The organism is Achromobacter sp. Marseille-Q4962 (genome assembly GCF_943737005.1).
Taxonomy (GTDB): Bacteria; Pseudomonadota; Gammaproteobacteria; order Burkholderiales; family Burkholderiaceae_B; genus Achromobacter.
Window position 1 is genome coordinate 109,608 of the sequence record NZ_CALSFU010000010.1, and the last position, 56,024, is coordinate 165,631.

Here is a 56,024-nt window from a genome sequence, read left to right on the forward strand (position 1 = left end):
GGGCAGCGCAGGATACAGAGAGAGGACGGAAGAGGCGCATCGGAAGACTCCTTTGAAAAAAGCAGTCTCACTATAAGTTCATATCGAGGTCACGCCAGCCTACCAGACGTCATGAATTGCAAGCACCTTTGCCGTGGCCGCGAGGCAGCCAGCGCCTCCCTTGCGGCTGCCGCGCCGCATGGTGTTGCAGGCAGCCGGATGCGAACCGCGCCCTCCGGGCGCTGCGCCGAAAAGAAAAAACCCCGTGGACGCCGGGTTCTACGGGGTTTTGTTTTCCAGGGCCTGCCTGGACGAATTCCTGGCGGAGGGGGGATCCATATTTTAATTTTTCTTTATATAAATCATATAGATAAAATAAAAATGAATACCGTATTTTAGAAGTTCGCTGAATACAGGCCGAGGCCGCTGCGCATGCCGGCAAGCATCAGCCAGGCGCCCGCGCCGAACACGATGAGGAGTTCGCCGGGGAAACCGGGGCGCTCCGCGTCGATCCGGCGCAGCCGCTCCTGCGGCGGTTCCGGCACGTTGCGGGAGGTCGGGACGGCGTCTGTGGTCGGCATGGGGCGTTCCTCTCTTTCGAAGACGCCCGGGGTAGCGCAAGTCCCGTGCCGGCTAGGGTTTCCCGGCCAGCAAGCCGAGCCAGCGCGCGCGCCATGCAAGCGTAAAGGCGACGGAAAGGGCCGATCCCGCCAGGACCATTACCCATACCAGCGCCGCCATCGACGCATGATCGGCCGCGAGGCACAACCCCAGCGACACGGACAGGGCGAGGACGCCCAGCCAGCGCAGGGCCGATCGGGTCCGGGGCGGGCACGGCGCGTCGCCGCAGGCCTGCTCCCAGTGGACCGGCATCGCCAGGGCCAGCCAGCCCATGCCGGCCACGGCGCACAGGATGGCCGCCAGCAGTATCAGCCCGTCAGGCATGGGAGGCACTCTTGCGCTTTTCCGAGGACACGCCGGCTTCAGTCTTGGCGCGGCGCTTCAGCCTCGCCGCGACCAGCGCGGCAGTCGCCGCCGATGCCAGCAGGAACATATCCACGCCAGCCACCGGCCAATACCGCTCTCCCACCGTCTTCAATAGATGGTCTCCAGTGCTCAGCCAGTTCAACAACACGGCCGCCAGGGCCAGCACGGAGATGGCCTGGCATTGCTCGCGCCACGCCGGGTTGGTTCTTCCCTGGGCCACGAACCTGGATCGCCTGAACGCGTGCGCCATTGCAAGCGCCCAGGCTCCCCAGAACAGATGCTGTTCCAGGGCGCCGCGCTCGGGCCATCCCGCGGGCAGCGTCTCGGGCAGCAGCCGGTTGGCGATCAATATGCTCAGCGTGGCGACAAGCATGCCCGTGACTGCGGTCACCGCCATCGCATCGACCACGCGGCAACCGCGGCTGCCCGTCTCGGCATGCCGCTTTTTTCGTTTTTCCACGAAGAACAGCAGGCCCGTGGCAATACAGGCGCAACCCGCCAATCCACCCAGCACATACAGCCATCGCAATAGCCAGTGGCGGAAATGCTGCAAATGCAAGCCGGTAAGAAACTCATTCACGCTGTCCACTGCGGAAGGGCTCGGATCCTCGCGCAGCACTTCGCCGGTCGCCGCCCTGAAATGCACGCCTTCGCCAGTCAGGGCGATGCGATCGGTGCCGGCCCGGTAGATGCTGACATAGCCGTTGGCATCATAGGGGAACTGCACGGCCAGAAAGCCCACCTCGCCCGCCATGCCTCTGCCGAAGCCCAGCGGCGCCGGGCTTCGGCCACCATGGAGTCCACCGACGCCAGCGGCGCGGCGATCCCTGCCCGTTCATGAGGCAGGCCCGTTTCGTCGGCTTCCCGCTGCTCGCTGAATTCATGCAGCGGTTCGAGCTGGGTATGCGTGACGGGAAAGTAAATGCCGGCGAAGATCACCAGCCCGGTAAAGGCAAAGAAGAAATGGAACGGCAGCGCAACCACGCCGGTCAGGTTGTGCAGATCCAGCAGGCCGCGTTGCGTGTTCTTGCGGGGCCGGAAGGTGAACAATTCGCGGAACAGCTTACGGTGCATGACCACGCCGCTGACCAGCGCCGCCAGCATCGCCAGGGCGGCCAGCCCCACGATCCAATAGCCCACGCCTTTCCAATACCAGGTCAGGCTGTAGTGCAGCGGATAGAAAAAGCTGCTGCCGATCTTGAGATGGTCGTCGGGCAAGCCGGCGCCCGTGCGCGGGTCGATGGTGCGCCGCGCCCAGATCGTCGTGCCCGGCTTCTTCGCATTGGGCACTTCGTAACCCACAAACAGACCCAGCACGGGGTCACGGTGGGTGGAATAGAATCCCCAACGCTTCGGGACATCGAAGCGGTCGGGCAGCGGACCGTACACCTGGTCGCGCATGCGTTCGCGGCGGTCGGCCGAGGGTTGCATGCTCTCCAGGTTCGGCTTGAGCATCTGGTCGAACGACGGCATGGGCTGGGGCGCGAAGCGCGAGGAGGGAATGGCCCAGCGGTCGATTTCGCGGTCGAACACCGACAAGGCGCCGAAGAAGAACACAACCATCAGCACGAAGCCCAGCACCAGTCCGAACCATGTATGCAGCCAGGCCATGCTGAGGCGAAAGTTCTGAAACATAGGCAGCTCCGGCGCTCAGGCGAGCGTGAGGTATTGCACGAGTGAAGCCGCGCCTGCCATCAAGGCGCCGCCGCCGGCCAGCATGGTTCAGACGCGCGCCAACCCTCGCGCCGAGAAGGCCCACAGGAAGACCGCGAGAAAAACCAGAAAGCCCAGGATGTAGCTGAGGTGCTCGGCATCATGGAACTCCATGCCGGCGGCGAACAGCCCGGCCACGCCCAAGGAGATGAACCCCCAGGTGAAGGCGTAGCCGCCGAGCAACGCGGCGGCCACGCGCATGCCTGGAATCCAATACCTGGCTGAGCCCTCTGGATCTCGCATCGAGGTTCTCCTCAGAACTGATATTTCAACGTCAGCATCGCGTTGCGGGTAGGGGCATAGATGCCGGAGTAGAACGTGGTATCCAGGCCCTGCAGGTATTTCTTGTTGAACACGTTATTGACGTTCAGGGTGGCGGAAAGCTGGCGATTGAAGTCGTAACGGGCCATCAGGTTGGCCACCACGTAGGATTCCTGCTCTCCGTTCAGGGTGACGCCGGGCAAATCCCAGGTCGTCGCGGCGTAATGGATACGGCTCTGCCAATTCAGCCCGCCGCCCACGGTCAGGCGGTTCCAGGCTCCGGGCAGGCGATAGGTAGTCCAGAGCTTGGCCATGTGGCGCGGGAAGATGGTGCGGATGGATTCACCTGCGGCATTCTTGGTGGTGCTGTAGCTGTAACTTAACGCCGCCTGCCAGCCGGGCGCGAGCTCGCCGTTGAACTCGATATCCAGGCCCGAGGTCTTTGCGCCCTTTACCGCACGATAGGCGGGCTCGTTCACGGTGCCCGGCACGGTCTGGCCCGGATCGGCCTCGGCAAGATTGTCCTGGCGAATCTGGTAGAGCGCGATGGCGCTATTGAGGCGTCCGCCGAAGAATTCGCTTTTCAGGCCGATTTCGTAGTTGTCGCCGGTACGAGGATCGAGTATCTCGCCATTGCGGTCGCGAGAGCCCTGAGGCTTGAAGATGCTGGTGTAGCTGGCATAGACCGAGTGCACTTCGTTCAAGTCATAAACGATGCCGGCATACGGGGTGACGACACCGCTCTCGCTCATTCTGGTGATCTTGTTGTTTCTCGCCAACGCTTCGGGGACATAGATCTGGGAGAGCTGGTAACGGTAATTGCTGAGCCGCGCCCCCATGATGATGGCCAGGTCATCCCGGGGTTTCAGGCGCAGCGCGGAATAGACGCCGTTCTGTTTTTGCCAGCCGTCGTAGTTCATGAGCTTTTCACCCGTTACGTTGGGGCCGGCAGTCTCGTTGCCCCAGTCGCAAATATTGACCCGGGTTCCTTCGATGCCCGCTCCCCGCATGGGGTCGTGAAAATTCTTGAATTCGGCCCAATTGAAACCGAGCACGAACTCATGTTCTCTTCCCAATAGTTCGAACGGGCCCTCGATTTGTACGTCGAACCCGGTCTGTTCCTGTCTGGCGCTGCCCAGCGCGCCATAGAAGCGTACGCCGTCGCCAGTTTCGCGGTCGGGGAACCCCCAGCTGGCGTTTGCCGCGGAGTATTCGCGCGTGCCGTGCAGGTAATTTCCCGAGAATTTCAGCGTCCAATCGTTGGCAAACTTATGTTGCAGGTTCAGGAAAGCGTTGTAAACCTGGATCTCGTTTCGATTCCACCGCGCCGCGGCATTGTCGGAAGCGCTGAAGTCGGTCTGCTTGCCATCGCTGTAGAACAGCGGCAGTCCGGTGGAGGATTGCCCGCGGGGATCGTTCTTCTGGTAATCCAGGCCCGCCGTCAATAGCGTGTTCGGCGTCAGGTCGGCCTCCAGGACGCCATAGAGCACGGTTTTCTTTTGCTTGTAATAGTCGATATGGGTATCGCCCTGCTCATGCGCGGCCACGAAACGTCCGCGCAACGTGCCGGCCTCATTGATCGGACCGCCCAGATCCAGTTCTCCCCGCCCACGGCTCCAACTGCCCCCGCTAAGGCTGAAATATCCTTGAAATTCGCGCGTGGGTTTCTTGCGCACGAGGTTGATGGTCCCGGATGGATCGCCCGCGCCTGTCAGCAGGCCGGTCGCGCCGCGCAACACTTCCACGTGGTCGTAGATCGCCAGGTCCGCCTGGCTCTGAGGGATGTTCTGCGACACGATATCGGTTGCGGTAAGAACGCCGTCGAACTGGTAGTTGTCGATGTCATAACCGCGCGAGAGTATTGAAAAGCGGCTGGCGCCGATGTTCTGCACGGAGATGCCCGGCGTCCGGTCCAGCAGTGTCTCGATGCTGTCTATCCCTTCGTCTTCAATTCGTTGCCGGGTCATGACGCTCACGCTTTGCGGCGTTTCACGCAGCGTCAGGGGCAGGCCCGTGGCGCTTGCGATGGGGCCATTCATGGCGTAGCTGTGGCTGCCCTCGGTGACGTTCAACGAGTCGGCCCGGACCGTTACAGGCTCCAGCGTCGCCACGCCGCTCGCGGACGATCCGGGAATGCGCCGCAGCACAAACCCGCCAGCGGTGCCTGGCTCGGCCGCCAGTCCCGTCCCGGCCAGCAAGGCGTTCAAGGCCGCCTGCGCGCTCAGTTCGCCGGATACGCCGGGGCTGCGCTTGTCCTGGGCGAGCTCGCCGGCCCCCGCCACCAGGACGCCCGATTCGCCGGCGAAGCGCGCCAGCACCGAGCTCAATGGTCCCGCCGGAATGTCGTAGCGCCGCGGCGCTTCCGCGGTCCGCGCGGCGCCCGCGGAAGCGGCGGAGGCTTGCGCGTGCGCGGCCGGCTGCCAGCCGGCCGCGGCCAGGGCGCCGGCGGCGAATGCCAATTGGGCGATGCGGGCTGCCGGCGCGAGACGAAATGGGGCGCCCGGGCGCCGCGACGGGCGAATCGAGGGATGGGCGGGCTGGCATGCGGCACGAGCGGCGGGATGACGAGACATGAAGGACGGGGTTCCACAGACGCGGTTTATCGATGAGAGCGATAAGGCGCCCGGCCGGAGCGGGGCGGGTCCTGTTTGAGAAGCTCTCATTGATTAGATCGAGCGAGCGGCTCGAAAGCGGAACCGGTTTGCCTGAGCGGCAGTTTTTTTGGGCGAGAAAGGCCCGGCGTTCAAGGACTGGAGGCTGCGCCGTCCCGGGGTTCGATGCTGACCCACCAGGACAGGGGGCGTTTCACCCGGATGGGCAGCACGGCTTCCAGCATGGCCAGCGCCCGGTCCGGATCGGTCGCCGGATAGCTGCCGATGACCGACAGATGGGCGATTTCGGGCGCGACGCCGAGGTAGCCGCCGCGGTAGCGCCGCAGCTCCCGCACGACGTCGATCAGGGGAGTGTTCTCCGTGACCAGGATGCCGCGCGTCCACGCTTCGCGCGCGGGGTCGGCGATTTCGCCGGCGGCCAGCGTTGCGCTGGTGAAGCGCGTCTGCTGGCCGGTCTGGATGATGCGCGTGGCGGCGGTGTCCGCGGTGCGGGCCTCGACGGCGCCGCTGTAGACGGCGACCAGGGTTTCGTCGTCGTCCAGGCGCACGGTGAAGCGGGTGCCCAGGGCGCGCAGGCGTCCCTGCGGCGTATCCACGACGAAGGGCCGGTCCGGGTCGGCCGCGGTCTGGACCAGGATCTCTCCGGCGATCAGGCGAATCCGGCGCAGGTCCTTGCGGTAGTCCAGGTCGAACGCGCTGGCGGTGCCCAGCCAGATCGAAGACCCGTCGGGAAGTTCGATGCTCCGCACTTCGCCGGTCTCGCTGCGGTAGTCGGCGTAGCGCGCCATCAGCAGGCCGGGCAGCGGCGTATGGCGCCAGCCTATCCAGCCGAACAGGGCGCTGCCGGCCAGACCGCCCAGGCCCACCAGCACCTGGCGGCGGCGCGCCATGCGGGTGTTGGCGGTACAGAAGCCCCGGGCCGCGGCATCGCGGCTGGGGCTGTTCTGGACCGGCTCGAACCGGCCGCTGATGCGTTCGACCTGCTGCCAGGCCTTGCGGTGTTCCTGCGCGTCGTCCAGCCAGGCCTGCCATTGCGCCCGGTCCGCGGCCGTGGCCTCGCCGGAGCGCAGCAGGGCGAACCATTCGGCGGCCTGTTGCAGGGCCTGGTGCGAAAGGGCGGACATGGATGGCGGAAGGGGCGGGTCGGCGTGCACGGCGATCGCTCGGGGGCGGCGCTCAGCCGGGCGAGGAAGCGGCCGGAACGATATGCGGCATGTGCCTCGGCAGGTCCGCCGCCACGCCGCGCGCTTCCAGCAGCAGGCAATGGAACATGGCCTGGGCCACATACTTGCGCACCATGCGCGTGGAGACGCCCAGTTCCGCAGCCACTTCCTTGTCCGTCATGTCGCAGGCGACCGCCATGACGAAGGCGTTAGCAGCCTTGACCGGCATGCCGCGCAGCATGGCGTCGACTTCGAGCAGGGCCTGGACCACGATGGCCTGGTGTTCCACCGATGGCGCCGCGGCTTCGGGCCGGCTGGCCAGTTCTTCGAGCCACACCCGTTCGATCTGGCGCCGGCGCCAGATGTCCACGCACATGCCGTTGGCCATCGCGCGCAGGTAGGCGCGCGCCTCCGACGTGCTGTCGAAGCGGCGCGGCCTCTGGATCAGGCGGACGAAGGCATCGTGGGCCAGGTCGGCGGCATCGAAGGAATCGCCCAGGCGGCGGCGCAGCCACGACAGCAGCCACCCGTGATGGTTGCTGTACAGGGACTCGATGTCGGGAGGGGATGTCTCGATAGGTACGGTGTAAGGGCGTCGATCGGTTTCGCGGCGCCAGAATTTAAATAAGAATCACTACCAATTATTATCAAAACCAGGCGATTTCGCAACGCGGTCCCGGGGCGGCAAAGGCCCATTCTTCGTCGGAAACGTCGGCCGGATACCCGCGCAGCGCAACAGCCTGTCGGCGGGGTGCAGGGGATGTTTGTCCCCCTGCGCCCTTGCCCTTCGGCGAGAACGGTGTTCCAAGAGGCCGCGCCTCTTGGTCAAGCCCCGCAGCGGCGCGAAGCGAAGGCCAATCCTAGGCAGGACGCGGCCGCCAGCCCTTGGCCTGCACCACCTGCGTGGCAAGCTCGCCCGCATGCTCCGGCATATTCAGCGTCTTGCGCAGGCGAGCGAGGTACGCAAGCGCGGTTTCGCGCGATGCGGGTTGCGGCGCTTCCACCGCCCCCAAAATGTCACGGGCCGATCCCTCGACCTTCTCGCCCCAAGCAACGCGGGTGGTCTGAATGCCGCTGTCCAGGCTGCACGGTTCGATGAAGTAGGTGACGCCCCCGTCATCAATGGAAATGTTGCTCTTGGCGCGGGCCAGGACGCGCCCCTCGCTGTCTTCCTGCTTGGCAGCCACCAGCACAGTACGGGCGAACGCGCCAAAGGCTTGAGACCCAATAACGCGCTCCTGCGGTGATGTGCCTGCCGATCCTTTGGCGAAGTGAGTGATAGTCGATCATACCCCCAGATATAACCCCTCATACCCCCGGCTGCTGGCGCACTTTAGCGGACTGTCCCGGACAAGAAAAAACCCGCAGAGCCTTAGCTGGTGCGGGTTTTCGGACTTCTACGCATTTCTGCGCATGTATTCTTGGCGGACAGAGGGGGATTCGAACCCCCGATACGCTTTTGACGTATACACGCTTTCCAGGCGTGCGCCTTCAACCACTCGGCCACCTGTCCTGATTCGGGACTCGCATTGCGGAAAATGCGAATCCGCGATTCTAGCAGAAGGCGGCCGGGCGTGCATCTCTCCTCGATTATAGGGACAAATCATCCCTACGGACGCGGCGGCGGATCCTGTTCGCGGTAGGAGCTGACGGTGCCGTCGGGTTCGGTTTCTTCCAGGCGCACGCGGAAGCCCCACAGGCGGGCGAGGTGTTTCATGACCTGTTCGGCGTCTTCGCTGGCCAGGGGCCGGCCGCGGCTCTTGAGGTGGCGCAGCACCAGGGAGCGGTCGGAGTCGCGGTTGTAGCGGATGACCTGGATGTCGGGCACCAGGTTGTCGCGGTTGTGCTGGGCGGCGAGCAGGCGGCGGATGTCGCGGTAGCCCTCGTCGTCGTGGATGGCGGCGACTTCGAGCTTGGGGTTGGCCTCGTGGTCGGAGATGGCGAAGAAGCGGAATTCGCGCATCAGGCGCGGCGAGAGGTATTGCGAGATGAACGACTCGTCCTTGAAGTTGCGCATGGCGAAGTCCAGCGTCTTCAGCCAGTCGGCGCCGGCGATGTCGGGGAACCAGCGGCGGTCTTCGTCGGTGGGCGACTGGCAGATGCGGCGGATGTCCGACATCATGGCAAAGCCCAGGGCGTAGGGGTTGATGCCGCTGTAGCCGCGCTCGTCGAAGCCGCGCTGGCTCACGACGTTGGTGTGGCTTTGCAGGAACTCCATCATGAAGCCGTCGTTGACCAGTCCTTTTTCGTGCAGGCGGTTCAGGATGGTGTAGTGCCAGAACGTGGCCCAGCCCTCGTTCATGACCTTGGTCTGGCTCTGCGGATAGAAGTACTGGGCGATCTTGCGCACGATGCGCACCAGTTCCTTCTGCCAGGGTTCCAGGCGCGGGGAGTACTTTTCGATGAAGTACAGCAGGTTTTCCTCGGGCTCGGGCGGGAAGACCGCGCGGGCGGCCTCGGGGGTCTTTTCGGTTTCGAGCCGGGGCAGCGTGCGCCACAGGTCGTTGTACTGCAGGCGCGCGTGTTCTTCGCGCTCGGCCTGGCGCGCGGCCTCTTCCTTGTACGAAACGGGCGCGGGACGCTTGTAGCGGTCCACGCCGTGCAGCGAGAGCGCGTGGCAGGAATCCAGCAGCGACTCCACGGCGTCGATGCCGTGGCGGTCTTCGCAGTCCATGACGTACTTGCGGGCGAACACCAGATAGTCGAGCACGCTGTCGGCATCGGTCCATTGCCGGAACAGGTAGTTGCCCTTGAAGAACGAGTTGTGCCCGTAGCAGGCGTGGGCGATCACCAGGGCCTGCATGGTCATGGAATTTTCTTCCATGAGGTAGGCGATGCAGGGGTTGGAGTTGATGACGATTTCATACGCCAGGCCCTGCATGCCGCGCCGGTAGAACTGTTCGTTGCGGATGAATTCCTTGCCGTACGACCAGTGCGGATAGCCGATGGGCAGGCCGGCCGAGGCGTAGGCATCCAGCATCTGTTCCGAGGTGATGACCTCGATCTGGTTCGGGTAGGTGTCCAGCCCGTACTCGCGCGCAACCTGGGAGATCGCTTCGTCGTAGGTCTGGATCAGCTCGAAGGTCCATTCCGAACCCTGGGAAAGCGGCCGGGGGCTGCCGGCCTGGCCGGGTTCGACGAGAGCGCCCACGATGGCAGTCATACGGCCTCCTTCTTGAAGAGGTCATGGAACACGGGGTAGATTTCGCCGCGGTCGCAGATGCGCCGCATGACGAAATGCGGTTCCAGCTTCTGTTCGTATTCCGCCCACAGGCTGCTCTTGCGCGCCTCCTGCGAGTCGGGAATCTCGATATAGGCGAAGTAGCGCGTGGCCGGAAGCAGGTGCTCGGCCAGGAAGCGCGCGCTCTTGCCCGCGTCGGCGCCGAAGGAATCGCCGTCGCTGGCCTGGGCGGCGTAGATGTTCCACGCCGAGGGCGGGTAGCGCTTTTCCATGATGTCGCGCATCAGTTCCAGCGCCGACAGCACGATGGTGCCGCCGCTCTTGGGGTCGTAGAAAAACGTCTGCTCGTCCACTTCCTCGGCGTTGTCGGTGTGGCGGATGAACACCAGGTCCACGTGCTCGTACTTGCGCGACAGGAAGAGGTAGAGCAGCGTGAAGAAGCGCTTGGCCAGGTCTTTCTTGCCCTCGTCCATGGAGCCGGACACGTCCATGAGGCAGAACATCACGGCGCGCGCCACCGGAATGGCCACCGACACGCGGTTGCGGTAGCGCAGGTCGAGGTCGTCCAGGAAGGGCAGCTTGGTCAGGCGTTCGCGGCAGTCTTCCACTTCCTGCTCGAGCGCCTTGATCTCGTCGGCGGAGGCGCCGGCCGCCCGGGCCTGGGCCAGCCGCTCCTCGGCGTCTTCGAGGTCGGCGCGGGCCTTGACGCCCAGCGCCACGCGCCGGGCCAGCGAAGACTTGAGCGTGCGGCTGATGCTCAGCATGCTGGGCGAGCCGGTAGTGGTGTAGCCGGCGCGCTGCCACTTGCGCTGGCTGACCTCGCCCAGCTGCGTGCGCGCCATGTGCGGCAGCTCCAGATCCTCGAAGAAGAGGTTGAGGAACTCCGCGCGCGACAGGCTGAAGGTGAACTGGTCCACCGATTCGCCTTCGCCCGGCTCGGAGCCGCCCTCGCCCTGGCCGCCCTGCGGCCGGTCGAAAGTGTCTCCCTTGGCGAACTCGCGGTTGCCCGGGTGCACGATCTCGCGGTCGCCCCCCGGGCCATGCCGGAACTGCGGCTCGGAGATGTCCCGGGCGGGCAGGTTGATCTCGCCGCCCTGGTCCATGTCCTGGATCGAGCGGTCGCGGATCATTCCGTGAACCGCCTTGCGGATCTGGTTCTTGTAACGCCGGAGAAAGCGCTCGCGGTTGACGGCGCTTTTATTGCGCCCGTTCAGCCGGCGGTCGATGAGCGAGTTCATGACTTGCAGCCCTCACGAAGACTTCCTCACGCGGAGATACCACTCGCACAGCAGCCGCACCTGCTTCTCGGTGTAGCCCTTTTCGACCATGCGGTCGACGAAGCTCTGGTGCTTGCTGCGGTCCTCGGCCGACGCCTTGGCGTTGAACGAGATGACGGGCAGCAGATCCTCGGTGTTCGAGAACATCTTCTTCTCGATCACTTCGCGCAGTTTCTCGTAGCTGGTCCAGGTCGGATTTCGGCCGTTGTTGTTGGCGCGCGCGCGCAGCACGAAGTTCACGATTTCGTTGCGGAAATCCTTCGGGTTGGCGATGCCGGCCGGCTTCTCGATCTTTTCCAGTTCGTCGTTCAGCGCGCTGCGGTCGAAGCTTTCGCCGGTTTCCGGGTCGCGGAATTCCTCGTCCTGGATCCAGCAGTCGGCAAACGTGACGTAGCGGTCGAAGATGTTCTGGCCGTATTCCGAATAGGACTCCAGGTAGGCGGTCTGGATTTCCTTGCCGATGAATTCGGCGTAGCGCGGCGCCAGGTAGCCCTTGATGAACTCCAGGTAGCGGCGCCGGACTTCCTCGGGATAATCCTCGCGCGCGATGCGCTGTTCGAGCACGTACATGAGGTGCACGGGGTTGGCGGCCACCTCGCTCTGGTCGTAGTTGAAGACGCTCGACAGAATCTTGTACGCAAAGCGGGTGGAAACCCCGGTCATGCCCTCGTCGGTGCCGGCGTAGTCCTTGTACTCCTGCAGCGCCTTGGCCTTGGGGTCCACGTCTTTCAGGCTTTCGCCGTCGTACACCCTCATCTTGGAGTAGATGCTGGAGTTCTCCGGCTCCTTCAGGCGCGTCAGCACCGAGAACTGCGCCATCATGTCCAGCGTGCCCGGGGCGCAGGGCGCCTTGGCGAGCGAACTGTTGTGCAGCAGCTTCTCGTAGATGCGCACCTCTTCCGACACCTGCAGGCAGTACGGCACCTTCACGATGTAGATGCGGTCGAGGAAGGCCTCGTTGTGCTTGTTGTTGCGGAAGGTCTGCCATTCCGATTCGTTGGAGTGGGCCAGGATGCAGCCGTTGAACGGAATGGCGGAAAAGCCTTCGGTGCCCTTGAAGTTGCCCTCCTGCGTGGCCGTCAGCAGCGGGTGCAGCATCTTGATGGGCGCCTTGAACATTTCCACGAATTCCAGCAGGCCCTGGTTGGCCAGGCACAGGCCGCCGGAGTAGCTGTAGGCGTCCGGGTCGTCCTGCGAATGGCGGTCGAGCTTGCGGATGTCCACTTTGCCCACCAGCGAGGAAATGTCCTGGTTGTTCTCGTCGCCGGGCTCGGTCTTGGCGATGGCGATCTGGCGCAGCACCGAGGGGTTGAGCCGCACGACGCGGAACTTGGAGATGTCGCCGTCGAATTCCTTCAGCCGCTTCACGGCCCAAGGCGACATGATGCCGGTGAGGTAGCGGCGCGGAATGCCGTATTCCTTCTCGAGCGTGCTGCCGAAACGGTCGGGGTTGAAGAGCCCCAGCGGCGATTCGTTCACGGGCGAGCCCTTCAAGGCGTAGATGGGGTAGGTTTCCATCAGCGACTTGAGCCGCTCCGCGATGGACGACTTGCCGCCGCCCACCGGGCCGAGGAGGTACAGGATCTGCTTGCGCTCTTCCAGCCCCTGGGCAGCATGCTTGAAGAACGCAACGATCTGCGCAATCACGTCCTCCATGCCGTAGAACTCCTGGAACGCCGGATAGCGCCGGATGGTCCGGTTGGAAAACAAACGGGAAAGACGTGGGTCGTTGCGCGTGTCGATGACCTCCGGTTCGCCTATCGCGGCCAGCATGCGCTCGGCCGGACTGGCGTAGGCCATGGGATCACGCTTCGCAAGGTCCAGATATTCCTCGAGGGAAAGCTCGGATTGCTGCTCTCTTGCATACTGCGACTTGAAGCCTTCGACGATGTTTTGCACGGAAACCTCCTACAACACGCGAAAAAGCCAAACAGCACTACGAAATCCCATTGTGTGCCCCGAAGGCGGGAGGCTCATAGCTAATCTCGCCATAAGCTTTCGCCGTCGCGCCTTATGTTGCTTTCGCCACACATCCGGCTTTCGCACGATGGCGGCCGGGCGCGCAATGGGGATTCGTTCAGTTTAGGCCGCCCCCTCGCGAAACAAGTTCCGTCAAGGAGTGCAACTTAAGTGAAGAGTTCTCTCGCTTTGCACTTCAGCGTATTACCGCCGGACGCGCGTGCCTGGATCGCCCGATGCGCAATGCTCGGCAATGATCTGAAGGGAAGAGCGAGATCCCAGTGGATTCTTATTGACCCGGGTTGTGCCCGGCGCGTCCGCTAAGCGATGGTAGCGAACGGTCTGAACGGCGCTTTGCGCTTGCGTTCAGGGCGGTGCCGTCTTGCGAAAAAAGTCTTGTGTTCAAGCGGCACGGAATCCGTGGTGACGAGGGCATGCGCGCGAAGAATCCGAAAACCGGCGGCGCGGATGCCAAGCCATGACCCTATGCTAAGCCCAATTTCACCGTTTGTGGCAATTCATTTGGCCGTCATCCCAAAAAAAGCCGCACACCGCCTCTTCGACTTGCCTCGATCCGGCAGGCTTTCCGGCTTGAAGCGGGCCGCCGGCAAGCAAAGACAGCATTGTGTTTCGTGTCGTATGCATGCCCCGGGTCCGGTCATGCCGGGTCCGTTTTGCCGGGCCGTTTTCGCCCGCCTTCCGCCTCGGACCGTCGCGGCGCGAATACCCATATCGGCCGCGCAGGTTTGCATGCCGCATGCTGGCACTCGCGCGGCGCGACTGCCAGCACCAGCCGCGCGCGGCGTTTGGACAGAATCATGCGGGCCGCGCGGCGCCCGCGCATTCCGTCCAATCCGCTGCCCCGATCCGTCCGTGCCGCCCCTCGCCATGCTCGCCTGCCGCTTGCCGCCGGCCTGATTGCGCTGCTGCTGCTGGCCGCCTGCCGCGACGCGCGGCCGCGCAGCGTCTCGAGCACACGGTACGGGCGTGGCGGCGGGCCGGCGTGCGCGTGACGGGCGTGGAAATCGACTACGACTGCGCCACGTCCCGCCTCGCGGACTATGTGGTCTTTCTGCGGAACCTGCGCGCGCGGCTCGCGCCCGACCTGCGCCTGTCGATAACCATGTTGCCGACCTGGCTGGACAGCGCGCAGCTGGAGCAGGCGCTCGCGGCCGTCGACGAATCGGTGCTGCAGGTGCATGCCGTGCTCGATCCCGCGCTCGGTCTGTTCGAGGCGAAACGCGCAAGAGCCCGGGTGCGCGCCTACGGCGGCGGCGCGCCGCACGGCTGGCGCGTGGCCCTGCCGGCATAGGGCAGCCGCGTCGTCTGGAACGAGGAAGACCGCATCGCCGCCATCGAGAGCGAGCGGTCTGCGCTGCAAGGCGAGGGCCGCGCGAGCGAACTCATGGCCATGCCCGCGACGATCGCGGCCTTCGTGCGCGACCTGGACCGCGATCCGCCCGCGCGGCTGGCCGGCCTGGCGAGGTTCCGGCTGCCCACGCAAGCGGACGCCCGCGCGTGGAGCCTGCCCACCCGGCGGGCCGAGCTGGCGCGCCAGCCCTTGCGCGCGGAGCTTGCCGTCACGCTGCAGGATGGCGGGGCGGGCGCGGCCCGCGAGATCCTGATCGCCAACCGCGGCGCGGCCGATGCGCCCCTGCCCCACGCGGTGCGCATCGCGGGCGACGGCGCGGCCGCCGACGGCATCAACGGCTATACGATGGAGCGCGATGCGCAGGGCCTGTATCTGCGCCGTGCGCGCGACGGCCTGCATGCGGGCGCCCGGCGCCACATCGGCTGGGTGCGCTGCCGGACTGCAACTCCCGCGTTCCATGTCCAACCTAGAAAACCTCGCCCTGATCTTGCTGGCCGCCGCGGCCGGCGCCGCCGCCATCATTGCCCGCGTGCCCGACTTCCCGCCGCAGCTCCTGGACGACCGACGCGGCACGCTGCTGGCAACGCCCGCCAATTCCTTTGCGTACGAAGCCGCGCGGCTGGTTCCGCCGCCGCCCCGCGGCCCCGCGCGGGCCGGAGCCGCGGCCCAGGCGTGCCAGCCCGAGGCCATTCCCGAAGACCTCGACGCCGCGCTGGACCAGGAGGCCCGCGATCGCCTGCGCGCCATGCGCAAGCGCGCGAATGGCGACCAGGCGTATGCCGCCGGCGCGGGCCTGGACGAGGCGGTGCGCCGGTATGCCGCCGCCGCGGTGGACTACCGCGCGGCGCACCGGGCCGGGCAGCCCGGACGCCTGCGGTCCGCCGTCGAAAGGTTCGAGGCGGTGCTGGCACTGCCCGCCGGGGCGGCCGCACCTCGCGCCGCATGGGCCGCCTGCATGCTCGCAGTAATCGGGGACGATTCTCAGCCGACCAAAGACGAGGCCCGGCGCACAGCGGCGGCGGCGCGCTATCAGTTGGTGCGCGAACTGGCCGCGCGCGGCGCCAACGACGCCGCGAATCTTTCGGCGGCAAGCCTGGGCCGCGAAGCCCGCCTGCATCTGGCCGCGGGCGGAGAACCCTGCGCCTGCGAGGCGCTGACGGCCGGCGCCGCTTGCGGCGACACGATTCCGGCGGCCGGCCTCAAGCAGGCGATCCGGCTGTATGCGGCCCAGGCGGCCGCCAGCGAAGCGCGGCCCGACACCCGCTTCCATTACCGGGAAATCGCCGCCGACCACGCGCTGCGCGCGGCCGGGCCTGATCCGCCGCTACGGCAGGGCAGGCAGGGCGACGCGCTCGCGCAGGTCCTGCCAGTTGCCCTCGACCCGCGCGCGCAGGCGCACGTCCTCGCCCAGCGCCGCCGTATCTATATAGCGGTAGCGGCGGGCGGCATCCAGGTGCTCCAGCACGGGCAGCTTCACCATGCCGGCCGCATCGCCCAGCAGCACGGGCGCGAGATAGAGCAGCAGCTCGTCCACGCAGCCCGCCGACACCAGCGCGCCGCTCAGGCCCGCGCCCGCCTCCACGTGCACCTCGTTGCAGTCATGCGCGGCCAGCCAGCGCATGGCCGCCGGCAGGTCCACGCGCCCCGGCACGGGCCCGGGCAACGGCACCACGCGCGCATTCTTCGCGGCCAGGCGGGTGGCCTTGGCCGCGTCTTCGCGGGCGGTGAAGACGATGACTTCGGCGCCGTCGAACAGACGCGCATCCTCGGGAATCTCGAAACGGCCATCCACCACCGCCTTGCGCGGCTGCCGCGGCGTCTGGACCGCCCGCACGTTGAGCCGGGGATCGTCCTTGAGTATGGTGCCCATGCCGGTCAGCACCACGCAGGCGCGCGCGCGCCAGTGGTGGCCGTCGGCGCGCGCCTCGGGGCCGGTAATCCATTGCGACATGCCGTTGTGCAGCGCGCTGCGGCCATCCAGCGAGGCCGCCATCTTGAGCCAGACCCAGGGCAGGCCCCGGCTCATGCGGGAAACGAAACCGGGGTTGAGCGCCAGGGCTTCGTCCAGGCAGACTCCGGTGACCACGTCGATGCCCGCCTCGCGCAGCCGGGCGAGCCCGCGGCCGTTGACCAGCGGGTTGGGGTCGCCCATGGCGACCACCACGCGGGCGGGCCGGGCGGCCAGCACCGCATCCACGCATGGCGGGGTGCGCCCATGGTGGCTGCAGGGCTCCAGCGTGACATACAGCGTGGCGCCCTGCACCGGCTCGCCGCGCGCCTCGGCGTCGCGCAGGGCGCAGATCTCGGCATGGGGACCGCCGGGCGGCTGGGTCGCCCCTTCGCCGATGACGCGGCCGTCGCGCACGATGACGCATCCCACGCGCGGGTTGGGCGTGGTGGTGTAGAGCACGGATTGGGCCAGCGCCAGGGCGCGGCGCATCCAGGAGAGATCGTCGGGGCGGGCTCGGGTCATCACGCTGGCATTGTATGCGGGGCGGGCGGCGGCCGGGCCGTCATGTCCGTTTTAGGCCGATGCTGGTCTGCGGCCGGCCTCGTCCTTGGGCCGCCGGGCTAGCACAATGTGCCCGACGTCCCTAGAATTCCTTGACAGGAGCCCGCCCAAATGAAACAAGCCCTTATCGTCATCGACGCCCAGGAATCGTTCCGTCACCGTCCGTTTTGGGACGAAACGGAATACCCCGGATTCGTGGCCCGGCTGCAGTCGCTGATCGACGACGCCCGCGGCCGCGGCATGCCCGTGCTGCAGGTGTTCCATACCAGCGTCTCGGACGACCCGGCCAACCCCTTCTCCCGGGCATCGGGCCACGTGCGCACGCTCGAGCAGCTGCGTATCGAGCCGGACGCGGTGTTCCACAAGACGGTGCATTCCTCGCTCTACGCCAAGGCGGCCGACGGCGCCACGCTGCACGATTGGCTGCGCGATCACGGCATCGAGGGCATCATCGTGAGCGGCATCCGCACCGAGCAATGCTGCGAAACCACCGCCCGCCATGCGAGCGACGCGGGCTTCAAGGTGGTGTTCCCGACCGACGCGACGCTGACCTTCGCCATGGAAAGCCCCTCGGGCCAACGCTACACGCCGGCGGAAATCCGCGACCGCACGGAGCTGGTGCTGGCCGGCCGCTTCGCCCGCATCGCCCGGGCCGCGGACGCGCTGGCCGCCTGAACCCGGGAGAGCGCGGCATGGCGGCCGTTCATTTCGTCGTGACGCGCGGCATCGTGCTGCTGGACCTGGCCGGGCCCGCGGAGGCGTTCCGCGTGGCCGAAAAGCTCTGCCCCGGCAGTTTCGAGCTGTCTTTCTGCGGGCCCGGCCGCGAAGTGGAAACCGGCCTGGCCGGGCTGAGCCTGGGGCGCCTGCGCCCTCTGCCGGACTCGCTGCCGCCGCACGCATTGGTGATCGTCTCGGGCGTGGTGGGCCCGCGCGTGCCGCTGGACGATCCCGATTCCCGCCGCATCGTGCAGTGGCTGGCGCGGCGGCACCCCGCCGACGGCTTTACGCTGATGACGGTGTGCGCGGGCGCGCTTTTCGCCGCCGCGGCCGGACTGACGCGCGGACGCGAATGCACCACGCACCACAGCTGCCTGGCACAACTGGCGGAAATCGATCCGGACGCGCGCGTGCACGACAACCGCATTTTCGTGGAAGACGGCAACCTGCTCACCAGCGCCGGCGTCACGGCCGGCATCGACCTGGCGCTGCACGTGGTGGCCCGACACTGCGGCGCGCGCGTCGCCGCCGAGGTGGCGCGCGAGATGGTGGTCTACCACCGGCGCGCGGGCACCGATACGGCGCTCTCGCCCTGGCTCGCGCACCGCAGCCATCTGCACCCGGGCGTGCACCGCGTGCAGGACGCCGTGCTGCGCGACCCGGCCGCACCATGGTCGGCCCAGGCCCTGGCGGAGCAGGCGCACACCAGCCCGCGGCATCTGGCGCGGCTCTTCCGCGAGCACGCGGGCTGCACGCCCATGGATTATCTGTATGGCATACGCGTCGCGCTGGCGCGCGACCTGCTGCGCGAAACGCGGCTGGACCTCGAGCGCGTGGCGGAAAAATCGGGATTCGGCTCGGCCCAGCACCTGCGCCGGGTATGGCGCAAATACGAGTCCCAGCCGCCCAGCATGGCGCGCGGCGAGGCGGGCTGACGCCGGCGGCGACTGCCCGGCGCCTATTGGCCCGGGTCTTTGCGCAGCTTGCCCGGCAGCAGCGGCCCCTGCATTTCGCGGATGGCCTCCACGAATTCCCCGATGTCCTCGAAGCTCTTGTAGACGGAAGCGAAGCGCACGTAGGCCACTTTGTCGAGCTTGCGCAGCTCGTTCATGACGAGCTCGCCGATGTGCTGGGTGGGCACTTCGCGCAGGCCGCTGGCCAGGAGCTGCTCTTCGATGCGGGCCACGGCGGCGTCCACGTCTTCGGTGCTGACCGGACGCTTGCGCAGCGCCAGGCTGAGGCTGGCCCGCAGCTTGGCCGGATCGTACTCGCTGCGGCTGCCGTTGCGCTTCACGACGGACGGCATGGCGAGCTCCACCCGCTCGTAGGTGGTGAAGCGTTTGTCACAGGACAGGCAGCGGCGGCGGCGGCGGATGGCGTCGCCCTCTTCCGATACGCGGCTGTCCACGACCTGGGTTTCGGAATTGCCGCAAAATGGACAGCGCATGTGAGGCCCCCTCTGAAGCGCGTGGCAATAATTCGGCATATTGTAACGATGCGCCCGGGCTCGCGGCCAGGATCGCGGCATTCCGGCCCCGCCGGGGCCTCGGAAGCGGGCCGGCGGCCATGAAAAAACGGCTCACGCAGAGCCGTTTTCCCCAGCGCGCGGGCGGCAGGCCGCCGCCCCGCAGCAACTTACTTCCTGCCGTAGACAGGCAGGCGCGAGGTCAGCTCGTTGACGCGCGCGCGCACGGCGGCGATGTTGGCTTCGTCGCGCGGGTTGTCCAGCACGTCGGCGATCAGGTTGGCGGTAAGCTCGGCTTCGGCTTCCTTGAAGCCGCGCGTGGTCATGGCCGGCGTGCCCAGGCGGATGCCGCTGGTGACGAAGGGCTTTTCCGGGTCGTTCGGAATGGCGTTCTTGTTCACCGTGATGTGGGCCTGGCCCAGCACGGCTTCGGCTTCCTTGCCAGTGATGCCCTTGGAACGCAGGTCCACCAGCATGACGTGGCTTTCCGTGCGGCCCGACACGATGCGCAGGCCGCGCTTGACCAGCGTGTCGGCCAGCACCTTGGCGTTCTTGACGACCTGCTGGGCGTATTCCTTGAACTCGGGCGCCAGCGCTTCCTTGAAGGCCACGGCCTTGGCCGCGATGACGTGCATGAGCGGGCCGCCCTGGATGCCGGGGAAGATGGCCGAGTTGACGATCTTCTCGTACTCGGCCTTCATCATGATGACGCCGCCGCGCGGGCCGCGCAGCGACTTGTGCGTGGTGGACGTGACGAAGTCGGCGTGGGGCACCGGATTGGGATAGGCGCCGCCGGCCACCAGGCCCGCGTAGTGGGCGATGTCCACCATGAGGAGCGCGCCGTTGTCGTGGGCGATGCGGGCCATGCGCTCGAAGTCGATGTGCAGCGCGTAGGCCGAGGCGCCCGCCACGATGAGCTTGGGCTTGTGTTCGCGGGCGAGCTGCTCGACCTGCGCGTAGTTCAGGACCTCGTTCTCGTCCAGGCCGTAGGACAGGAAGTTGTACAGCTTGCCCGAGGCGTTGACCGAGGCGCCGTGCGTGAGGTGGCCGCCCTCGGCCAGGCTCATGCCCAGCACGGTGTCGCCGGGCTTGAGCACGGCCATGTAAACGCCCTGGTTGGCCTGCGAACCCGAGTTGGGCTGCACGTTGGCCGCCTCGGCGCCGAAGATCTGCTTCAGGCGGTCGATGGCGAGCTGCTCGACCACGTCCACGTATTCGCATCCGCCATAGTAACGCTTGCCCGGGTAGCCTTCGGCGTACTTGTTGGTGAGCTGCGTGCCCTGGGCTTCCATGACGGCCGGGCTGGCGTAGTTCTCCGAGGCGATCAGCTCGATGTGCTGCTCCTGGCGAAGCTCTTCTTTCTGGACGGCGGCCCAGACGTCGGGATCGGCCTTGGACAAGGTAAGGTTGCGGTCAAACATGACGGGAGGTTCCTGAAGCGGTAAGAGAGGGGGAAGCCGTACCGGGTAAACCCGGGCAATGGCGCTTAGTTTACCGCGTCGCAGGCGGGGACTTGCCCCTCAAATGCCGCGAACCGCCGCAAAAAGCCCCGCCCCGGCGCGAAAACGGCGCGCATCGCCGCGCGGCCGGAAACCGCGCTCAAGCCGTCTTGAGAAACTTTCATGCTAAGGCCCCCCGCCGCCCCGGCCCGCCGTCCGACGGGCGCGGGCGCGAAAAGGGCCGCTCGCGCGGCCCCGGTTCTTGCGGATCGCCGCCTGTGGCGGGCGTCACGAACTGGAGGTGGCGCCGATCTGGGTGGGCGCGAGCCTGGGGTTGAGGGTGTAGGTGCCGGTGACCGACGCCTGCGCCAGCACGTGCCCCTGGATGGCCCGCAGCGCGTCTTCGCCCGTGAAGGCGCCCTGCAGCTTCAGCGTGGGCACGTCCAGCGCATAGAGGGTGAAGATGTACCGGTGCACCTTGGCGTCGTTCCAGGGCGGGCACGGGCCGTCGTAGCCGAAGTACTCGCCGCTCATGTCGTGGTCGTTGGCGAACCAGTCGGAGTACGAGTTGATGCCCTGGCGCGCATCCATGGGCGCCAGCGGACCGCCCTTGCCGCGCGGCGTGATGCCGTTGGAGAAGGTGCCTTCCTCGATTTCGCGCACGTCGGGAGCCAGGTCGACCAGCACCCAGTGGAAGAAATCGACGCGCGGCAGGTCGGCCGGCACTTCGCGGCCTTCCTGGTTGACGTCGTCGGGGCGGGAGGGCACATCGGGATCGTGGCAGATCAGGGCGAACGACTGCGTGCCCGCGGGCACGTCATTCCACGAAAACTGCGGATTGAAGTTGTCGGCCAGCGCGACGTGCGATTGCTCGTCGATCTTGCCGAAGGCATAGCGCTCGGGAATCGACTCGTTATCGGAAAAGGACAGACTCGAAAGTTTCATGCCGTGCTCCTAAGTGTGCCGCAAAGGCCGTGCGGCCCCTGCCCGTACCCCCAGCGTATCAAAACTCCGCCGTCATTGGGTCACGTTAACACGGGCGAATTTGCGCTTGCCCACCTGGACGACGTAGGTTCCGACCCCCAATTGCAGGGCCTTGTCCTCCACACGGTTGCCATCCACCCGGACGCCGCCCTGCTCGACGTTGCGCTGCGCTTCCGAGCCGGAAGCGACCAGCCCAGCCTCGCGCAGCAGCTTCAGGATGCCCAGCGGCGCGCCGGCCACGTTCACCTCGGGAATGTCGTCCGGAATGGCGCCGTCGCGGAACCGCGCCTCGAAGCTGGCCAGCGCCTGCCCGGCCTCGCGGGCGCTGTGAAAGCGCGTGATGATCTCCTGCGCCAGCATGACCTTGGCGTCGCGCGGGTTGCGCCCGCCCTCGACCTCCTGGCGCAGGGCAGCGATCTCTTCCAGCGAACGGAAGGAAAGCAGCTCGAAGTAGCGCCACATCAGCGTGTCGGAGATCGACATCAGCTTGCCGAACATCGAGTCGGGCGACTCCGAAATGCCGATGTAGTTGCCCTTGGACTTGGACATCTTCTCGACGCCGTCGGTGCCGACCAGCAGCGGCATCGTCAGGATGCACTGGGGCTCCTGGCCGTACTCTTTCTGCAGTTCGCGCCCGACCAGCAGGTTGAACTTCTGATCCGTGCCCCCCAGCTCCAGATCGGCCTTCAACGCCACCGAGTCGTAACCCTGCATCAGCGGGTACAGGAATTCGTGCACCGAGATGGGCACCCCGCTCTTGAAACGCTTGGTGAAGTCCTCGCGCTCCATCATGCGGGCCACCGTATAGCGGGAAGCGAGCTGAATCATGCCGCGCGCGCCCAGCGGGTCGCACCATTCGGAGTTGTAGCGGATTTCGGTGCGCGACGGATCCAGCACCAGGCTGGCCTGCGCGTAGTAGGTCTGCGCGTTGGCCTCGATCTGCTCGCGGGTCAACGGCGGGCGCGTGCTGTTGCGGCCGCTCGGGTCGCCGATGGTGGAAGTGAAGTCGCCGATGAGGAAGATGACCGTGTGGCCCAGGTCCTGGAGCTGGCGCATCTTGTTCAGCACCACGGTGTGGCCCAGGTGGATGTCGGGCGCGGTGGGGTCGAGCCCCAGCTTGATCCGCAGCGGCGTGCCGGTGGCGCGGCTGCGGGCGAGCTTGCGGGCGAACTCGGATTCGACCAGCAGCTCGTCGCAGCCGCGCTTGACTATACGCAGATCGGCTTCGACTTCGGGGGTGATGGGGGCTTCGGAAGAGGACATGTCAGGGGCACCAGGGCGGCTTCGGCCGGCAAAAAGGTGTAAAAAGTAAGGAAAACAGTCGAAAATTCTAGCCGAATCGGCTAGGATACCGCCCTAATCATACGCAACTGGCGATATGCGCAGTTGCGTGCCGCTCTATCACCCGTTGTTCACAAGATGCGCTCCGCGCCGCCCTGCCCGACGCCATTCGCGGCTGCGGGGCCGTCCGCATTACGCACCCTGCGACTTCAAGCCACCTGAGAGAGTATCTACACGATGAATCGTGGCCTCCAAGACCTGGCCAGTAGCATCAAGCGTAGAGTTGCTGCCGTATTTGCGCCTGTCGAACCCAAGCCGCACCGCTCGGGCCTCTTCAGCCGCACGCTGATCGTCACCGCCCTGGGCCTGTTCGCCGGCGCCGCCGCGCTGGGCATGGTCCAGCAGCCCGACCGCAGCGAGATTCCCCCGTCCCGCCTCATCCGCAGCCCGCTGCCCCTCTCGGCCGAACAGGTCGAGGTCAGCGCGCCCAGCGCCGCGCCCTACATCAGCGAAACCCGCATCCGTCCCGGCGACACCCTGTCGGCGGTGCTCCAGCGCCTCGAGCTCGATTCGCCCCAGCTGCAGGGCTTCCTGACGCACGACGCCAGCGCCCGCAGCATCTATAAGCTGTATCCCGGCCGCGCCGTGCAGGCCGCCACCGACGCCGACGGCAACCTGGTCTGGCTGCGCTACATCCACACGCCGGGCAACGAGTCCGACGGCCAGGTCGTGACCCGCATGCTGCAGGTCGAGCCGGCCGGCGACGGCTACAAGGCCCGCGAGATCACCGAAGACACCGACCGCCAGACGCGCGTGGCCGTGGGCACCATCCGCTCCTCGCTCTTCGGCGCCACCGACGCGGCCGGCATCCCCGATTCGGTCACCATGCAGATGGCCGACATCCTCAGCGCCAAGATCGACTTCCTGCGCGACTTGCGCCAGGGCGACCAGTTCCGCGTGGTCTACGAAGTGCGCTCGCACGATGGCCGCTACGCCGGCGCCGGGCGCGTGCTGGCGCTCGAGTTCATCAACAACGGCAAGACCTACAACGCGGTCTGGTTCAGCGCCGACGGCAAGAACGGCTCCTATTACGACTTCGACGGCACCAGCCTGCGCGGCGCCTTCCTGCGCACCGCCCTGAAGTTCAGCCGCATCAGCTCCACCTTCGGCATGCGCATGCACCCCATCCACAAGACCTGGACGGGGCACAAGGGCGTGGACTACGCCGCGCCGGCGGGCACGCCCATCCACGCCACCGCCGACGGCACGGTCGAATTCGCCGGCTGGCAGAACGGCTACGGCAATGTGGTGATCCTCAAGCACTACGGCAAATACTCGACGGTGTACGCGCACCAGAGCCGCATCGCCGCGGGCCTGCGCAAGGGCGACAAGATCGCGCAAGGCCAGCTCATCGGTTACGTAGGCTCCACCGGCTGGGCCACCGGCCCGCACCTGCATTATGAGTTCCGCGTGGACAACCAGCCGGTCGATCCGCTGTCGGTCGACCTCCCCGTGGCCCGCGCCCTGGAGCCGGCCGAGCAGCGCGCCTTTGCCCAGGCGGTCGCGCCGTACAAGCAGCAGATCCAGTTGCTCACGGAATTCCAGCAGACCCTGCCCGAGGCGCTGACCAACGTCGCCAGCCGCTGAGGCCCGGCAACATGAACGGCAAGCCCGCCGCCAGCCAGCCTGCCCCCGCTTCCCGCGGCGGCAGGCTTTTTATCGGCCTGATGTCGGGCACCAGCGTGGACGGCGTGGACGGCGTGCTGGCGGCGCTGGCCGATGGCGCCCCGCCCCGGGCGCTGGCGCACGCCAGCCTGCCCATGCCCGAGGCGCTGCGGCATGAATTGCTGGCGCTGAACGAGCCCGGCGCGGACGAACTGGCGCGCGCCGCCCTGGCGTCCAACGCGCTGGCGCGGCTGTATGCGCGGGTGGCGGCGATGCTGCTGGAAACGGCGGGCGTACCCGCCGCGGACGTCGAGGCCATCGGCGCGCACGGGCAGACGGTGCGGCACCGGCCCGACAGCGGCTACACCCTGCAGCTCAACGCGCCGGCGCTGCTGGCCGAACTCACGGGCATCGACGTGGTGGCGGATTTCCGCAGCCGCGACGTGGCCGCGGGCGGCCAGGGCGCGCCGCTGGTGCCGCCCTTCCATGCCGCCGTGTTCGGCGCCGCGCAAGGCCGCGCCGTGCTCAACCTGGGCGGCATCGCCAACGTGACGCTCCTCGAGCCAGGCCGGCCCGCCCGCGGCTTCGACACCGGGCCGGCCAATGTCTTCCTGGACGCCTGGTGCCAGCGCCATCTGGGCCAGGCCTATGACAAGGACGGCCGCTGGGCGGCCTCCGGCATGGCGCTGGCGCCCCTGCTCGAGCACTTCATTTCCAGCGAACCCTGGTTCGCCCTGCCCGCGCCCAAGTCCACGGGGCGCGACCTTTTCAACATGCAGTGGCTGGACGAGCGGCTCGCGAGCTTCGACGGCCCCTCGCCCGCGCCCCAGGACGTGCAAGCCACGCTGCTGCGCCTGACGGCCCGCACGGTGGCCAACGCCATCGACGCGGCCGGCGCGCCGGTGCGCGAAGTCTACGTATGTGGCGGCGGGGCGCACAACCCTGCCCTGATGCGCGAACTGGCGTACTGCCTGCAGCGGCCCGTGCATCCCACGGACGCCCTGGGCGTGCCCGCCCAGCAGGTCGAGGCCATGGCATTCGCCTGGCTGGCACAAGCCTGCGTGGACCGCAAGCCGGCGGGCGACCCGGCCGTCACGGGCGCGCGCGGCGCGCGCGTGCTGGGCGCGCGGTATCCGCGCTGACCCCGCCCGGGCCCCGCGGCATTGCGCCGCGCCCAGCAAAAAGCCCTGCGTCGTGAAACGCAGGGCTCTTGTTGCGGACGCGGACGGCGGCGCGCTTTACACCGAGAACGACGAACCGCAACCGCAGGTCGTGGTGGCGTTGGGATTGCGGATCACGAACTGCGCGCCTTCGAGGTCTTCCTTGTAGTCGATCTCGGCGCCGACCAGGTACTGAAAGCTCATGGGATCGACCAGCAACTGCACGCCGTCCTTGTCGAGCACGGTATCGTCCTCGTTCACGACTTCGTCGAAGGTGAAACCGTACTGGAAACCGGAACAGCCGCCACCCTGCACGAACACGCGCAGCTTGAGCTCGGGGTTGCCTTCTTCGGCCAGCAGGTCCTTGACCTTGGCGGCTGCCGAGTCGGTAAAGATGAGGGGAGCAGGCGGCGCGGCCTGCAGGTCGACGGTTTCGGTCACTGCATTCATGTTTGGCTCCTGGCCGGTACGGCCAAATTCGGGGGAGCGGCGTCGCCGCTCGTATGGTTCCACTATAGCGCAGGCCCCGCCCGGACTCAAAGTTCGAGCTTGGCGCTGCGGGAAGCGCGCACGATGTCTCCTTCCAGCACGCTGACCGTGATGCTTTCGGGGACAAATCCCTCCGGCAGGGCCAGCACACCCTGACTGCGCTGATACTGATCGAACTGCAAGGGCATGAGGCCCGGGCCGGGCTGGCCCGCTCCCGCGGCTTCCACAGTCTGGGCGGAGCCGGCTTCGGCCGTCGCGGTTTCGCCCTTGACCTGCATGGGCTGGAGATCGACCGTGACGGTTTCTCCATGGAGCACGCCCGTGGCCTGGAAGCGCAGGGAGCCCGAGAACGGTGCGCCGGGACGCCCGCTGCGCATCAGCAGCACACGGTAGCGCAGTCCGCCGCCGGCGCGTTCGACCTCCATGCCCCGGATATCGACCGCGCCCTCCGGCCCGGGCGGCAGCAGCTGCTCATAAAAAGCGAGCTGGTCGCGCACGCGCCCGACCTCGGCTTCGCTGGCGCGCAACTGGGTTTCGAGTTCCTGCCGCGCCGCCCGTTCGATGACGAGCTCGCCATCGGCCTTGTCCAGCTGGCCGCGCGTGTAGCGCAGGGCCGCCGCTTGCTGGCGCACGGCCTCCTGCTGGGCCGCCCACTGCGAGGCGTCGAGCACGACGGCGTCCTTGGGCTTGTAGCGCTTCTGGGCATAGAAGTAGCCCCCCGCCGCGCCCAGCGCCAGCCCCAGGCACAGGCCCGCAATGAGGCGCAACGCCCCGCCTGGGCGGGGGCGGGGCGAGGCGGGCTGGTCTTCGGGCATGGAAACCTGGCTGGCGGGCGGCGCCGACCGAGCGGAGCGCTCAGGGCAGGATGGCAACCTGGTCCAGGCCCGTGGTTTCGGCCAGGCCGAACATGAGGTTCATGTTCTGCACGGCCTGCCCCGCCGCGCCCTTCACGAGGTTGTCCTGGACCACCATGACGATGAGCTGGTCGCCGCCGCCGGGCCGCGCAAGCGCGATGCGCAGGTTGTTCGAGGCGCGCACCGAACGCGTTTCGGGCAGGCTGCCGGCCGGCATCACGTCCACGAAAGCCTCGTCGGCGTAGCGCTGCTCGTACAGGGCCTGGAAGTCCGTGTCGCGGGCCTCGGGCAGGATGCGGGCGTACAGCGTGGAATACATGCCGCGAATCATGGGCACCAGGTGCGGCACGAAGGTCAGGCCCACCTTGCCGCCCGCAATCTTTTCGAGCTGGGCCACGATTTCCGGATGGTGGCGATGGCCCGCCACGCCGTAGGCCTTGAAATTGTCGGACGCTTCGGAGAAGAGCGAGCCCACTTCGGCCTTGCGGCCGGCGCCCGACACGCCCGACTTGCAGTCGGCGATGAGAGTCTGCGTATCGACCAGCTTCTTGCCGCCCTCGAGCAGCGGAGCCAGGCCCAGCAGCACGGTGGTGGGATAACAGCCCGGGTTGCCGATGACGCGGGCCTTGGAGATGGCCTCGCGGTTCAGTTCGACCAGCCCGTACTGCGATTCGGCCAGAATGTCGGGGCAGGTATGGGGGATCTTGTACCAGCGTTCGAATGTGGGCACGTCCTGCAGGCGGAAGTCGGCCGCCAGGTCGATGACGCGCGTGCCCGCCGCGATGAGCTCCTGGGCCTGCGCCATGGCCACGCCGTGCGGCGTGGCGAAGAACACCACGTCGCAATCCGTCAGGGTGGCTTTCTCGGGAGCCGAGAAAGCCAGCTTCACGCGGCCGCGCAGGTTCGGATACATGTCCGCCACCGGCAGGCCGTCTTCCTTGCGGGAGGTGATGGCGGTGAGTTCCACGTTGGGGTGCTGCGAGAGCAGGCGCAGCAGCTCGACGCCGGTATATCCGGTGCCGCCGACGATGCCGACCTTGATACGGGTATTCGATGCGTGTGCCATGATGAGGGGAGCTCTTCGTAGGACGAAGCTAGATTGTATCGCCCGGTCCCGGGCGCCGGGCAGGAAACAAAAAGGCCGCTTTCGCGGCCTTTTTGCAGCACATTAGCGCTTGCTGAACTGCTTGCGGCGACGCGCCTTGCGGAAGCCGACCTTCTTGCGTTCGACTTCGCGGGCATCGCGGGTGACGAAGCCGGCTTGCGACAGCGCGGACTTCAGGTTGGCGTCGTAGTCGATCAGGGCGCGCGTGATGCCGTGACGGACCGCGCCGGCCTGGCCGGTTTCACCGCCGCCGTGCACGTTGACCTTGATGTCGAACGATTCGAGATGGCCGGTGAGCTCCAGCGGCTGGCGCACGACCATGCGGCCGGTTTCGCGGGCGAAGAATTCGTCGACGGGCTTGCCGTTGACGATGATCTTGCCCGTGCCCTTCTTGATGAAAACGCGGGCCACCGAGGTTTTGCGACGGCCGGTTCCGTAGTTCCAGTTACCGATCATGGCGTTTCCTTAGATATCCAGCGTCTTGGGCTGCTGGGCGGCGTGCGGGTGCTCGGCACCGGCGTACACCTTGAGTTTCTTGATCATCGCGTAGCCCAGAGGACCCTTGGGCAGCATGCCCTTGACAGCCTTCTGAATGGCGCGGCCGGGAAAACGCTCCTGCATTTTCTCGAAGTTCGTTTCGCGGATACCGCCCGGGTAGGTGGTGTGGCGGAAGTACTTCTTGTCCTTCGCCTTGGTACCGGTAACGACGATGTCGGCAGCGTTGATGATGACGATGTAATCGCCCGTGTCAACGTGCGGCGTGAATTCGGGTTTGTGCTTGCCACGCAGACGGCGTGCGACTTCGCTGGCCACACGACCGAGGACCTTGCCCTTGGCGTCGATCACAAACCAGTCACGTTGGACTTCATGCGGCTTGGCCACAAAGGTCTTCATGATGGTTCCTAGATAAAGAAGATTTTCCCTGGCCGGACAGCCCGGCCAGCGGTTTCTTTCCCCGATTCGCCTTTGCCTGGGAAATCGTGCGCGGCATCGAACGACATCGCGCGGCATTCCGGAAAAAGGGTATCGATCGGCCGATCGCCTAAGCGTTGTTATTACCCGCCCGTGCTACGGCCAGAATGAGGGAAAGCCCACAATTCTAGCACAACTGCTCAAATTTTGGGCAAGCCCCCCCAGGGGCGCCCCCCCGGGGGGGCTTGCCGGCTCATGCGCCCAGGTACGCTTCCAGCACCCGGGGGTGGCCGAGCAGCTCCCGGCCGGTGCCTTGCAGCGCCATGGCGCCGTTTTCGAGCACGTAGCCGTGCTGGGCAATCTTCAGCGCCTGGCGCACGTTCTGCTCCACCAGGAACAGGGTCAGGCCATCGGCATTGATGGCGCGCAGCGAGCGGAAGATTTCCTGCACCACGATGGGCGCCAGGCCCATGGAAGGCTCGTCGAGCAGCAGCAGGCGCGGCTTGGCCATGAGGGCCCGGCCGATGGCCAGCATCTGCTGCTCGCCGCCCGACAGGTTGCCCGCCATGCCCCCTATGCGTTCCTTCAGGCGCGGGAACAGGTTGAACACGTATTCCAGGTCGGCGCTCACGTTGCCCAGCCCGCGGCGGTAGGCGCCCAGCTCCAGGTTCTCCTGCACCGTCATGGTGGTGAGGATGGCGCGGCCTTCCGGCACCTGCACGATGCCGCGCGCCACGAGCTGGTGGGGCGGCAGGTTGGTGATGTCTTCGCCTTCGAAGAGAATGCGTCCGCGCGCCTTGGGCAGCAGGCCCGACAGGGCCAGCAGCGTGGTCGACTTGCCCGCGCCGTTGGCGCCCACCAGGGCGGTGATCTCCCCGGCGTTCAGGTCCAGGTCTATGCCGCGCACGGCTTCGATGTGGCCATAGTTGACTTCGAGGCCACGGACTTCCAGCATGGCGCTCATGGCCGAGCCTCCGCTTGTTCGGGTTCGTCGTCGTCCTCGCGGCCCAGGTAGGCTTCGATGACCTGTTCGTTGTTGCGGATCTCCTCGGGGCCGCCGCAGGCGATGATCTTGCCGAAGTTCAGCACCGCGATACGCTCGCACAGCCCCATGACGAAGCGCATGTCGTGCTCGATCATGAGGATGGTGTAGCCGCGGTCGCGGATGGCGAGAATCTCGCGCATGAGCTCCGTGCGCTCGCCGGTGTTCATGCCGGCCACGGGCTCGTCCAGCAGAAGCAGCCGGGGCTCGGTGGCCAGCGCGCGCGCCAGCTCGAGGCGGCGCTGCTCGCCGTACGAGAGGTTGTCGGCCAAGTCGTTGGCCTTGTGGTCGAGCCGCATCCAGGTGAGCAGCTCGTGGGCGCGGTCGCGCGCGCGGCGCTCGTGCTCGCGGAAGGCCGGCAGGCCGAGCAGCAGGCCCGGAAAGCCGTAGTTCATGTGCCGGTAGGCGCCCACCACCACGTTCTCCAGCAGCGTCATCTCCTTGAAGAGGCGGATGTTCTGGAACGTGCGGGCGATGCCCAGCCGGGTGATCTGGTGCGGCCGCTTGCGCAGCAGGCTTTCGCCGTTGAACGTGATCTCGCCGCCGCTGGGCGGCAGCAGGCCGGTGATCAGGTTGAACACCGTGGTCTTGCCCGCGCCGTTGGGGCCGATGAGGCCGAAAATGGCGCCTTCCGGCACCGACAGGTTCACGTCGTGCAGCACGTGCAGGCCGCCGAAGCGCTTGGAAACGGAGGTCAGCTCAAGCATGGCGCTTGCCTCCCTGACGCATCCAGCGCTTGAAACGCGCCGGATCCCAGATGCCTTGCGGCAGGAACAACACGATCACGACCAGGATCACTCCGTTGATGACCAGGCGGAAATCCGCGAAGCCGCGCAGGACTTCGGGCAGCACGGTAATGATGAAGCTGCCGATCACGGGCCCCGCCAGGCCGCCGATGCCGCCCAGGATGGCCATGGTCAGGATTTCGACGCCGCGGTCGAAGCCATATTCGTTGGGGCCGATGAAGAAGGTGAGGTGCGCGTTGAGCGCGCCCGCCAGCCCGGCGATCGCCGCGCCGGCCACGAAGGCCAGCATCTTGTTGGCGCGCACGTCGATGCCCATCAGGCCGGCGGCCGTCTCGTCGCCGCGAATGGCGTCAAAGGCGCGGCCCACCTTGGAAACGCGCACGCGCCACAGCACGAACAGCACGATTGCCACCGCCAGCACCACGTGCCACCACTGGGTGATCTGCGGAATGCCATTGAGGCCCAGCGCGCCGCCGGTGAGGGACTCGGTGTTGAGGATGGTGACGCGCACGACCTCGCCGAAGCCCAGGGTGGCCATGGCCAGGTAGACGCCCGACAGCCGCAGGGTGGGCAGGCCGATGAGCAGCGCCACCAGCGCGGGAGCCGCCATGCCGCCGGCCAGCGCCACGGAGAACGGCATTTCGTAATTCATGGTGAGAAGCGCCGCCGTGTAGGCGCCGATTCCCATGAAGGCCGCGTTGGCCATGGCCAGCATGCCGCAGGCCAGCGTCAGCCAGATGGAAAGGGCCAGGAGGGCGTTGGTGCCCAGGGTGAGCACCAGGTTGCCGTAGATGGCCCAGAAGTTTTCGAATCCGCTCATCGGTTATGCCTTGCGTTGAACCACTTTGCCGAACAGCCCCTGCGGACGCACCAGCAGGATCAGGAACAGCAGCCCGAATGCAACCGCGTCGCGCATGGTGGAGCCGATGTACGCCACCGACAGCACCTCGGCAAAGCCCAGGAACAGGCCGCCCAGCATGGCGCCGCGGATGTCGCCCATGCCGCCCAGGATGATGACGGCGATGCCCTTGTGCAGCATGGGCTGCCCCATGAGCGGGAAGAGCGCGTTGGAATACAGGCCGATGAGCACGCCGGCCACGCCGCCCAGGGCGGCGGCGGCGAAGGAAGTAGTGACGAAGAGCCGCTCGACGTTGATGCCCAGCAGCCAGGCTGCCTTGGGCGATTCGGCGATGGCGCGCAGCGCGCGGCCGAACTGGGTGCGGCGCATGACGAACATGAGCACGGCCATGAGGGCGAAGGACAGGAAGATGATGCCCAGCTCGATGACGGTGAGGTGCAGGCCCGCGACTTCGATGATCTCTTCCGGCACGGTGCCGTGCGGAAAACGCAGGTTGGCCGCGCCGAAGATCCCCTGCGCGGCGTTGTTCAGGATGATGCCCACGCCGATGGTGGCGATCATGGGAATCAGGTGCGGCGCGTTGCGCTTGCGCAGCGGTTTGAGCACCAGGTAGTCGATGACGACGCCCGCCAGGCCGGCCACGAAGAAGGCCGCGACCAGCGCGCCCCACAGGGGCAGGCCGAGCTGGGTCACCACGACCAGGGCCGCGTAGGCGCCGACCATGAATACCGCGCCGTGCGCCAGGTTGATCACCCCGAGCACGCCGAAGACCAGCGTGAAGCCCAGCGCGAAGAGGGCGTATACGCAGCCCAGCGACAAGGCATTGACGAATTGTTGTTCCAACATGATGGGACGTTCCAAATCTGACTGAAGAATCGCCACGCAGCGCCCCCGCGCGCTCGCCGCCCTCCCCGCGAAGGGCATGGCTGTTGTTCTCGGACGGCCCCTGGGGCGAAAGGCGCTCCGCGCGGCGCGGGAGCGCCCTCAAGCGTCAGGGGCGGCCCTGCCGCAAAAACGCCTTGCGGCCGTCATGGGGCCGCAAGGCGGTGCCGCGCGGGACGCGGACGGCTTACTTCTCGATGACGTACTTGCCGTCCTTGGTGACGCTGACGATCGGGGCCTGGTCGGCGTCGTAGCCGGCCGGCTTGCCGGCGCGGTCCTTGGCCTGGCGGAACTTGAACGGGCCGGTGGCGCCGGTCCACTGCACCGAGGGCAGCGCGTCGCGCAGGGCGGCGCGGTCCTTGGCCAGGGCGCCGGTGAGCTTGGTGTTCTTCAGCGCCTGGGCCACGATGTGCATGGCGTCGTAGGACTGCGCCGAGAACTGGTCGGGCGCGGCGCCGAACTTGGCCTTGTAGGCGTCGATGAACTTCACGTTCTCGGGCGACTTGTTCTCGATGGACCACGGGCTGCCGATCCAGAGGTTGTTCGACGCGCCGCCGGGGGCCAGGTCGAAGATCTTGACCGAGTTCATGCCGTTGCCGCCGATGACGGGCACGTTGATGCCGAGCTGGCGGGCCTGCACCATGATGGGCGCGCCTTCGGCCAGCAGCGCCGAGAGCACGATGGCGTCGGGGTTGGTGCCCTTGATCTTGGTGAGCTGGGCCTTGAAGTCCACGTCGCCCTTGGCGAAGGTTTCGGTGGTGGTGACCGGGATCTTCTGGTCTTCCAGGGCCTTCTTGAAGTTGTCGTAGCCGCTCTTGGTGAAGACGTCGTCATTGCCGTAGAGCACGGCGACGTTCTTCAGGCCGGTCTTGGCCTTGACGGTGGCGATGGTGGCCGGCAGCACATCGGCTTCGGTGACCGAGTTGCGGAACACGTAGTTGCCGATGGAGGTGATGCCGTCGGCGGTGTTGGAGGTGCCGAAGACCACGGTCTTGGCGGCCTGGGCGATGGGGTCGGCGGCCTGGGCCGAGTTCGACAGCGTGGGGCCGAACACCATCAGCACGTTGTCCTTGAAGATCAGCTTCTTGAAGACGTTGATGGCTTCTTCTTTCTTGCCCTGCTCGTCTTCGATCACCAGCACGATCTTGTTGCCGTTGATGCCGCCCGCGGCGTTGATTTCATCGGCGGCCAGCTGGAAGCCGTTGCGGATCGACGCGCCGTATTGCGCGGCGCCGCCGGACAGGGCCTCGGCCACGCCGAGCTTGATGTCGGCCGCGTGGGCAGCCGGGACGACGCCGGCGGCGATCAGCGCGGCCAGCAGCTTCTTGGTCTTCGATTGCATGGTTGATACCACCCTAAAGTCTGTCTCGGAATATTGGAATCCAGGCGGGCATGCCGCCGGATTTGACGTCGGATGGCGCCTAAAGCCGCCACGTTCGCGCGTCAAGACCCGGGATATTACTCCTTTGTATCAGGCCGAAACTCGAATGCCATTCAACAAAAGGCATGAAACCGCCCATTTTTTTGTAAAAAAACGGGGTCTATCCGCAAAAACCCCGACTTCTCGCCGAATGCCATTCGGCATCCGGCCCCTCCTCAGCCGCGGCCGGACAGCGCCACGCCCAGATACTGCTCGTAAGCCCCCTGGGTGAGACGCAGCCAGGGCATGGCGGCGTCGCGAAAACCCATGTAATTGTCGTGAATCGCCTTGAACCCCGGCTGCTTCGCGGCCATTTCCTGATAGGCCGCCTGGGCCGCGTCGAACGCGGCGTCCAGGACGGAGCGCGGATAGGTGCGCACCAGGGCGCCGCCAGCCGACAGGCCGGCCAGCGCCTGGGGATTGCGGGCCGCGTACCGCGTCGTGGTGGCCGCGTGCGCCGCCCGGGCGGCCGATTCCACCACCGACTGATAGTTCTTGGGCAGCTTGCTCCAGGCATCTTCGTTGATATAGAGCGACATCTGCTCGCCGGGCGCCCACCAGGCCGGCGCGTAGTAATACTTGGCTACGTTGTTCAGGCCGCGCAGGCCGTCGTCGTAGGGCCCGGCCCCGGCCACCGCCTGCAGGCCCTCTTTTTCGGCCGCCTGGGCCAGCTCGTCGTCCGGCGTCTGCACGGGCGCCGCGCCCAGGCGCTTCCAGATGTCGGCGGCCAGGCCGCCGGCCCGGATCTTGAGGTCCTTGAGGTCGGATTCGCGCCGGATTTCCTTGCGGAACCAGCCGCCCATCTGCGGGCCCGTGTTTCCGAGCGGGAAATTGACGATCTTCAGCGGCTTGAACAGCTCGCGCGTCAGGCGCAGGCCGTCGCCCTCGTACATCCAGGCGTCCATCTGGGCCGCGTCCAGGCCGAAGGGCGCGGCGGCGTCGAACAGGAACGCGGGATTCGCGCCGTAGAGCGCGAGCGAGGAGCCATGGCCGCAATCGGCCTTGCGCGCGGCGACTGCCTCCACCAGCCCGGAGGCCGGGGCGAGCTCGCCCTCGGGATAATGGCGGATGCCGAACTTGCCGCCAGTGGCCTCGGAAACGTATTTGCAGAAAAGCTCGCCGGCGCCGAAGCGCAGGTCCAGCTTCTGGGGAAAGCCCGAGGCCATGCGCCAGTTGAGCGAGGGCATGTCCTGCGCCAGCGCGGGCGCGCCCAGCGCGGCGCCGGCCGCCGCCGCGCCGACTCCCGCCTGCTTCAAGAATGAACGTCGTTGCATGTCGATGCTCCTGCGCCGCCGGGATGCGGCGCCGGCGTATCCGCCGGATATTACACGTTGCGTCTTGCCCGATCGCTACAGGAATTCCCGGGCGACGGCGGCATCAGGCCCCGGCGACCGCCATCTGCTCGATCAGGATGGAACCCGTGGTCTTGGTGCCGCGCGAGATGGCGTCCGCGCCCACCGCCACGATCTGCTTGAACATTTCCGCCAGGTTGCCGGCGATGGTGACTTCCTGCACCGCGTGCTGGATCACGCCATTCTCGACCCAGTAGCCGAAAGCGCCGCGGGAGTAATCGCCCGTCACGTAGTTGACGCCCTGGCCGATGAGCTCGGTGACCAGGAAACCGGTGCCCATCTTGCGCAGCATGGCCTCGAAATCGTCACCGGGCCTGGTGAGCGTGGAAGAGAACGTCAGGTTGTGCGAGCCGCCGGCATTGCCCGTGGTGGCCATGCCCAGCTTGCGCGCGGTGTACGAAGACAGGAAATAGCCCTGCAGCACGCCGTCGGCCACCACGTGGCGCTTGCGCGTGCGCACGCCTTCGTCGTCGAAGGGCGAGCTGCCCATGGCGCCGCGGATGTGCGGGTCTTCGGTAAGGTTGATGTGGCCCGGGAAGATGGGCTTGCCCAGCGCGTCGAGCAGGAAGCTGGCCTTGCGGTAGAGCGCCCCGCCGTTGGCGGCCTGGGTCAGCGCGCCCACCAGGCCCAGGGCCAGCGGCGCCTCGAAGAGCACGGGAAACTTGCCCGTGCGGATGCGGCGCGCCGACAGGCGCGAGAGCGTGCGTTCGGCGGCATAGCGGCCCACCGCCTCGGGCGAGGCCAGGCGGGTGGGATCGCGCTCGGAGGTGTACCAGTAGTCGCGCTGCATGTTGTCGCCGCGGCCCGCGATGGGCGCCACCGACAGGCTGTGCCGCGAATAGGGGTAGCCGCCCAGGAAGCCGCGCGTGTTGCCCATGACGAACTGGCCTTCGTAGGTGTTCACGGTGGCGCCGTCGGTGTTGGTGATGCGCGCGTCCACCTCGCGCGCCGCCCGTTCGGCGCGCAGGCCCAGCTCGATGGCTTCCTCGGTGGAAATGTTCCAGGCGTGGTGCAGATCCAGGTCGGGGAACTCGGTGGCGAGCTGGTCGGCGTCGGGCAGGCCGGCGGCCGGATCGGCGGCGGTGTGGCGGGCGATGTGCCAGGCCGCCTCGACCGTCTGGCGCAGCGCGGCCTCGGAGAAATCGGAGGTGGAGGCCGAGCCGCGGCTCTGGCCGGCGTAGACCGTCAGGTCCAGTGCGCGGTCGCGCGTCTGCTCGACCGTCTCGACGTCGTTCTTGCGCACCGAGACAGACAACCCCAGGCTTTCCGAGACCTCCGCGGCGGCGTCGGAGGCGCCGATCCGGCGCGCGTATTCGAGGGTTTGCTGCACGAGCTCGGAAAAGCGCGCGTGATTGGCCGCCAGCGGCAGGGAAGAGGAGGTTTTAACCATTGCTGTCCAGTTTGCAGAGACGGTTATCATAGTCAAGTCTGTCATTGCGCAGTTTTCCATGAATTCCCACACCGAAGAAGAACCCGCCGGCGACGGCTACGACGAGAACGGCTACGACCGCCCGAGCAAGTCGCAGATCAAGCGCGAGATGCACGCCCTGCTCGACCTGGGCAAGCAGCTCGTGGAACTTTCGCCCGAGCGGCTGAAGCAGTTGCCGCTGCAAGAGCGCCTGTACGAGGCCATCCGGCTCGCCCAGCGCACCACCAGCCGCGAAGGACGCCGGCGCCAGATCCATTTCGTGGGCAAGCTGATGCGGGAGGCTCCCGCCGACGAGATCCGCGCCCAGCTCGACGTCTGGGCCCGGGGCTCGCGCGAGGAAACCGCCGCCATGCACCGGCTGGAAACCCTGCGCGACCGCCTGCTGTCCGACGACGACGCGCTCACCCGCCTGCTTGCCGACCACCCCGAGGCCGACGCCCAGCACTTGCGCTCGGTGATCCGCGCCGCGCGCAAGGAGCAGGCGGCCAACGCCGCGCTGCTGCCCGGCCAGGAGCCGCAGAAAAAGCATTACCGCGCCCTCTTCCAGGCCCTGAAAGCCCTCGAATCCTGATTCCCATGACCGCTCCCGCCGACCTGCTCGACTGCATCGAGATCGAAACCGCGCCCAATCCCACGCACGCCGTCATCTGGCTGCACGGCCTGGGCGCCGACGGCAACGATTTCGTGCCCATCGTGCCCGAACTGCGGCTGCCGGCCGGGGCGGCGGTGCGCTTCGTGTTTCCGAACGCTCCCGTGCAGCCCGTGACGATCAACAACGGCATGGCGATGCGGTCCTGGTATGACATCCTCGTCATGGACCTGGTGCGGGTCGAGGACGGCCAGGGCATCCGGCGCTCGGAGGCCGAGGTCCGCAAACTGATCGCCCGGGAAAACGCGCGCGGCATCCGCACCTCGCGCATCGTGCTGGCCGGCTTCTCGCAGGGCTGCGCCATGACGCTGCACACCGGCCTGCGGCTGCCCGAGCAACTGGCGGGCATGATCGGGCTGTCGGGCTACCTGCCCCTGATCGACACGGCCGAGGCCGAACGCCATGCCGCCAACGCGGGCACCCCCATCTTCCTCGCCCACGGCCTGTACGACCCGGTGGTGCCCCTGGCGCGCGCCAAGGCCACGCTGGCCGAACTGCAGCGCCTGGGCTGCGACGTGAGCTGGCACACCTACCCCATGCCCCATTCGGTGTGCGCCGAGGAAGTGGCCGACATCTCGGCCTTCCTGGGACGCGTGCTGGGCTGAGCCCCGCCGATTCACGCGGACGCGCGGATGCGCGGGTTCCGTGCCGCCCGCGGCGGCGCGGCCAGGCGCGCTCGGGCCTTTTTCGCATTTTGGTATACCAACTGGTATTCCAGCCTCGCATTCTCCTTGCTCGGCTTCTTGATTTCCATAGAGAAAAACGCCTATGGGAAATTGCTTGTCGCCGGTTTGTATTGAATATAGTATTCGATCCATGCTGTAACGCCCCGGGATGCCAGGGCCTGTTGTTGTAGTCGATTGCCCCTTTGGCCAATATGCGCCGGGTTTCGGCGCTCGCTCATCCACAGGAGAAAATCCCGTGAAGCCCCTGTCTCGCCTGGCCGCCCTGGCGGCCGTCGCCCTCGTGGCCGTATCCGGCGCCAGCCGCGCCGAAGCCCTCAATCCTCCCGTGAAGGTGCGCTACGAAGAGGTCGTGCGCTCCATCCTGTACGTTCCCAAGTACGTCGCGCTGTCGCAAGGCTATTTCAAGGACGCCGGCCTGGACGTGTCCATGAAGACCTCGCAGGGCACCGACAAGGGCATGACCGCCCTGCTGTCGGGCAGCGCCGACATCGTGCTCATCGGGCCCGAGGCCTCCATCTACGTGCAGAACAGCGAATCGCCGGTCAAACCCAAGATCTTCGCCGGGCTCACCGCCACCGACGGCTTTTTCCTGCTGTCGCGCAAGCCGGTGGAGAAATTCGACTGGAGCATGCTCAAGGGCAAGGAGATCATCGGCTTTCGGCCCGGGTCCAACCCCATCGTCTTCCTGGAAACCGCGCTGCGCAAGCATGGCGTGGACCCGCAGAAAGACGTAAAGCTGCTGAACAACATCGGCATACCGGCGCGCGCCGGCGCGTGGATGGCGGGACAGGGCGAGTACGGCATTTTCCTGGAGCCCGAGGCCGGCGAACTGGTGCGCAACGGCAAGGGCTACATCGTGGCATCCATCGGCCACGAAGTGGGCCCGGTGGACTACACCGTGTTCACCGCGACCGACAAGTACATCCGCGACAACCCCAAGGTCATCCAGGCCTGGACGGATGCGGTGGCCCGCGCCGAGAAGTACGTGAGCGACACGCCGGCCGACAAGCTGGCGCCGCAGATCATGAGCTTTTTCCCGGGCATGGACGAGAAGGCCGTCGCCGAGGCCATCGAACGCTACAAGAAATACCAGATCTGGAAATCCACGCCGCTCGTGACGGCGCAGGCCATCAACCAGCTGCAGGACATGCTGGTGGCCAGCTCCGTCATGAAGGACAGCGCCCGCGTGAAATACGAGGACGTGGTGGTGCCCGATTTCGCCCGGAAGGTGCAATGATGGGGGCCGCCGTCCACAGCCTCAAGCCGGCGGCCGCGCCGGCCAAGGTCGAGCTGCGCGAGGTCTGTCTGAGCTACTTCACGCCGGAAGGCGAAACCGAGGCGCTTTCCAATGTGTCGTTCTCCCTGGCGCCGGGCGAATTCGTCAGCCTCATCGGGCAGAGCGGCTGCGGCAAGAGCACGCTGCTGTCGCTGATCGCCGGGCTGATCCCGCCCACCTCGGGCGCGGTCATGATCGACGGCCAGCCCGTCGTCAAGCCGAATCCGCGCATCGGCTACATGCTGCAGCAGGATTACCTGTTCGAATGGCGCACCATCCTGGACAACGTCATGCTGGGCGCGGAGATCCAGGGCCGGCGCGATGCGCGCAGCGAGGCGCGCGCCGTGCACCTGCTGGAGAAATGCGGGCTGGGCGCGTTCCTGTCGCACACGCCGCGCCAGCTCTCCGGCGGCATGCGCCAGCGCGCCGCGCTGGCGCGCACGCTGGTCACCGAGCCCGACGTGATCCTGCTGGACGAGCCTTTTTCCGCGCTGGACTCGCAAACCCGGCTGGCGATTTCCGACGAAGTGGTGGACATCCTGCGCCGCGAAGGCAAGACGGTGGTGCTGGTGACCCACGACATCGGCGAGGCCATCGCCATGACCGACCGCGTCATCGTGCTGTCGCGCCGTCCGGGCCGGCTCAAGAGCCAGTACCGCATCCATTACGAAGGGGCGGCCCGCCCCACGCCGTTCCAGGCCCGTTCCCGCCCGGAGTTCAACACCTATTTCACGCAGCTCTGGGACGAGCTGGACGTACACGTGGAGGGCTGAGCCATGAATACCGCCGCCAACACCGTGCCGCTGCGCCCCGTGCGCGCGCCCAGCGAGAAGTACCTGGCCTACCTGCGGCGCGACCGCGCGCGCCGGCGCAACATCCGGATCGCCCAGGCGCTGCTGCTGGTGCTGTTTCTGTGCGCATGGGAAATCCTGCCGCGCATGCACGTCCTCAATCCGCTGCTCACCAGCTATCCGAGCGCGCTGTGGCCGACCTTCGTCGAGTTGTGGAAGAACGGCAACCTGGCGCATCACATCGCCACCACCGTGTCGGCCACGGTGGTCGGGTTCTGTCTCAGCATGGCCATCGGCATCGTGGTGGCCGCCGCGCTGTGGTGGTCCGATTTTCTCTACAAGGTGCTCGACCCGTTCCTGGTCGTGGCCAACGCCATGCCCAAGATCGCCTTCGTGCCCATCTTCTACCTCTGGCTGGGCTCGGACTACGCGGTGTACGGCATGGCCGTGGCCATCGCCGTGTTCGTCACCATCATGGTGGTGTACGCCGGTTTTCGCGGCATAGACCTGAACAAGGTGAAGCTCGCCCACACCTTCGGCGCCAGCCGCTGGCAGGTGCTGACCAAGGTGGTGCTGCCCGGCAGCGTGCCCACGCTGATCGCGGCCGTGAAGATGAACATCGGACTCGCGCTCGTGGGCGTGATCGTGGGCGAGTTCCAGTCGGCCGATTCGGGGCTGGGCTTCCTCATCATGAACGGCAGCCAGGTCTTCAAGCTCAACATCGTCATGACGGCCATCGCCGTGCTGGCGCTGATCTCCAGCCTGATGTACCTGGCCATCTATCGCATCGAGGCCGCGGTGGCGCGGCGCTACGGATAAGGAGCGGCCATGGAATTCCCCCAATGGGTGCAGGACCGCGTGATCGCGCGCCAGGGCCGCCTGCATCCCTACGATGACCTGCCCGGCCCGCGCACGGCCGTGGTGGTGGTGGACATGCAGCGCTACTTCACGCTGCCCGGCTACCAGGGCGAATGCGCGAGCGCCCGCGCCATCGTCGAGCCGATCAACCGCCTGTGCGCGGCCGTGCGCGATGCCGGCGGCACCGTGGTCTGGGTGCAGACCGCCTCGGACAACGCGGACGCGTTCTGGTCGCATCACCACGGCGTGATGCTGACGCCCGAGCGCAGCCGCAGGCGGCTGGAAACGCTGCGCCGCGACTCCCCGGGGTTCGGGCTGCACGACGACCTGCGCACGGAAGACGGCGACCTGCGCGTGGTCAAGCGCTTCTACAGCGCCATGGCGCCCGGCTCCTCGGAGCTGGAGCCGCTGCTGCGCGGCCGGGGCGTGGACACGCTGCTGATCGCCGGCACGGTAACCAACGTCTGCTGCGAGTCCACCGCGCGCGACGCCATGATGCGCGATTTCCGCACCATCATGATCGACGACGCGCTGGCCGCCGTGACGCAGGCCGAGCATGAGCATGCCCTGTACGGCTGGATGCTGTTCTTCGGCGACGTGCTGTCGGTGGACGAGGCCGCGGCGCGGCTGCGCCCGGCCCGGCCGCAGCGCCGCACGGCTTAGGGCGCGTCAGCCTCGGGCCACGCCTCCCCCGATTCCGCGGCCCGCCTCAGGCCAGGTTCAGCCAGACCCGCCGCATGGTCGGGTCTTCGGGGTCCGGGTCGTTGGTGAAGCCCAGGCGCGTCATGAGCGAGAGCATGGGCCGGTTGGAGGACAGCACCAGGCCGTCGATGTACTCCAGGCCCTGCTCGCGCGCGGCGTCGATCAGCGCCGTCATGAGCTGGCGGCCCAGGCCGCGCCGCTGCCAGTCGTCGCCGATGACCAGGGCGTACTCGGCGCCCCGGCCGTCCGGGTTGCGCAGATAGTGGGCAAAGCCCACCAGCACCTCGTGCGGGTGGCCCCGGTTGGCCGGATTGGGCATCTGCGTGGCCGCCACCAGCGCCAGTTCGCGGTGGTAGTCCACCTGCGTGTAGCGCGACAGCATGCGCGGCGTCAGCTCGCGCATCATGGACACGAAGCGCATGTAGCGCGAACGCTCCGACAGGTTGCGGATGAAAGCCTGCAGCGGCTCCGCGTCTTCGGGCCGGATCGGGCGCAGCACCCAGGGCATGCCGTCGGCGAAGCGGCGCACCTGCACCAGCCGCGCCGGATACGGATGGATGGCCATGTGCGGGTAGCCCGAGGTCTGCGGCGACTCGCAGCCCGGCGTGTCGGTGAGCACGAGCCGCAGCCCGCCCGCGCGCAGGTGGGCCTCGCCCGCATAGAGCGGATCGATGTCCAGGGACTCGATGTCGGGCATTTCCGAAACCATTTCCGACACCAGCACCAGCGCCTGCTGCAAGGCTTCCGCCGCGAGGTGCCCGATGCGCGGCGCCAGCACGCGGCGCCACAGCCGGCTGCGCTCCACGAGCTGGCGCGCCAGGAAGCCGTTGAGCGGCGGCAGGTCGATGCCGCGGTCGGCCGGCGACAGTTCGGCGTCGGGGCCGCCCGCGCCGAAGCGGATCACCGGGCCGAACTGCGGGTCGCGCCGCACGCGGATCGCCATGGGGCGCGACTCCGGCTCGCCCGGCGTAACCGACGCGGGCAGCTCGGACAGCGGCACGTTGAACAGCCCGAGCAGCCGACGGATCTCGCCGTGGTTGAGCTCGCGCCGGCCCTCGGCGCGCACGGCGGCCAGCATGTCGCGCGCGGCGGACAGGTCCGGCACGTGGGTGGGCGGCTCGGGCGGCTGGGTCTGCAGCAGCAGCTGCTGGTTGTAATAGTGCGTGGCCAGCACGCCGAAGGCGTCGGCGGCGGACTCGGGCGTGCGAAAGGCCGGCGTGCCGGCGTCGTCCAGCATGCGGCGCAGCGGCCGCATGCCCGCGTCTCCCATGAAGCAGGTGACCACCGGCTTGCGGGCCTTGGGCGCGATCTGCGCCAGCTCGCTGGCCACCGCGTGCATGTCGGCCAGGGCATCGGGCGCCAACAGCACCAACACCCCGTCCACCCCCGAATCGTCCAGCACCGCGTCCAGGATGACGCGGATGCGCTCGGGCGTGAGCGGGGTATAGGTGATGACGGGGTTGGCCACGGCGGCGTCCGGCTCCAGCATGGCGGCCAGGGCGCGCTGCGTGGCCGGCGCCAGCCCGGCCTTGAGCACGGCGGCGTCCGGGCCGATGAGATCCAGCGCCAGTTGCGGCGGCCCGCTGCCGTTGGAGATCAGCGCCACGCGCCTGCCCTTGGGCCGGCGCGCATAGCCCAGCACCTTGACCGCCGAAAAGAGCTGCACGAAGTAGCGCACGCGCACCGCGCCCGCGCGGCGCAGCACGGCGTCCAGCACCGCGTCGCCCATGTCGGCGCCGGAGCGCCCGGCCTTGAGCACGATGACGGGCTTGACGCTGGCCGCCGCGCGCAGCGCGCTCATGAACTCGCGCGCCGGCCCCACGTCTTCGAGGTAGAGCACGATGCTGTCGGTGCGGGGATCGCTCGCCAGGTAGTCCAGCACCTGCGCCAGGCCCACCACGGCCTCGTCGCCCAGCGACACCGCGGTGGAAAAACCGATGTGCACGTCCTCGGCCCAGTCCATGACGGCGGCCATGATGGAACGCGACTGCGCCAGCAACGCCACCCGGCCCGAACGGGCCAGCACCGGGTGCTGGCTGAGGTTGAGCCCGGCATGCGGACGCTGCGCGCCGAACGAGCGCGGGCCCAGCAGTTCGCAGCGGTTTTCCTCGGCCCAGGCGCGGCACAGCGCCAGCGTGCCGCGCGGGTAGGGATCGGGAATCTCGTGCGGCAGCAGGATGACCGCGCGCGGAGCCACGGGCGCCAGCCTGCGCAGCGTCTCGGGCAGCACGGCCGGGGAAACGCAGACCAGGGCCAGGTCCGGACGTTCGCCCGCGCCCAGGCCCGACAGCGAACCGGGCAGCTCGGGCGCCGCCCCCACCTCGCAGCGGACCACGGTGGTCCGGGCCTGCAGCGACGGCGAGAGCGAGCTTTCGGCCGGCAGCGGCCGGTCGGCGACGATCACCAGCGAACGGGGTTCGAACAGGGGAGCGAGTGCGTGTCGCAGCATGGAAATGGCGGGCGCCGGGCCCTAATCTAAAATACCCCCCATCGTAACAAGACAACCCCGCCGTGGGCTTGCCTCGGGTTTCCGTCCAAGGCCAGCCCCGGCCGCCGATTCCGCCGCCATGACAGCCAACGCTTCTTCTCCCGTCCGCACCCGTTTCGCCCCGTCGCCCACCGGCTTCCTGCACCTGGGCGGCGCGCGCACCGCCCTCTTCTCGTGGGCTTTCGCCCGCCATCACCAGGGCACCTTCGTGCTGCGCATCGAAGACACCGACGTGGAGCGCTCCACCCCGGAGGCGGTGCAGGCCATTCTGGACAGCATGGACTGGCTGGGCATGCAGCCCGACGAAGGCCCCTTCTACCAGATGCAGCGCATGGACCGCTACCGCGAAGTCATCGCGCAGATGCTGGCGGCCGGCACGGCCTATCACTGCTACAGCACGCCCGAGGAAGTCGAGGCCATGCGCGAGGCCGCGCGCGCGCGCGGCGACAAGCCGCGCTACGACGGCACCTGGCGCCCCGAGCCCGGCAAGACGCTGCCCCCCGTCCCGGAAGGCCGCAAGCCCGTGGTGCGCTTCAAGAACCCCCAGACCGGCGCCACGGCCTGGAACGACCTGGTCAAGGGCCCCATCAGCTTCGACAACGGCGAACTGGACGACCTCATCATCGCGCGCCCGGACGGCACTCCCACCTACAACTTCTGCGTGGTGGTCGACGACTGGGACATGGGCATCACCCACGTGCTGCGCGGCGACGACCACGTCAACAACACGCCCCGCCAGATCAACATCCTGCGCGCGCTGGGCGCCACGCTGCCGGAATACGGCCACGTGCCCATGATCCTGGGCCCGGATGGCGAGAAGCTGTCCAAGCGCCACGGCGCGGTCAACGTCATGGAATACGACCGCGAAGGCTATCTGCCCGAGGCCATGATCAACTACCTGGCCCGCCTGGGCTGGAGCCACGGCGACGACGAGATCTTCAGCCGCGAGCAGCTGGTGGAGTGGTTCGACACCCTCCACCTGTCCAAGTCGGCTTCGCAGTGGGACCCCAAGAAGCTGAACTGGGTCAACGCCCACTACATCAAGCAGATGGACCCGGCCGAGCTGGCCCGACGGGTGGCGCGCCGCATCGCCGCGCGCGGCGGCCGGCCCGAAAAGACCGATCTGCCGGGCGTGATGGCGCTGCTGAAAGACCGCGCCGAAACGCTGGAGCAGCTCGCCGACGGCGCCATGCTCTTCTGCGGGGAGTTCAAGCCCGCCTCGCCCGAGCTGGCCGCCCAGCACCTCACCGAGCGCGCGCGCGAGGCGCTGGCCGACTTCGCCGCGCGGGCGCGCGACGCCGACTGGACGCGCGAGAGCATTTCCGCCCTCATCAAGGCCGTGCTGGCCGACCGCGGCCTGAAGATGCCGCAGCTCGGCATCCCGCTGCGCGTGGCCGTCACCGGCCAGGCGCAGACGCCGGCGGTCGACGCCGTGCTGGCCCTGCTGGGCAAGGAAACCGTGCTGGCGCGCCTGGAGGCCGCGCAGGGCTCCCGGTAAGCGCCGACGGGCCCCGGCCCCGCTGCCTGGCGCGCCGGGCCTGGCCGCCTCAGACGGCGGCCGGCGCCGCGCGGCGCTTGAGCGCCCGCGCAAAACCCGCGCCCAGCAGCGGCAACATGGCGGCCGAGCCGCCGAACAGCGCGGCCACGCCCACGCTGTCCACCACGACCCCGGCCAGCGCCACGCCGGCCGCCTGCCCCATGAACAGGCACGAGGCGAACCAGGCCACCGCCGTGCCGCGGGCCGAGGGCACCATTTGCGTGGCGTTGGTCTGCAGCGTGGCGTGCAGCAGGTAATAGCCGAAACCGGCAAGCATGCTGGCAAGCAGGCTCCATGCCCAGACCGGGCCCAGCAGATACGACAGGAACGCCAGGCCCAGCACCAGCCCGCCCGACACCGCCAGCCCGCGCTCGCCCAGCAGCCGGAGCACCCGCCCGGCCACCAGTGTATAGAGCAGCCCGCCCACGGCGTATACCGCCACCAGCGCGCCCGCCGCCGTCAGCGAGATGCCGAAGCGCGCATGCAGGTAGGACGGCGCGAAGGCCAGCGCGCCGAAGACCAGCAGCCCTTCGATGAATACCGTCAGGAGCACCACCCGCGCCCAGGGCGTGCCCAGCACGAGGCGGGCCTGGGCCGCGAATCCCTGCACGGCCGGCGCGGCGGCGGCCGCGCGCGACGCCCGCTGGCGCCGCACTTCGAGCTGCAGCAGCACGCCGACCCCGAGATAGCCGGCGACCAGCGCGGCGAACGCCCAGCGCCAGCCCACGGTGTCGGCGAACAGCCCGCCGATGAGCTGGCCCGCCGCCATGCCGAGGATGGTGCCCGTCAGGAAACGCGCCAGTGTGGCCTGGCGCCGCTCATACGGCACGTTGTCGCCGATCCAGGCCATGGAAAGCGGCACGATGCCGGCCCCCGCCGCGCCCGACAGGGCGCGGCACGCCACCAGCACATCCAGCGAATCGGCCATGATCGCGCCGGCGCTGCCCAGCGCACAGGCGAAAGTGGCCACCGTCACCACGCGATACTTGCCATAGCGGTCGCCCACCGGCCCGAAGAACATCTGCAGCACGCCATAGGCCACGGCAAAGGCCGTCACCACGTAGGCGGCCTGCCCGGTGGTGGCGCCGAACTCGGCCGCCAATTGCGGCAGCATGGGATCGCAGATACGGAAGGCGCTGGCGCTGACGAAGGCGGCCAGGGCGAGCAGCGCGATGGCGCGCGCTTCGGAAGACAGGGAGGGCATGGGACGATACTTGGGTTGAACGGCGAAACCCGCACCTTACCTCAGCCCGCGCCGATGCGGCGCGCCCGCAGGGGCGGGGGACCGTGCCGCGCAACGTGGCGCTTGCCGCGCCGAGGATCGGCATCACTCACTACTGGCGCTGGAATTGCGATACGGTGTGCGATCTCTAATCAGGCTGCCGGCACGCGAGGCGAATGTCGGGATATCAACGGCGCGGCCGGCGGAAGCGGCGTGTCGATGCCGTGGCATACACGATGCCGCGTATCGGCGTGGCCTTGACGGGGCGTTCCGGGGCATGCTGATCGCCTCAAGCGGAGCGCGGCGCCTGAATGCTGTGCAATATATGTCGGATGACTTCGCTTGCAGCCTGAGCCTGCCGGTCGTCGGAGACGGTGTACAAGATCTCTTCGAGCTTGTTCTCGGCGTCAAACAGCAGGGATCGCAGCCATTTTTCATCGAGCGCCACGATTTCCTGCTCGGACCGGCGTAGCGCCGCCTGCACTTGTTCAATAGTGGCATCGTGGGACAAGAACGCAGCGCAAGCCTGTTCTACGCGTTGGACTGCCTCTGGGCATAGCCAGGTATTCATTATTCTCCTCGACGAAGCATGGTGACGACGATGTTTCCGCCATTTTCGGAGCCAGTATGGCGATGACGGCTCCGACACCCATCGCCGTGACGCCTTGGACGAACCGCTTGGCTGCTTCATTCAGGTCGTTGTCACTGGATGCATCGATCGTCAATTTGCAAAATCGCGCCAGATTCTTGATGCCGTTGAGAATCGACCAACCCGCAAAAGCAAAGCCGACAGCAATCAGTGCATCGGCGGCCCCAGGCTCCCGCGACTTCCCCATTGCCAAATGTCGATCCTGATGACCGACGACGGCAGCGGTTACACCTCCGAGGCCTGCCGGCAGGCGTTTCTGGAATTGCGTGCCGCTCGCCGAGCGGGCGCCTCGACCACTAGGGCAACCGGTACCCGGGCTGCATGCGGCGCGCCACCACGACCTGGCCGCCCTGCTTCAGTTCGCGCAGCGTGACCTGCTTCTGGTCGAGCTTTTCGATGCGGTACCGGTTGCGGTAGATGGGGTCGCTACCGTCCACGGGCTCGCCGTTCGATTGCGTGGTCTGCTGCGTGTAGATGCCGTCGGCCACACTCCAGCAGCCGGACTCGCGCAAGGCGGGCCGCGTCCGGCGGCCGATCTTGAGCTGGGTTTCGTAGCGCATGGTGCCGTCGGCCGACAGGACGGTCAGCGCCTGGAAATCGCCGCTCACGCCGCGCGGGCGGGAGGTGGAATACCAGGTGCCTATCATGGGATCGCCCGGCCTGGCGGGCGTGCAGGCCATCGGTTTGGCCGGCGGTTCCGGCTGCGCCTCGGTGATCGAGGCGGTTTTCCTGGCGGCGCACCCTGCCAGGATCAGGCCGGCGCACACGAGGCCGGCCGTACGCAAATACACACTGCTCATGAATTCCTCAACACGTCTGACGACGCGCCGCGCCGGCCACGCCGGCACGCCCCTCGCGCTGCAAACACCAGGCACTCTAAAGAGGCAATCGAGAAGAATCAACGGCCGCGCGCGGCTGGTGCATTTGCGCAACAGCCGCGCGGCGCCGGGCGCGGGTTTATGGCCGGACCCCGCAAAAATGCGTTGGATTCACACGACACCGCGAGCGCCGTGCGCCTTGTCGCGCAGCATGTCGCGCATGGAGGCGGCCGCCGGCGTCAGGCTGCGCCCGGCGAGCCGGGTGATGCCCAGCGTCCGCTCGATGCGCGGGCGCACCAGCGGCACGAAGGCCAGCCCCGGGGAATCCGGCGGCACGCCCAGGCGCGCCAGCACCGTGACGCCCACGCCCTGTTCGAGCATTGCCAGCAGCGACATCATGTTGGACACGAACACCTGCCGCTCCAGCATGAAGGCGGCCTGCGGATGGCCGGCGAGCTGGCGGTGCGCCACCGTGCCCACCAGCGGCAGGCCGGCGATCTCGCGCCACGTCACGCTGGCGCGCCGCGCCATGGGGTGCGAACGGTGGCAGACCAGTCCGAAGGCATCGCGCAGCAGGGGCTCGAATGCGAGGCGGCGGTCGCGCAGCACGGGGCTGCAGACGCCCAGTTCCGCTTCGCCGGCCAGCACCATGCGCTCCACGCCCTCGGAGTTGTCGTCGTACAGGCGCAGCGACACCGAGGGATAACGATCGCGGTAGCGCGCCACCAGCTCGGGCAGCCAATGCGTGGCCACCGTGGCGACCGAAGCCATGCTGAGCGTGCCGGCCTGGTTGCTCGCCAGGCCGGCCAGCGCCCCCGCGACGCGCTCGTGGTGCTCCACCAGTTCGCGCGCCAGGGGCAGGCATTCCTGTCCGAAGCGGGTCAGCGTGCCCCGGTTGCCGGGCTCGAACAGCGGCTGCCCCAGCCGCTGCTCCATTTCTCGGATGGAAAGCGAAAGCGCCGGCTGCGAGCGGCACGCCTTCGCCGCCGCCGCGCTGAAGCTGCCCAGCTCGGCCACCAGCAGGAAATGACGGTAGTGCGCAATGGACAGGTCGGGCAGGCCGCTCATGCTTGCTCCATTTGCTGAACTTATTCAGACATATGAAAAATAAAATTTTCTCATTTATGGGAGGCGCTTAACATCCTCTCGCATGATGATTGCCGCCGCCCCTCCCTACGCCGCCTCCCTGGATTTCAGCCTCGCCGACCGCCTGCCCGCCCGCGCCATCGGCCGGGCCAGGCTGCGCATCGGCGCAGGCCCGCTCGCGGGCCCTCCCGGCCTGCTGCTGCTTCCCGGGGCATACCACGGCGCGTGGTGCTATGCGCATTTCCTGGATTACTTCGCGCGGCACGGTGTCGGCTGCGCGGCCCTCGACTACGCCGGGCACGGCGGCCTGCCGCAGGACGCCTCCTATGCCCGGCTGACCGTGGAAGACCTTGCCGCCGATGCCGTCGCGGCCCTGGACGCCTGGGCCGCGCCCGCGGTGGTCGTGGGCCACAGCATGGGTGCGCTGCCCGCCATGCTGGCCGCCAGCCGCCGCCCGGTGGCCGGCGTGGTGCTCATGGCGCCTTCGCCGCCGGGAGACTTGCCGGGCGCGCAGGCCCTGCCGCCCGTCCCGCCGGACACGCCCCGGCGGCCGCCGGGGCGCGGGGAAATCCAGGCCCGTTTCCTGGCCGCGCCCCGCGACCGCGACGTTTCCGCCGTGGAGGCGCGGCTGTGCGCCGAAAGCCCGGCAGTGCTCAACGACCGCTACCTGCTGCGCGTGCCGGTGCCGGCGGACGCCGTCCGCGCGCCGGGCCTGTGCCTGGAGGCGGGCCTGGACACGCATGACCGGCATCCGCCCGGCCAGGACGCCGCCATCGCGCGGCGCTTCGGCTTCGACCATGCCGTGCTGCCGCGCCAGCCGCACTGCATGATGTATTCGGACCAGTGGGAAGAAAGCGCCGCGGCGATCCTGGCATGGCTGCGCGGCCGCTTCCGCTGACATTTACAAGACCATTCGGCGCGTCCGGCGCCACAGGAGACAAGCATGCCCGCCTCTTTCATCCCTCGCATCCCCCTGCTCGGCGCCGCGCTGGCGCTTTCCGCGGCGGCGCAGGCCGCCGGCTGGCCCGAGCGGCCCGTCACCATTCTCGTGCCCTCGGCAGCAGGCGGCGCGGCGGATCTCACCGCGCGCACGTTCGCCCAGTTCCTGGGCCGGCAGACCGGACAGACCGTGGTGGTGGAAGACCGACCCGGCGCGGGCGGCATTGTGGGCACGCACGCCGCCAAGAATGCCGCGCCCGACGGCTACACCTTTCTGATCTCGACCAATTCCACCCACGCCGCCAACCAATACCTCTATAAGAGCCTGCCCTACGATGCGCAGAAGGACTTCGCCCAGGTCGGCCTGCTGGGCACCTTCGGCTCCGTCGGCATCGTGGCGCCGGACAGTCCCTACCGCAGCGTGCCCGAGCTGGTGGCCTACGCCAAGGCGCATCCGGGCGCGGTGTTCTTCGGCTATTACAGTTCGTCGTCCCAGGTGCCGGCCGAGCTGTTCAAACAGCGCGCCGACATCAACGTGACCGGAGCGGCCTACAAGAACGTCACCCAGATCATCACCGACCTGCGCGGCAAGCAGATCGGATTTGCCTTCGTGGACTATCTCACGGCCATGGGCCAGGTGGAGGGCAAGGGCCTGCTGCCCATCGCCGTTACGGGCGAGACGCGCCAGCCGTCCTGGCCCGATGTGCCCACCATGGCCTCGTACTATCCGGGCTTCGTGGTCGCCGGGTGGCTGGGCCTGTCCGCGCCCGCGGGCACGCCGCAAGAAGTGGTGGAAAAAATGAACGGCTACCTGCAGGCGGCCGTGAAGGACGAAACCACGGCCGGCAAGCTGCGCGCGCTCGGCCTGGCTCCCCAGGGCATGGACGTCGCGCGCTTCGACGCCTTCGTCAAGGAAGACGCGCAGCGCTGGAAAGAGTGGATACGCATCTCCGGCATCCAGCCCCAATGAGATTGCGCCATCTCTCTATATATAGAGATGGCGCGGCGGGCCTGCCTACAGCGGCAGCCGCTGCTCGTGCTTGATCTCGCGCAGCGCGACGATGGTGCGGGTCTGGCGGATGCCGGGCATGTTGAACAGGAAGCGGTGCAGGAAGCGGTCATAGGCTTCGGGACTTTCCACCAGGATCTTGAGCAGGAAGTCCGAGTCGCCCGTGACGGCATAGCATTCCAGGATTTCGGGCGCGTCGCGCACCGAGCGCTCGAAATTCTCCACGGTGCTGGCCGAATGCCGCTCCAGGCTGATCTGGGCGAACATGCAACCCAGCCCCACCTTGGCGCGGTCGACCTGGGCGCTGTAGCCCTGGATCACGCCGCTGGCCTCCAGCGCCTTGACCCGCCGCCACACCGGCGCGGCCGACAGGCCCACCTTTTCCGACAGTTGCTGCGCCGATGCGCGCCCGTCTTCCTGCAGGGCTTTCAGGATGCCGATGTCGGTCTTGTCCATGGCGGTTGTCTCCTCGTTTCTCGTCGGTTTTGCGGGCCGCGCGGGGCGGCGGCGCGCTGTTGGCGCGTTTCCGGCTTGGGTTTGCTCGCAAACGAAATATCTGTTTCGTATTATAGGGATTGCACGATCCAATAACGCAATAAAAGCGTGCCCTGGCGAACCTATCATGGTGCAAACCAGGAGACATCCCCATGGACGGTACACCCGCCGCCGGCACGCGCACCCCCGGGCACCCGCTCGATCTGGATTACCAGCTCGCCGACAACCTCACCCGCGCGAACGGCCGCATTTTTCTTACCGGCACGCAGGCGCTGGTGCGCATGCTGCTCACCCAGCGCCGGCTCGACCGCGAACGCGGCCTGAACACCGCGGGCTTCGTCTCGGGCTACCGGGGCTCGCCCCTGGGCGGCGTGGATATGGCGCTGTGGAAAGCCCAGAAGGCGCTGGACGCCAACCAGATCAGCTTCCTGCCCGGCATCAATGAAGACATGGCGGCCACCGCCGTCATGGGCACCCAGCAGGCCGGGGTGCGGGCCGACCGCAAGGTCGACGGCGTCTTCGCCATGTGGTACGGCAAGGGCCCCGGCGTGGACCGCGCCGGCGACGCCCTGCACCACGGCAACGCGGCGGGCGCGTCGCGCTACGGCGGCGTGCTGGTGGTGGTGGGCGACGACCACACCGCGGTTTCGTCGTCCATTCCGCATGCGAGCGAGGCCTCGCTGATCGGCTGGCAGATGCCCATCGTGCACCCGGCCTCCATCGAGGAATACGAAACCTTCGGCCTCTGGGGCTGGGCGCTGTCGCGCTACGCCGGCACCTGGGTGGCCTTCAAGGCAGTGTCCGAAACCGTGGAAAGCGGGCATTCCTTCCTGCCCGCCGAGCCCGAACGCTACGACATGCCCGAAGACCCCGGGCAGCCCGCCGGATCGCTCGAATACTCGGCGCGCGAGTTCCTGTCGCTGGCCATCGAGACGCGCATGCACCAGCGCATGAAGGCGGTGGCCGCCTTCGCGCGTCGCCACAGCATCGACCGCCTGGTCTGTCCGGCGCCCCGCGCCACGGCAGGCATCGTCACCGTGGGCAAGGCGCACCTGGACGCCATGGAAGCGCTCGAACGGCTGGGCGTGGACACCGTGACGGCCCACGCCCCGGTGCGCATCTACAAACCCGGCCTGACCTGGCCGCTGGACCCGGGCCGCCTGCTCGACTTCGCGCGCGGCCTCTCGCACATTCTCGTCGTCGAAGAAAAGGGCGCGGTGGTCGAAACCCAGATCAAGGACCTGCTGTTCAACCTGCCGCAGCGGCCCACCGTGTGCGGCAAGAAGGGGCTTGACGACGAACCCATGGTGACCGCGGCAGGCCAGCTGCGCCCCTCGCTGCTGGCCGCGCCGCTGGCCGGCTGGCTGCGGCGCACGGCCGGCCTGACCGCGCTGGCCGATCCGGCCGCCTTCGCCTGCCCGGCGCCGCTGTCCAACGAGGCCGACGGCATGCGCCGCCGCCCCTATTTCTGTTCGGGCTGTCCGCACAGCACGTCCACGCGGGTGCCCGAAGGCAGCCAGGCGCTGTCGGGCGTGGGATGCCACTACATGGCCGCCTGGATGGACCGCGACACCGGCGGCCTGACGCAGATGGGCGGCGAAGGCGTGGACTGGATCGGCCTGTCGCGCTACACCCGCATGCAGCACGTGTTCCAGAACATGGGCGAAGGCACCTACTACCACTCCGGCTACCTGGCCATACGCCAGGCGGTGGCCGCCGGCGCCAACATCACCTACAAGATCCTGTTCAACGACGCCGTCGCCATGACCGGCGGGCAGCCGGTGGACGGCCCCATTTCCGTGCCGCAGATCTGCCAGCAGCTGCGCGGCGAGAACGTGGCGCGCATCGTCGTCACCAGCGACGAGCCCGAAAAATACCGCGGCGTGGACCTGGGACCCGGCATACGGGTGCACCACCGGCGCGAGCTGGACGCCCTGCAGCGCGAGCTGCGCGAAACCCCGGGCGTGACCGTGCTGATCCACGACCAGACCTGCGCGGCCGAGAAGCGCCGCCGCCGCAAGAAGAACCAGTTTCCCGACCCGCCGCGCCGCATGCTGATCAACAGCGCGGTGTGCGAAGGCTGCGGCGACTGCGGCGTGCAGTCGAACTGCCTGTCGGTGGTGCCGCTGGAAACGCCCTACGGCCGCAAGCGCGCCATCGACCAGTCGAGCTGCAACAAGGACTATTCCTGCGCCGAAGGGTTCTGCCCCAGCTTCGTCTCGGTCATGGGCGGCAAGCTGCGCAAGAGCGCCGCGCCCCGGCCCGACCAGGAAAAGCTGGCGGCCCGGATCGCCGCCCTGCCCATGCCCGAGCTGCCCGCGCTGGAGCGGCCCTACCGCCTGCTGGTGGCCGGCATGGGAGGCACCGGCGTCATCACCATCGGCGCCATCGTTTCCATGGCCGCCCATCTCGAAGGACTGTCGGCCGCGGTGCTCGACCTGACCGGCCTGGCGCAGAAAGGGGGCACCGTGGTGAGCCACATCCGCCTGGCGCCGCCGGGCGCGCCGGCCGGCCCCGTGCGGCTGGACTGGCAGCAGGCCGACGCGGCCATTCTGTGCGACCCGGTCGCCGCCGTGGCCCCCGATTCGCTGGGCGCGCTGCGGCGCGGGCACACCCGCGTCACCGTCAACACCTACGTGGCGCCGGTGTCCGATTTCACCCGCAATCCCGATGCCGCCATGCACCCCGACGCGCTGCTGGCCAAGATCCGGCATGCCGCCGGCGAAGCCCACACCGCCGCGCTGGACGCGCACGAGGCGGCGCTGGCGCTGTTCGGCGACAGCATCCTGTCCAATATGTTCATGCTGGGCCACGCCTGGCAGCGCGGCACGGTGCCGCTGTCGCATGCCGCCATCGTGCGCGCCATCGAGCTCAACGGCGTGGCCGTGGCGGCCAACCGCGCCGCGTTCGACAGCGGGCGGCTGGCCGCGCAGCACCCCGAGGCGCTGGAAGGCGTGCTGCGCCCGCGCGCCCAGGTCGTGCAGCTCCATGTGCCCGAATCCTATGAACGCGCCGTGGCGCGCCGCGTCGAAGATCTCACCGCCTACCAGAACGCCGCCTACGCCCGCGAGTACCGGGTGTTCGTGGACCGCGTGGCCGCCCGCGAGCGCGAGCTGGCGCCCGAAGCCCGCACCCCGCGGCTGGCCCTGGCCGTGGCCCGCGGCCTTTACAAGCTCATGGCCTACAAGGACGAGTACGAAGTGGCCCGCCTGTACACGGCCCCGGCCTTCAAGGCGCAGCTCGAGAGCCAGTTCGAGGGCGACTACAGCCTGCGCTTTCACATGGCCCCGCCCATCTTCGCCCGCAAGGATCCCCGCACCGGCGTGCCGCGCAAGATGACGCTGGGCTCGTGGACCCTGGGCGCCATGAAGGTGCTGGCCCGCCTGAAGGGGCTGCGCGGCACCTGGCTCGATCCTTTCGGCCATACCGCCGAGCGGCGCGCCGAGCGCGCGCTGGTGCAGGAATACCGGCAAACGGTGGAACAGTTGCTGGCCGGCCTGGAGCACGACAAGATCGGCCAAGCGGCTACAATCGCCGGCCTTGCGGAAACCATCCGGGGCTACGGTCACGTCAAGGCGGCCAGCCTGCGGAAATACCGTGAAGAACTCGCGCGCCGCATGCAAAGCTATATGGCGCCTGCACCGCGCGACGAGCCCCTGCGGAAGACCGCATAAACGCTTGCTTTACGCCGTCTCTACCTGGGCGCGCCAATGCTGGCGCGCCCAGTGCATTTAGTAACAATCTTTTGTGAGCAAAATTTATCTTCTTCTTGTGGGTGTCGCACTCGATCACTAGAATTAGTGCCTAACACGGGGTGCTACACTACATATTGTGTTTTTCCCGGCGCTGCCCCCTGGGCGGACCTTGCCTTTCGCGATTGCTCCCAGCGCGGTGCCTCGCATCAAGATCAGACTCATTCGCACGTGTACGGCGTCCATCCGCCGTGCCGCCACCTTCGCTTTCTTCGCACAGGAGCTTCCATGCAGACTACGATCGCCTCTG

At 67.5% G+C, this 56,024-nt stretch carries 50 protein-coding genes, 1 tRNA gene and 3 pseudogenes (2 of these 54 cut by a window edge); 16 read left to right on the forward strand and 38 right to left on the reverse strand.

The window, feature by feature from the left end; translation table 11 throughout:
- The 13 genes and pseudogenes from NGJ44_RS10825 to NGJ44_RS10885 all read right to left on the reverse strand — a co-directional run.
- On the reverse strand, positions 1-40 hold the beginning of the coding sequence (locus NGJ44_RS10825; RefSeq protein ID WP_053246158.1) for a DUF2501 domain-containing protein. Its footprint begins 368 nt before the window's first position; only the first 40 of its 408 coding nucleotides appear in the window; the start codon lies at positions 38-40; the stop codon falls past the left edge of the window.
- 334 nt (positions 41-374) lie between these two features.
- Positions 375-560 (reverse strand): hypothetical protein, encoded by a 186-nt coding sequence (locus NGJ44_RS10830; RefSeq protein WP_053246159.1) that lies wholly within the window; start codon positions 558-560, stop codon positions 375-377.
- A gap of 52 nt (positions 561-612) precedes the next feature.
- A complete protein-coding gene (locus NGJ44_RS10835; protein ID WP_053246160.1) occupies positions 613-924 on the reverse strand; it encodes a DUF3325 domain-containing protein in 312 nt (103 codons plus the stop codon).
- Positions 917-2,601 (reverse strand): annotated as a pseudogene (locus NGJ44_RS10840) (PepSY domain-containing protein). Before NGJ44_RS10840 ends, NGJ44_RS10835 begins: the two are co-directional and overlap by 8 nt.
- A gap of 15 nt (positions 2,602-2,616) precedes the next feature.
- Positions 2,617-2,880: pseudogene (locus NGJ44_RS10845) on the reverse strand (iron uptake protein).
- Between the two features lie 53 nt (positions 2,881-2,933).
- Positions 2,934-5,513: a TonB-dependent siderophore receptor gene (locus NGJ44_RS10850; RefSeq protein ID WP_251863902.1), complete on the reverse strand. Its 2,580-nt coding sequence runs from the start codon at positions 5,511-5,513 to the stop codon at positions 2,934-2,936.
- 170 nt (positions 5,514-5,683) lie between these two features.
- Entirely contained in the window at positions 5,684-6,676 is a 993-nt protein-coding gene (locus tag NGJ44_RS10855; protein ID WP_251863903.1) for a FecR domain-containing protein, read from the reverse strand.
- 52 nt (positions 6,677-6,728) lie between these two features.
- Positions 6,729-7,292, reverse strand: a complete 564-nt coding sequence (locus tag NGJ44_RS10860; protein ID WP_251863941.1) for a sigma-70 family RNA polymerase sigma factor — start codon at positions 7,290-7,292, stop codon at positions 6,729-6,731.
- Between the two features lie 283 nt (positions 7,293-7,575).
- Positions 7,576-7,902, reverse strand: coding sequence for a hypothetical protein (locus NGJ44_RS10865; RefSeq protein WP_251863904.1), 327 nt, complete (start codon positions 7,900-7,902; stop codon positions 7,576-7,578).
- 235 nt (positions 7,903-8,137) lie between these two features.
- Positions 8,138-8,228: transfer RNA gene (locus NGJ44_RS10870), tRNA-Ser, on the reverse strand.
- Between the two features lie 96 nt (positions 8,229-8,324).
- Positions 8,325-9,878: a SpoVR family protein gene (locus tag NGJ44_RS10875; protein ID WP_251863905.1), complete on the reverse strand. Its 1,554-nt coding sequence runs from the start codon at positions 9,876-9,878 to the stop codon at positions 8,325-8,327.
- A complete protein-coding gene (locus tag NGJ44_RS10880; RefSeq protein WP_053246038.1) occupies positions 9,875-11,134 on the reverse strand; it encodes a YeaH/YhbH family protein in 1,260 nt (419 codons plus the stop codon). The genes NGJ44_RS10875 and NGJ44_RS10880 overlap by 4 nt, the downstream gene beginning before the upstream one ends.
- Positions 11,135-11,146: 12 nt before the next feature.
- Positions 11,147-13,063 carry a PrkA family serine protein kinase gene (locus NGJ44_RS10885; protein WP_369798778.1) on the reverse strand — a complete coding sequence of 639 codons (1,917 nt, stop codon included), beginning with the start codon at positions 13,061-13,063 and terminating at the stop codon, positions 11,147-11,149.
- 826 nt (positions 13,064-13,889) lie between these two features.
- On the opposite strand from NGJ44_RS10885, the pseudogene NGJ44_RS10890 reads away from it, so the two are divergent.
- Positions 13,890-14,930: pseudogene (locus tag NGJ44_RS10890) on the forward strand (DUF3142 domain-containing protein); the annotation flags it as partial.
- 40 nt (positions 14,931-14,970) lie between these two features.
- On the opposite strand, the gene NGJ44_RS10895 reads toward NGJ44_RS10890, so the two are convergent.
- Positions 14,971-15,774 (reverse strand): hypothetical protein, encoded by an 804-nt coding sequence (locus tag NGJ44_RS10895; protein WP_251863943.1) that lies wholly within the window; start codon positions 15,772-15,774, stop codon positions 14,971-14,973.
- Between the two features lie 54 nt (positions 15,775-15,828).
- Positions 15,829-16,977: a bifunctional diaminohydroxyphosphoribosylaminopyrimidine deaminase/5-amino-6-(5-phosphoribosylamino)uracil reductase RibD gene (gene ribD, locus NGJ44_RS10900; RefSeq protein WP_152968120.1), complete on the reverse strand. Its 1,149-nt coding sequence runs from the start codon at positions 16,975-16,977 to the stop codon at positions 15,829-15,831.
- A gap of 150 nt (positions 16,978-17,127) precedes the next feature.
- On the opposite strand from ribD, the gene NGJ44_RS10905 reads away from it, so the two are divergent.
- Both NGJ44_RS10905 and NGJ44_RS10910 read left to right on the forward strand, forming a co-directional pair.
- Positions 17,128-17,691 (forward strand): cysteine hydrolase family protein, encoded by a 564-nt coding sequence (locus NGJ44_RS10905; protein WP_251863906.1) that lies wholly within the window; start codon positions 17,128-17,130, stop codon positions 17,689-17,691.
- Positions 17,692-17,708: 17 nt separating this feature from the next.
- Complete coding sequence (locus tag NGJ44_RS10910; protein WP_053245862.1) at positions 17,709-18,668, forward strand: GlxA family transcriptional regulator; 960 nt, start codon at positions 17,709-17,711, stop codon at positions 18,666-18,668.
- A 23-nt stretch (positions 18,669-18,691) separates the two neighbouring features.
- On the opposite strand, the gene nrdR is transcribed toward NGJ44_RS10910, so the two are convergent.
- The 4 genes from nrdR to tyrS all read right to left on the reverse strand — a co-directional run bounded on the left by nrdR (position 18,692) and on the right by tyrS (position 22,884).
- The gene (gene nrdR / locus NGJ44_RS10915; protein WP_053245861.1) at positions 18,692-19,180 is read right to left on the reverse strand and encodes a transcriptional regulator NrdR; all 489 of its coding nucleotides are present in this window, start codon (positions 19,178-19,180) and stop codon (positions 18,692-18,694) included.
- A 188-nt stretch (positions 19,181-19,368) separates the two neighbouring features.
- Positions 19,369-20,619: a serine hydroxymethyltransferase gene (gene glyA / locus NGJ44_RS10920; protein WP_053245860.1), complete on the reverse strand. Its 1,251-nt coding sequence runs from the start codon at positions 20,617-20,619 to the stop codon at positions 19,369-19,371.
- Positions 20,620-20,925: 306 nt separating this feature from the next.
- Complete coding sequence (locus NGJ44_RS10925; protein ID WP_053245859.1) at positions 20,926-21,582, reverse strand: YbhB/YbcL family Raf kinase inhibitor-like protein; 657 nt, start codon at positions 21,580-21,582, stop codon at positions 20,926-20,928.
- 72 nt (positions 21,583-21,654) lie between these two features.
- Positions 21,655-22,884 carry a tyrosine--tRNA ligase gene (gene tyrS / locus NGJ44_RS10930; RefSeq protein ID WP_053245858.1) on the reverse strand — a complete coding sequence of 410 codons (1,230 nt, stop codon included), beginning with the start codon at positions 22,882-22,884 and terminating at the stop codon, positions 21,655-21,657.
- A gap of 255 nt (positions 22,885-23,139) precedes the next feature.
- Here tyrS and NGJ44_RS10935 point away from each other — a divergent pair, with 255 nt between their 5' ends.
- Both NGJ44_RS10935 and NGJ44_RS10940 read left to right on the forward strand, forming a co-directional pair.
- A complete protein-coding gene (locus tag NGJ44_RS10935) occupies positions 23,140-24,549 on the forward strand; it encodes a M23 family metallopeptidase (RefSeq protein WP_053245857.1) in 1,410 nt (469 codons plus the stop codon).
- 11 nt (positions 24,550-24,560) lie between these two features.
- Entirely contained in the window at positions 24,561-25,709 is a 1,149-nt protein-coding gene (locus NGJ44_RS10940; protein WP_251863907.1) for an anhydro-N-acetylmuramic acid kinase, read from the forward strand.
- Between the two features lie 96 nt (positions 25,710-25,805).
- On the opposite strand, the gene erpA is transcribed toward NGJ44_RS10940, so the two are convergent.
- The 12 genes from erpA to pmbA all read right to left on the reverse strand — a co-directional run bounded on the left by erpA (position 25,806) and on the right by pmbA (position 36,778).
- Positions 25,806-26,177 carry an iron-sulfur cluster insertion protein ErpA gene (gene erpA / locus NGJ44_RS10945; RefSeq protein WP_053244905.1) on the reverse strand — a complete coding sequence of 124 codons (372 nt, stop codon included), beginning with the start codon at positions 26,175-26,177 and terminating at the stop codon, positions 25,806-25,808.
- Between the two features lie 86 nt (positions 26,178-26,263).
- Entirely contained in the window at positions 26,264-27,031 is a 768-nt protein-coding gene (locus tag NGJ44_RS10950) for a DUF6776 family protein (protein WP_251863908.1), read from the reverse strand.
- 40 nt (positions 27,032-27,071) lie between these two features.
- Positions 27,072-28,136, reverse strand: a complete 1,065-nt coding sequence (gene argC, locus NGJ44_RS10955; RefSeq protein WP_053244907.1) for an N-acetyl-gamma-glutamyl-phosphate reductase — start codon at positions 28,134-28,136, stop codon at positions 27,072-27,074.
- Between the two features lie 102 nt (positions 28,137-28,238).
- On the reverse strand, positions 28,239-28,631 hold the full coding sequence (rpsI, locus tag NGJ44_RS10960; RefSeq protein WP_053244908.1) for a 30S ribosomal protein S9: 393 nt from the start codon (positions 28,629-28,631) through the stop codon (positions 28,239-28,241).
- 9 nt (positions 28,632-28,640) lie between these two features.
- The gene (gene rplM, locus NGJ44_RS10965) at positions 28,641-29,069 is read right to left on the reverse strand and encodes a 50S ribosomal protein L13 (protein WP_053244909.1); all 429 of its coding nucleotides are present in this window, start codon (positions 29,067-29,069) and stop codon (positions 28,641-28,643) included.
- 271 nt (positions 29,070-29,340) lie between these two features.
- Positions 29,341-30,051 (reverse strand): ABC transporter ATP-binding protein, encoded by a 711-nt coding sequence (locus tag NGJ44_RS10970; RefSeq protein WP_053244910.1) that lies wholly within the window; start codon positions 30,049-30,051, stop codon positions 29,341-29,343.
- On the reverse strand, positions 30,048-30,836 hold the full coding sequence (locus tag NGJ44_RS10975; RefSeq protein ID WP_053244911.1) for an ABC transporter ATP-binding protein: 789 nt from the start codon (positions 30,834-30,836) through the stop codon (positions 30,048-30,050). The genes NGJ44_RS10970 and NGJ44_RS10975 overlap by 4 nt, the downstream gene beginning before the upstream one ends.
- Positions 30,829-31,695, reverse strand: coding sequence for a branched-chain amino acid ABC transporter permease (locus tag NGJ44_RS10980; protein ID WP_053244912.1), 867 nt, complete (start codon positions 31,693-31,695; stop codon positions 30,829-30,831). The genes NGJ44_RS10975 and NGJ44_RS10980 overlap by 8 nt, the downstream gene beginning before the upstream one ends.
- Positions 31,696-31,698: 3 nt before the next feature.
- Positions 31,699-32,580 (reverse strand): branched-chain amino acid ABC transporter permease, encoded by an 882-nt coding sequence (locus NGJ44_RS10985; RefSeq protein ID WP_251863909.1) that lies wholly within the window; start codon positions 32,578-32,580, stop codon positions 31,699-31,701.
- Between the two features lie 223 nt (positions 32,581-32,803).
- Entirely contained in the window at positions 32,804-33,958 is a 1,155-nt protein-coding gene (locus tag NGJ44_RS10990; RefSeq protein ID WP_053244913.1) for an ABC transporter substrate-binding protein, read from the reverse strand.
- Positions 33,959-34,212: 254 nt separating this feature from the next.
- A complete protein-coding gene (locus tag NGJ44_RS10995) occupies positions 34,213-35,310 on the reverse strand; it encodes a TRAP transporter substrate-binding protein (RefSeq protein ID WP_251863910.1) in 1,098 nt (365 codons plus the stop codon).
- A 103-nt stretch (positions 35,311-35,413) separates the two neighbouring features.
- Positions 35,414-36,778, reverse strand: a complete 1,365-nt coding sequence (gene pmbA, locus NGJ44_RS11000; protein WP_251863911.1) for a metalloprotease PmbA — start codon at positions 36,776-36,778, stop codon at positions 35,414-35,416.
- Positions 36,779-36,836: 58 nt separating this feature from the next.
- Between pmbA and yjgA the strand changes: the two genes are divergently transcribed.
- The gene (gene yjgA, locus NGJ44_RS11005; RefSeq protein ID WP_251863912.1) at positions 36,837-37,388 is read left to right on the forward strand and encodes a ribosome biogenesis factor YjgA; all 552 of its coding nucleotides are present in this window, start codon (positions 36,837-36,839) and stop codon (positions 37,386-37,388) included.
- A 5-nt stretch (positions 37,389-37,393) separates the two neighbouring features.
- The gene (locus tag NGJ44_RS11010) at positions 37,394-38,071 is read left to right on the forward strand and encodes an alpha/beta hydrolase (protein ID WP_053244916.1); all 678 of its coding nucleotides are present in this window, start codon (positions 37,394-37,396) and stop codon (positions 38,069-38,071) included.
- Positions 38,072-38,082: 11 nt separating this feature from the next.
- Here NGJ44_RS11010 and NGJ44_RS11015 read toward each other — a convergent pair whose 3' ends face one another.
- Positions 38,083-38,220, reverse strand: coding sequence for a hypothetical protein (locus tag NGJ44_RS11015; protein ID WP_251863913.1), 138 nt, complete (start codon positions 38,218-38,220; stop codon positions 38,083-38,085).
- A gap of 167 nt (positions 38,221-38,387) precedes the next feature.
- Between NGJ44_RS11015 and NGJ44_RS11020 the strand changes: the two genes are divergently transcribed.
- From NGJ44_RS11020 to NGJ44_RS11035, 4 genes are read left to right on the forward strand one after another with little or no spacing between them, the layout of a single operon-like run.
- Entirely contained in the window at positions 38,388-39,389 is a 1,002-nt protein-coding gene (locus tag NGJ44_RS11020) for an ABC transporter substrate-binding protein (RefSeq protein ID WP_251863914.1), read from the forward strand.
- On the forward strand, positions 39,389-40,201 hold the full coding sequence (locus NGJ44_RS11025) for an ABC transporter ATP-binding protein (protein ID WP_251863942.1): 813 nt from the start codon (positions 39,389-39,391) through the stop codon (positions 40,199-40,201). The genes NGJ44_RS11020 and NGJ44_RS11025 overlap by 1 nt, the downstream gene beginning before the upstream one ends.
- 3 nt (positions 40,202-40,204) lie before the next feature.
- Complete coding sequence (locus NGJ44_RS11030) at positions 40,205-41,038, forward strand: ABC transporter permease (RefSeq protein WP_053244918.1); 834 nt, start codon at positions 40,205-40,207, stop codon at positions 41,036-41,038.
- Positions 41,039-41,047: 9 nt separating this feature from the next.
- A complete protein-coding gene (locus NGJ44_RS11035; protein WP_251863915.1) occupies positions 41,048-41,740 on the forward strand; it encodes a cysteine hydrolase family protein in 693 nt (230 codons plus the stop codon).
- Positions 41,741-41,786: 46 nt separating this feature from the next.
- On the opposite strand, the gene NGJ44_RS11040 is transcribed toward NGJ44_RS11035, so the two are convergent.
- Positions 41,787-44,228, reverse strand: coding sequence for a bifunctional acetate--CoA ligase family protein/GNAT family N-acetyltransferase (locus tag NGJ44_RS11040; protein WP_251863916.1), 2,442 nt, complete (start codon positions 44,226-44,228; stop codon positions 41,787-41,789).
- 118 nt (positions 44,229-44,346) lie between these two features.
- Here NGJ44_RS11040 and gltX point away from each other — a divergent pair, with 118 nt between their 5' ends.
- Positions 44,347-45,765 (forward strand): glutamate--tRNA ligase, encoded by a 1,419-nt coding sequence (gene gltX / locus NGJ44_RS11045; RefSeq protein WP_251863917.1) that lies wholly within the window; start codon positions 44,347-44,349, stop codon positions 45,763-45,765.
- 49 nt (positions 45,766-45,814) lie between these two features.
- On the opposite strand, the gene NGJ44_RS11050 is transcribed toward gltX, so the two are convergent.
- The 4 genes from NGJ44_RS11050 to NGJ44_RS11065 all read right to left on the reverse strand — a co-directional run bounded on the left by NGJ44_RS11050 (position 45,815) and on the right by NGJ44_RS11065 (position 49,561).
- Positions 45,815-47,008: an MFS transporter gene (locus NGJ44_RS11050; RefSeq protein ID WP_251863918.1), complete on the reverse strand. Its 1,194-nt coding sequence runs from the start codon at positions 47,006-47,008 to the stop codon at positions 45,815-45,817.
- 307 nt (positions 47,009-47,315) lie between these two features.
- The gene (locus NGJ44_RS11055) at positions 47,316-47,597 is read right to left on the reverse strand and encodes a hypothetical protein (protein WP_251863919.1); all 282 of its coding nucleotides are present in this window, start codon (positions 47,595-47,597) and stop codon (positions 47,316-47,318) included.
- Between the two features lie 374 nt (positions 47,598-47,971).
- Positions 47,972-48,475: a hypothetical protein gene (locus NGJ44_RS11060; protein WP_251863920.1), complete on the reverse strand. Its 504-nt coding sequence runs from the start codon at positions 48,473-48,475 to the stop codon at positions 47,972-47,974.
- A gap of 189 nt (positions 48,476-48,664) precedes the next feature.
- Positions 48,665-49,561: a LysR family transcriptional regulator gene (locus NGJ44_RS11065; RefSeq protein WP_251863921.1), complete on the reverse strand. Its 897-nt coding sequence runs from the start codon at positions 49,559-49,561 to the stop codon at positions 48,665-48,667.
- A gap of 82 nt (positions 49,562-49,643) precedes the next feature.
- Between NGJ44_RS11065 and NGJ44_RS11070 the strand changes: the two genes are divergently transcribed.
- On the forward strand, positions 49,644-50,477 hold the full coding sequence (locus tag NGJ44_RS11070; RefSeq protein WP_251863922.1) for an alpha/beta hydrolase: 834 nt from the start codon (positions 49,644-49,646) through the stop codon (positions 50,475-50,477).
- A gap of 45 nt (positions 50,478-50,522) precedes the next feature.
- Positions 50,523-51,488: a Bug family tripartite tricarboxylate transporter substrate binding protein gene (locus NGJ44_RS11075; protein ID WP_053246045.1), complete on the forward strand. Its 966-nt coding sequence runs from the start codon at positions 50,523-50,525 to the stop codon at positions 51,486-51,488.
- Between the two features lie 45 nt (positions 51,489-51,533).
- On the opposite strand, the gene NGJ44_RS11080 is transcribed toward NGJ44_RS11075, so the two are convergent.
- Positions 51,534-51,983 carry an Lrp/AsnC family transcriptional regulator gene (locus tag NGJ44_RS11080; protein ID WP_053246044.1) on the reverse strand — a complete coding sequence of 150 codons (450 nt, stop codon included), beginning with the start codon at positions 51,981-51,983 and terminating at the stop codon, positions 51,534-51,536.
- Positions 51,984-52,174: 191 nt separating this feature from the next.
- Between NGJ44_RS11080 and NGJ44_RS11085 the strand changes: the two genes are divergently transcribed.
- Together NGJ44_RS11085 and NGJ44_RS11090 are read left to right on the forward strand one after the other, a co-directional pair.
- Positions 52,175-55,696 carry an indolepyruvate ferredoxin oxidoreductase family protein gene (locus tag NGJ44_RS11085; protein WP_251863923.1) on the forward strand — a complete coding sequence of 1,174 codons (3,522 nt, stop codon included), beginning with the start codon at positions 52,175-52,177 and terminating at the stop codon, positions 55,694-55,696.
- Between the two features lie 306 nt (positions 55,697-56,002).
- A protein-coding gene (locus tag NGJ44_RS11090) for a ribonucleoside-diphosphate reductase subunit alpha (protein WP_251863924.1) crosses the window boundary here: on the forward strand, positions 56,003-56,024 show its 5' end (the start). Its footprint extends 2,909 nt past the window's final position; only the first 22 of its 2,931 coding nucleotides appear in the window; the start codon lies at positions 56,003-56,005; its stop codon lies off the right edge, out of view.

Bases quoted from the DNA above. Each gene is read 5' to 3' on its own strand.
- NGJ44_RS10830 (WP_053246159.1), bottom strand. From the start codon at position 560: ATGCCGACCACAGACGCCGTCCCGACCTCCCGCAACGTGCCGGAACCG.
- NGJ44_RS10835 (WP_053246160.1), bottom strand. From the start codon at position 924: ATGCCTGACGGGCTGATACTGCTGGCGGCCATCCTGTGCGCCGTGGCC.
- NGJ44_RS10850 (WP_251863902.1), bottom strand. From the start codon at position 5,513: ATGTCTCGTCATCCCGCCGCTCGTGCCGCATGCCAGCCCGCCCATCCC.
- NGJ44_RS10855 (WP_251863903.1), bottom strand. From the start codon at position 6,676: ATGTCCGCCCTTTCGCACCAGGCCCTGCAACAGGCCGCCGAATGGTTC.
- NGJ44_RS10875 (WP_251863905.1), bottom strand. From the start codon at position 9,878: ATGACTGCCATCGTGGGCGCTCTCGTCGAACCCGGCCAGGCCGGCAGC.
- NGJ44_RS10880 (WP_053246038.1), bottom strand. From the start codon at position 11,134: ATGAACTCGCTCATCGACCGCCGGCTGAACGGGCGCAATAAAAGCGCC.
- NGJ44_RS10895 (WP_251863943.1), bottom strand. From the start codon at position 15,774: ATGGAAGCGGGTGTCGGGCCGCGCTTCGCTGGCGGCCGCCTGGGCCGC.
- ribD (WP_152968120.1), bottom strand. From the start codon at position 16,977: ATGACCCGAGCCCGCCCCGACGATCTCTCCTGGATGCGCCGCGCCCTG.
- NGJ44_RS10905 (WP_251863906.1), top strand. From the start codon at position 17,128: ATGAAACAAGCCCTTATCGTCATCGACGCCCAGGAATCGTTCCGTCAC.
- NGJ44_RS10910 (WP_053245862.1), top strand. From the start codon at position 17,709: ATGGCGGCCGTTCATTTCGTCGTGACGCGCGGCATCGTGCTGCTGGAC.
- nrdR (WP_053245861.1), bottom strand. From the start codon at position 19,180: ATGCGCTGTCCATTTTGCGGCAATTCCGAAACCCAGGTCGTGGACAGC.
- glyA (WP_053245860.1), bottom strand. From the start codon at position 20,619: ATGTTTGACCGCAACCTTACCTTGTCCAAGGCCGATCCCGACGTCTGG.
- NGJ44_RS10925 (WP_053245859.1), bottom strand. From the start codon at position 21,582: ATGAAACTTTCGAGTCTGTCCTTTTCCGATAACGAGTCGATTCCCGAG.
- tyrS (WP_053245858.1), bottom strand. From the start codon at position 22,884: ATGTCCTCTTCCGAAGCCCCCATCACCCCCGAAGTCGAAGCCGATCTG.
- NGJ44_RS10935 (WP_053245857.1), top strand. From the start codon at position 23,140: ATGAATCGTGGCCTCCAAGACCTGGCCAGTAGCATCAAGCGTAGAGTT.
- NGJ44_RS10940 (WP_251863907.1), top strand. From the start codon at position 24,561: ATGAACGGCAAGCCCGCCGCCAGCCAGCCTGCCCCCGCTTCCCGCGGC.
- erpA (WP_053244905.1), bottom strand. From the start codon at position 26,177: ATGAATGCAGTGACCGAAACCGTCGACCTGCAGGCCGCGCCGCCTGCT.
- NGJ44_RS10950 (WP_251863908.1), bottom strand. From the start codon at position 27,031: ATGCCCGAAGACCAGCCCGCCTCGCCCCGCCCCCGCCCAGGCGGGGCG.
- argC (WP_053244907.1), bottom strand. From the start codon at position 28,136: ATGGCACACGCATCGAATACCCGTATCAAGGTCGGCATCGTCGGCGGC.
- rpsI (WP_053244908.1), bottom strand. From the start codon at position 28,631: ATGATCGGTAACTGGAACTACGGAACCGGCCGTCGCAAAACCTCGGTG.
- rplM (WP_053244909.1), bottom strand. From the start codon at position 29,069: ATGAAGACCTTTGTGGCCAAGCCGCATGAAGTCCAACGTGACTGGTTT.
- NGJ44_RS10970 (WP_053244910.1), bottom strand. From the start codon at position 30,051: ATGAGCGCCATGCTGGAAGTCCGTGGCCTCGAAGTCAACTATGGCCAC.
- NGJ44_RS10975 (WP_053244911.1), bottom strand. From the start codon at position 30,836: ATGCTTGAGCTGACCTCCGTTTCCAAGCGCTTCGGCGGCCTGCACGTG.
- NGJ44_RS10980 (WP_053244912.1), bottom strand. From the start codon at position 31,695: ATGAGCGGATTCGAAAACTTCTGGGCCATCTACGGCAACCTGGTGCTC.
- NGJ44_RS10985 (WP_251863909.1), bottom strand. From the start codon at position 32,580: ATGTTGGAACAACAATTCGTCAATGCCTTGTCGCTGGGCTGCGTATAC.
- NGJ44_RS10990 (WP_053244913.1), bottom strand. From the start codon at position 33,958: ATGCAATCGAAGACCAAGAAGCTGCTGGCCGCGCTGATCGCCGCCGGC.
- NGJ44_RS10995 (WP_251863910.1), bottom strand. From the start codon at position 35,310: ATGCAACGACGTTCATTCTTGAAGCAGGCGGGAGTCGGCGCGGCGGCG.
- pmbA (WP_251863911.1), bottom strand. From the start codon at position 36,778: ATGGTTAAAACCTCCTCTTCCCTGCCGCTGGCGGCCAATCACGCGCGC.
- yjgA (WP_251863912.1), top strand. From the start codon at position 36,837: ATGAATTCCCACACCGAAGAAGAACCCGCCGGCGACGGCTACGACGAG.
- NGJ44_RS11010 (WP_053244916.1), top strand. From the start codon at position 37,394: ATGACCGCTCCCGCCGACCTGCTCGACTGCATCGAGATCGAAACCGCG.
- NGJ44_RS11015 (WP_251863913.1), bottom strand. From the start codon at position 38,220: ATGGAAATCAAGAAGCCGAGCAAGGAGAATGCGAGGCTGGAATACCAG.
- NGJ44_RS11025 (WP_251863942.1), top strand. From the start codon at position 39,389: ATGGGGGCCGCCGTCCACAGCCTCAAGCCGGCGGCCGCGCCGGCCAAG.
- NGJ44_RS11030 (WP_053244918.1), top strand. From the start codon at position 40,205: ATGAATACCGCCGCCAACACCGTGCCGCTGCGCCCCGTGCGCGCGCCC.
- NGJ44_RS11035 (WP_251863915.1), top strand. From the start codon at position 41,048: ATGGAATTCCCCCAATGGGTGCAGGACCGCGTGATCGCGCGCCAGGGC.
- NGJ44_RS11040 (WP_251863916.1), bottom strand. From the start codon at position 44,228: ATGCTGCGACACGCACTCGCTCCCCTGTTCGAACCCCGTTCGCTGGTG.
- gltX (WP_251863917.1), top strand. From the start codon at position 44,347: ATGACAGCCAACGCTTCTTCTCCCGTCCGCACCCGTTTCGCCCCGTCG.
- NGJ44_RS11050 (WP_251863918.1), bottom strand. From the start codon at position 47,008: ATGCCCTCCCTGTCTTCCGAAGCGCGCGCCATCGCGCTGCTCGCCCTG.
- NGJ44_RS11055 (WP_251863919.1), bottom strand. From the start codon at position 47,597: ATGAATACCTGGCTATGCCCAGAGGCAGTCCAACGCGTAGAACAGGCT.
- NGJ44_RS11060 (WP_251863920.1), bottom strand. From the start codon at position 48,475: ATGAGCAGTGTGTATTTGCGTACGGCCGGCCTCGTGTGCGCCGGCCTG.
- NGJ44_RS11065 (WP_251863921.1), bottom strand. From the start codon at position 49,561: ATGAGCGGCCTGCCCGACCTGTCCATTGCGCACTACCGTCATTTCCTG.
- NGJ44_RS11070 (WP_251863922.1), top strand. From the start codon at position 49,644: ATGATGATTGCCGCCGCCCCTCCCTACGCCGCCTCCCTGGATTTCAGC.
- NGJ44_RS11075 (WP_053246045.1), top strand. From the start codon at position 50,523: ATGCCCGCCTCTTTCATCCCTCGCATCCCCCTGCTCGGCGCCGCGCTG.
- NGJ44_RS11080 (WP_053246044.1), bottom strand. From the start codon at position 51,983: ATGGACAAGACCGACATCGGCATCCTGAAAGCCCTGCAGGAAGACGGG.
- NGJ44_RS11085 (WP_251863923.1), top strand. From the start codon at position 52,175: ATGGACGGTACACCCGCCGCCGGCACGCGCACCCCCGGGCACCCGCTC.